Origin of the sequence: Vibrio sp. ED004, from assembly GCF_023206395.1 — a bacterium.
Taxonomy (GTDB): Bacteria; Pseudomonadota; Gammaproteobacteria; order Enterobacterales; family Vibrionaceae; genus Vibrio.
The window spans coordinates 1557131-1614801 of sequence record NZ_CP066149.1 but is presented as its reverse complement, the minus strand read 5'-3'; the positions used below and the strand labels follow the sequence as shown (position 1 = coordinate 1614801).

General features: G+C 45.9%; 45 protein-coding genes, 3 tRNA genes, 6 rRNA genes and 1 pseudogene (2 of these 55 running past the window's edge). 41 read left to right on the top strand and 14 right to left on the bottom strand.

The features are described from left to right. The 11 genes from ITG10_RS07260 to ITG10_RS07210 all read left to right on the top strand — a co-directional run. On the top strand, positions 1–187 hold the 3' portion of the coding sequence (locus tag ITG10_RS07260; RefSeq protein WP_060468860.1) for a 2Fe-2S iron-sulfur cluster-binding protein. 83 nt of this gene lie to the left of the window's left edge; the window shows 187 of its 270 coding nt (coding positions 84–270); its start codon lies beyond the left edge, outside the window; it ends in the stop codon at positions 185–187. 20 nt (positions 188–207) lie between these two features. Then, positions 208–921, top strand: coding sequence for an NAD(P)H-flavin reductase (gene fre / locus ITG10_RS07255; protein ID WP_017631301.1), 714 nt, complete (start codon positions 208–210; stop codon positions 919–921). 562 nt (positions 922–1483) lie between these two features. Beyond that, positions 1484–3035, top strand: a 16S ribosomal RNA gene (locus tag ITG10_RS07250). Between the two features lie 388 nt (positions 3036–3423). Then, positions 3424–6308 (top strand): 23S ribosomal RNA (locus ITG10_RS07245). 95 nt (positions 6309–6403) lie between these two features. Continuing rightward, positions 6404–6519 (top strand): 5S ribosomal RNA (gene rrf / locus ITG10_RS07240). Positions 6520–6892: 373 nt separating this feature from the next. Next, positions 6893–8439: ribosomal RNA gene (locus tag ITG10_RS07235) — 16S ribosomal RNA — on the top strand. 67 nt (positions 8440–8506) lie between these two features. Next, positions 8507–8583, top strand: a tRNA-Ile gene (locus tag ITG10_RS07230). Between the two features lie 14 nt (positions 8584–8597). Further along, positions 8598–8673 (top strand) — tRNA-Ala (locus ITG10_RS07225). A 296-nt stretch (positions 8674–8969) separates the two neighbouring features. After that, positions 8970–11856 (top strand): 23S ribosomal RNA (locus ITG10_RS07220). 137 nt (positions 11857–11993) lie between these two features. Further along, positions 11994–12109, top strand: a 5S ribosomal RNA gene (gene rrf, locus ITG10_RS07215). The 16S, 23S and 5S rRNA genes sit together here with 3 tRNA genes alongside, the layout of an rRNA operon. A 45-nt stretch (positions 12110–12154) precedes the next feature. Continuing rightward, positions 12155–12231, top strand: a tRNA-Asp gene (locus ITG10_RS07210). Positions 12232–13236: 1005 nt separating this feature from the next. On the opposite strand, the gene ITG10_RS07205 is transcribed toward ITG10_RS07210, so the two are convergent. Genes ITG10_RS07205 through hemC form a run of 4 tightly spaced genes read right to left on the bottom strand, consistent with a single transcriptional unit; the run spans position 13237 to position 17333 of the window. Beyond that, positions 13237–14418 (bottom strand): heme biosynthesis HemY N-terminal domain-containing protein, encoded by a 1182-nt coding sequence (locus ITG10_RS07205; RefSeq protein WP_017633310.1) that lies wholly within the window; start codon positions 14416–14418, stop codon positions 13237–13239. After that, positions 14418–15644 carry a uroporphyrinogen-III C-methyltransferase gene (locus ITG10_RS07200; protein ID WP_248386757.1) on the bottom strand — a complete coding sequence of 409 codons (1227 nt, stop codon included), beginning with the start codon at positions 15642–15644 and terminating at the stop codon, positions 14418–14420. Before ITG10_RS07200 ends, ITG10_RS07205 begins: the two co-directional genes overlap by 1 nt. A 19-nt stretch (positions 15645–15663) precedes the next feature. Then, entirely contained in the window at positions 15664–16392 is a 729-nt protein-coding gene (locus ITG10_RS07195) for a uroporphyrinogen-III synthase (RefSeq protein WP_248386756.1), read from the bottom strand. 2 nt (positions 16393–16394) lie between these two features. After that, positions 16395–17333, bottom strand: coding sequence for a hydroxymethylbilane synthase (gene hemC, locus ITG10_RS07190; protein ID WP_017633312.1), 939 nt, complete (start codon positions 17331–17333; stop codon positions 16395–16397). Positions 17334–17677: 344 nt separating this feature from the next. Between hemC and ITG10_RS07185 the strand changes: the two genes are divergently transcribed. Then, positions 17678–20206 (top strand): class I adenylate cyclase, encoded by a 2529-nt coding sequence (locus ITG10_RS07185; RefSeq protein WP_017633313.1) that lies wholly within the window; start codon positions 17678–17680, stop codon positions 20204–20206. A gap of 71 nt (positions 20207–20277) precedes the next feature. Here the strand turns inward: ITG10_RS07185 and cyaY are convergent, their stop codons facing one another. Beyond that, positions 20278–20592 carry an iron donor protein CyaY gene (gene cyaY / locus ITG10_RS07180; protein ID WP_017633314.1) on the bottom strand — a complete coding sequence of 105 codons (315 nt, stop codon included), beginning with the start codon at positions 20590–20592 and terminating at the stop codon, positions 20278–20280. Between cyaY and ITG10_RS07175 the strand changes: the two genes are divergently transcribed. From ITG10_RS07175 to tnpA, 9 genes and pseudogenes are all read left to right on the top strand, one after another. Continuing rightward, entirely contained in the window at positions 20572–20784 is a 213-nt protein-coding gene (locus ITG10_RS07175; RefSeq protein WP_017104751.1) for a lipoprotein, read from the top strand. The genes cyaY and ITG10_RS07175 overlap by 21 nt on opposite strands. 41 nt (positions 20785–20825) lie before the next feature. Next, a complete protein-coding gene (gene lysA / locus ITG10_RS07170) occupies positions 20826–22079 on the top strand; it encodes a diaminopimelate decarboxylase (RefSeq protein WP_017633315.1) in 1254 nt (417 codons plus the stop codon). 11 nt (positions 22080–22090) lie between these two features. Further along, positions 22091–22921, top strand: a complete 831-nt coding sequence (gene dapF, locus ITG10_RS07165) for a diaminopimelate epimerase (protein ID WP_017061013.1) — start codon at positions 22091–22093, stop codon at positions 22919–22921. Positions 22922–22966: 45 nt separating this feature from the next. Beyond that, positions 22967–23665 (top strand): DUF484 family protein, encoded by a 699-nt coding sequence (locus ITG10_RS07160; RefSeq protein WP_017633317.1) that lies wholly within the window; start codon positions 22967–22969, stop codon positions 23663–23665. After that, complete coding sequence (xerC, locus tag ITG10_RS07155; protein ID WP_017633318.1) at positions 23634–24566, top strand: tyrosine recombinase XerC; 933 nt, start codon at positions 23634–23636, stop codon at positions 24564–24566. Before ITG10_RS07160 ends, xerC begins: the two co-directional genes overlap by 32 nt. Before the next feature lie 15 nt (positions 24567–24581). Then, a complete protein-coding gene (gene yigB, locus ITG10_RS07150; protein WP_017633319.1) occupies positions 24582–25298 on the top strand; it encodes a 5-amino-6-(5-phospho-D-ribitylamino)uracil phosphatase YigB in 717 nt (238 codons plus the stop codon). A gap of 168 nt (positions 25299–25466) precedes the next feature. Then, entirely contained in the window at positions 25467–27965 is a 2499-nt protein-coding gene (locus ITG10_RS07145; RefSeq protein WP_017633320.1) for an EAL domain-containing protein, read from the top strand. Positions 27966–28157: 192 nt separating this feature from the next. Beyond that, positions 28158–30638, top strand: a complete 2481-nt coding sequence (locus ITG10_RS07140; RefSeq protein WP_017633321.1) for an EAL domain-containing protein — start codon at positions 28158–28160, stop codon at positions 30636–30638. A 219-nt stretch (positions 30639–30857) separates the two neighbouring features. After that, positions 30858–31293: pseudogene (gene tnpA, locus ITG10_RS07135) on the top strand (IS200/IS605 family transposase). Between the two features lie 93 nt (positions 31294–31386). Here the strand turns inward: tnpA and ITG10_RS07130 are convergent. After that, on the bottom strand, positions 31387–31983 hold the full coding sequence (locus ITG10_RS07130) for a DTW domain-containing protein (RefSeq protein ID WP_017633146.1): 597 nt from the start codon (positions 31981–31983) through the stop codon (positions 31387–31389). 2 nt (positions 31984–31985) lie between these two features. After that, complete coding sequence (locus tag ITG10_RS07125; RefSeq protein WP_017633147.1) at positions 31986–33530, bottom strand: hypothetical protein; 1545 nt, start codon at positions 33528–33530, stop codon at positions 31986–31988. Positions 33531–33569: 39 nt separating this feature from the next. Here ITG10_RS07125 and ITG10_RS07120 point away from each other — a divergent pair, with 39 nt between their 5' ends. Then, entirely contained in the window at positions 33570–34037 is a 468-nt protein-coding gene (locus ITG10_RS07120; protein WP_017633148.1) for an EVE domain-containing protein, read from the top strand. 73 nt (positions 34038–34110) lie between these two features. Here ITG10_RS07120 and ITG10_RS07115 read toward each other — a convergent pair whose 3' ends face one another. After that, positions 34111–34938: a Cof-type HAD-IIB family hydrolase gene (locus ITG10_RS07115; protein ID WP_017633149.1), complete on the bottom strand. Its 828-nt coding sequence runs from the start codon at positions 34936–34938 to the stop codon at positions 34111–34113. Between the two features lie 190 nt (positions 34939–35128). Then, complete coding sequence (locus tag ITG10_RS07110) at positions 35129–36109, bottom strand: alpha/beta fold hydrolase (RefSeq protein ID WP_017633150.1); 981 nt, start codon at positions 36107–36109, stop codon at positions 35129–35131. A gap of 81 nt (positions 36110–36190) precedes the next feature. Between ITG10_RS07110 and rhtB the strand changes: the two genes are divergently transcribed. The 7 genes from rhtB to ITG10_RS07075 all read left to right on the top strand — a co-directional run bounded on the left by rhtB (position 36191) and on the right by ITG10_RS07075 (position 42887). Next, entirely contained in the window at positions 36191–36808 is a 618-nt protein-coding gene (gene rhtB / locus ITG10_RS07105) for a homoserine/homoserine lactone efflux protein (RefSeq protein WP_017633151.1), read from the top strand. A gap of 45 nt (positions 36809–36853) precedes the next feature. Beyond that, positions 36854–38074: an EAL and HDOD domain-containing protein gene (locus tag ITG10_RS07100; RefSeq protein ID WP_017633152.1), complete on the top strand. Its 1221-nt coding sequence runs from the start codon at positions 36854–36856 to the stop codon at positions 38072–38074. Between the two features lie 99 nt (positions 38075–38173). Then, positions 38174–38515: a metalloregulator ArsR/SmtB family transcription factor gene (locus ITG10_RS07095; protein ID WP_017633153.1), complete on the top strand. Its 342-nt coding sequence runs from the start codon at positions 38174–38176 to the stop codon at positions 38513–38515. Positions 38516–38673: 158 nt separating this feature from the next. Further along, positions 38674–39675, top strand: coding sequence for an ArsJ-associated glyceraldehyde-3-phosphate dehydrogenase (locus ITG10_RS07090; protein WP_017633154.1), 1002 nt, complete (start codon positions 38674–38676; stop codon positions 39673–39675). Positions 39676–39830: 155 nt separating this feature from the next. Then, complete coding sequence (locus ITG10_RS07085; RefSeq protein WP_017633155.1) at positions 39831–40322, top strand: cyclin-dependent kinase inhibitor 3 family protein; 492 nt, start codon at positions 39831–39833, stop codon at positions 40320–40322. A gap of 221 nt (positions 40323–40543) precedes the next feature. Next, positions 40544–41764 carry an organoarsenical effux MFS transporter ArsJ gene (gene arsJ, locus ITG10_RS07080; RefSeq protein ID WP_026084479.1) on the top strand — a complete coding sequence of 407 codons (1221 nt, stop codon included), beginning with the start codon at positions 40544–40546 and terminating at the stop codon, positions 41762–41764. A gap of 109 nt (positions 41765–41873) precedes the next feature. Next, positions 41874–42887, top strand: a complete 1014-nt coding sequence (locus tag ITG10_RS07075) for an acyltransferase (protein ID WP_017633157.1) — start codon at positions 41874–41876, stop codon at positions 42885–42887. Positions 42888–42958: 71 nt separating this feature from the next. On the opposite strand, the gene ITG10_RS07070 is transcribed toward ITG10_RS07075, so the two are convergent. Next, on the bottom strand, positions 42959–43288 hold the full coding sequence (locus ITG10_RS07070) for a DUF2500 domain-containing protein (RefSeq protein ID WP_017633158.1): 330 nt from the start codon (positions 43286–43288) through the stop codon (positions 42959–42961). A 243-nt stretch (positions 43289–43531) separates the two neighbouring features. On the opposite strand from ITG10_RS07070, the gene ITG10_RS07065 reads away from it, so the two are divergent. The 4 genes from ITG10_RS07065 to ITG10_RS07050 all read left to right on the top strand — a co-directional run bounded on the left by ITG10_RS07065 (position 43532) and on the right by ITG10_RS07050 (position 46565). After that, positions 43532–43906, top strand: a complete 375-nt coding sequence (locus ITG10_RS07065) for a hypothetical protein (protein ID WP_017633159.1) — start codon at positions 43532–43534, stop codon at positions 43904–43906. Positions 43907–44831: 925 nt separating this feature from the next. After that, the gene (locus tag ITG10_RS07060; RefSeq protein ID WP_248386755.1) at positions 44832–45452 is read left to right on the top strand and encodes a lysoplasmalogenase; all 621 of its coding nucleotides are present in this window, start codon (positions 44832–44834) and stop codon (positions 45450–45452) included. Between the two features lie 90 nt (positions 45453–45542). Beyond that, positions 45543–45779, top strand: a complete 237-nt coding sequence (locus tag ITG10_RS07055) for a YecH family metal-binding protein (RefSeq protein WP_017633160.1) — start codon at positions 45543–45545, stop codon at positions 45777–45779. Between the two features lie 201 nt (positions 45780–45980). After that, the gene (locus tag ITG10_RS07050) at positions 45981–46565 is read left to right on the top strand and encodes a YhgN family NAAT transporter (protein WP_017061035.1); all 585 of its coding nucleotides are present in this window, start codon (positions 45981–45983) and stop codon (positions 46563–46565) included. A gap of 80 nt (positions 46566–46645) precedes the next feature. Here ITG10_RS07050 and ITG10_RS07045 read toward each other — a convergent pair whose 3' ends face one another. Next, on the bottom strand, positions 46646–46912 hold the full coding sequence (locus ITG10_RS07045; protein ID WP_017633161.1) for a DUF1145 domain-containing protein: 267 nt from the start codon (positions 46910–46912) through the stop codon (positions 46646–46648). Positions 46913–46922: 10 nt separating this feature from the next. Beyond that, complete coding sequence (gene rsmD, locus ITG10_RS07040) at positions 46923–47525, bottom strand: 16S rRNA (guanine(966)-N(2))-methyltransferase RsmD (RefSeq protein WP_017633162.1); 603 nt, start codon at positions 47523–47525, stop codon at positions 46923–46925. A 230-nt stretch (positions 47526–47755) separates the two neighbouring features. Between rsmD and ftsY the strand changes: the two genes are divergently transcribed. The 6 genes from ftsY to glpG all read left to right on the top strand — a co-directional run bounded on the left by ftsY (position 47756) and on the right by glpG (position 53418). Next, positions 47756–49018: a signal recognition particle-docking protein FtsY gene (ftsY, locus tag ITG10_RS07035; protein ID WP_017633163.1), complete on the top strand. Its 1263-nt coding sequence runs from the start codon at positions 47756–47758 to the stop codon at positions 49016–49018. Between the two features lie 77 nt (positions 49019–49095). Further along, positions 49096–49770 carry a cell division ATP-binding protein FtsE gene (gene ftsE, locus ITG10_RS07030; RefSeq protein ID WP_004740528.1) on the top strand — a complete coding sequence of 225 codons (675 nt, stop codon included), beginning with the start codon at positions 49096–49098 and terminating at the stop codon, positions 49768–49770. After that, complete coding sequence (gene ftsX / locus ITG10_RS07025; RefSeq protein ID WP_017633164.1) at positions 49760–50728, top strand: permease-like cell division protein FtsX; 969 nt, start codon at positions 49760–49762, stop codon at positions 50726–50728. The genes ftsE and ftsX overlap by 11 nt, the downstream gene beginning before the upstream one ends. 177 nt (positions 50729–50905) lie before the next feature. Continuing rightward, the gene (gene rpoH / locus ITG10_RS07020; protein ID WP_017055518.1) at positions 50906–51763 is read left to right on the top strand and encodes an RNA polymerase sigma factor RpoH; all 858 of its coding nucleotides are present in this window, start codon (positions 50906–50908) and stop codon (positions 51761–51763) included. 442 nt (positions 51764–52205) lie between these two features. Continuing rightward, positions 52206–52526, top strand: a complete 321-nt coding sequence (glpE, locus tag ITG10_RS07015) for a thiosulfate sulfurtransferase GlpE (protein WP_017633165.1) — start codon at positions 52206–52208, stop codon at positions 52524–52526. Positions 52527–52575: 49 nt separating this feature from the next. Continuing rightward, on the top strand, positions 52576–53418 hold the full coding sequence (gene glpG, locus ITG10_RS07010; RefSeq protein ID WP_017633166.1) for a rhomboid family intramembrane serine protease GlpG: 843 nt from the start codon (positions 52576–52578) through the stop codon (positions 53416–53418). Positions 53419–53499: 81 nt separating this feature from the next. On the opposite strand, the gene ITG10_RS07005 is transcribed toward glpG, so the two are convergent. Then, positions 53500–53907, bottom strand: a complete 408-nt coding sequence (locus ITG10_RS07005; RefSeq protein ID WP_017061041.1) for a flagellar basal body-associated protein FliL — start codon at positions 53905–53907, stop codon at positions 53500–53502. 162 nt (positions 53908–54069) lie between these two features. Here ITG10_RS07005 and ITG10_RS07000 point away from each other — a divergent pair, with 162 nt between their 5' ends. Beyond that, positions 54070–54609 (top strand): chorismate lyase, encoded by a 540-nt coding sequence (locus ITG10_RS07000; RefSeq protein ID WP_164913326.1) that lies wholly within the window; start codon positions 54070–54072, stop codon positions 54607–54609. Continuing rightward, positions 54610–55464: a 4-hydroxybenzoate octaprenyltransferase gene (gene ubiA / locus ITG10_RS06995; protein ID WP_017633168.1), complete on the top strand. Its 855-nt coding sequence runs from the start codon at positions 54610–54612 to the stop codon at positions 55462–55464. 99 nt (positions 55465–55563) lie between these two features. On the opposite strand, the gene plsB is transcribed toward ubiA, so the two are convergent. Beyond that, positions 55564–57671, bottom strand: the 3' portion of a protein-coding gene (plsB, locus tag ITG10_RS06990) for a glycerol-3-phosphate 1-O-acyltransferase PlsB (RefSeq protein ID WP_017633169.1). The gene runs 316 nt beyond the window's last position; 2108 of the gene's 2424 nt are visible here — the last part of the coding sequence; the start codon falls outside the window, past its right edge — the gene reads right to left on this strand; the stop codon is at positions 55564–55566.

Below are 57671 nucleotides of genomic sequence, written 5' to 3'. Positions count from 1 at the left end.
CAGCGATATCTATTTCCCAAACCGTTGCCAAGTTGGCGCATGCGCGATGTGTATGTGCAAAAAATTAGAAGGGCAAGTGAGTTACCATCTTGAACCCATGCTCACAGAGAAAGAGCAGGAACAGGGCTGGATTTTCGCTTGCCAAGCATTTGCAGAAAGTAATTTAGTTCTAACCTTTGCCGATTAAGGGTTAGTAAGAGGAAGAACATGACTATTAAATGTAAAGTGAAGTCTATCGAGCCTTTGGCTTGTAACACTTACCAAATCCTACTTCACCCAGAAACACCCGTCGCTTTTAAAGCGGGTCAGTACCTGATGGTTGAAATGGGCGAGAAAGATAAACGTCCATTTTCTATTGCAAGCAGCCCATGCCGCCATGAAGGTGAGCTTGAGTTACACATTGGTGCCGCTGAGCACAATGCTTACGCATTAGAAGTTGTTGAGGCGATGAAGAAAGCACAAGCTGAAGATGGCGATATTGCTATTGATGCACCACACGGTGATGCTTGGGTTAAAGAAGAAAGCGAACGCCCTCTATTATTGATTGCTGGTGGTACTGGTTTTAGCTACGTGCGTTCAATCCTAGATCACTGTATCGCGCAAAACAGCAAAAAAGAGATTCACTTATACTGGGGCGCAAAAGACGAGTGCCAGCTATATGCAAAAGAAGAGCTAGTAGGTATCGCAGAAAAACACAGCAATGTGCACTTTGTACCAGTAGTAGAAGAAGCACCTGAAGTATGGCATGGCCAAACTGGTAATGTACTTGAAGCAATTACGCAAAGTTTCGAATCACTGGCTGATTTCGATATCTATATTGCAGGTCGTTTTGAAATGGCAGGTGCTGCAAGAGACCTATTTACTCAGAATAAAGAAGCAAAGCGTGACCATATGTACGCTGATGCTTACGCCTTTATCTAATAATACTCTTAGATTTTGAGTAAAAAGAGAGCAGAAATGCTCTCTTTTTTACGTTTAGGTGAACTATTAGGCAGTTAACCTCTATTTATTCATTTTTTATGAAAAAGTAGTTGCTAACATGAGAGGGTTCCCTATAATGCGACCCCACTGAGACGGCAGACGCCACAAGGCTTCAGCATGAATCAGTAAGACGGAAAGCGACAAAAAATTAATTTTCAAAAAGTGTTTGACACTGAATGTTAATTCGCTAGAATGGCCGTCCACTTCGAGAGGCTCCTTACTTAAAAGGAACGCTCAAGAAGTAAAGCTCTTTAACAATTTAAACCTATCAATCTGTGTGGGCACTCGTTGATGAATATCAAAGCGTTTTATCGTTAGATAAAACAGATTCTTCGGAATCGAAATTGATTTCAATGAACTGAGTGACCAATACAAATAACCTCGGTTATTTGGCACAGTCAATTCATTATCATTCTGTTGGAATGGTAATAGCTTTAGAATTACATGTTTACTTCGGTAAATATTAGTTTTGAAGTCAGTATTCGTTGAGTCACAAAATCTTAAATTGAAGAGTTTGATCATGGCTCAGATTGAACGCTGGCGGCAGGCCTAACACATGCAAGTCGAGCGGAAACGACACTAACAATCCTTCGGGTGCGTTAATGGGCGTCGAGCGGCGGACGGGTGAGTAATGCCTAGGAAATTGCCTTGATGTGGGGGATAACCATTGGAAACGATGGCTAATACCGCATAATGCCTACGGGCCAAAGAGGGGGACCTTCGGGCCTCTCGCGTCAAGATATGCCTAGGTGGGATTAGCTAGTTGGTGAGGTAATGGCTCACCAAGGCGACGATCCCTAGCTGGTCTGAGAGGATGATCAGCCACACTGGAACTGAGACACGGTCCAGACTCCTACGGGAGGCAGCAGTGGGGAATATTGCACAATGGGCGAAAGCCTGATGCAGCCATGCCGCGTGTATGAAGAAGGCCTTCGGGTTGTAAAGTACTTTCAGTTGTGAGGAAGGGGTAGCGTTAATAGCGCTATCTCTTGACGTTAGCAACAGAAGAAGCACCGGCTAACTCCGTGCCAGCAGCCGCGGTAATACGGAGGGTGCGAGCGTTAATCGGAATTACTGGGCGTAAAGCGCATGCAGGTGGTTCATTAAGTCAGATGTGAAAGCCCGGGGCTCAACCTCGGAACTGCATTTGAAACTGGTGAACTAGAGTACTGTAGAGGGGGTAGAATTTCAGGTGTAGCGGTGAAATGCGTAGAGATCTGAAGGAATACCAGTGGCGAAGGCGGCCCCTGGACAGATACTGACACTCAGATGCGAAAGCGTGGGGAGCAAACAGGATTAGATACCCTGGTAGTCCACGCCGTAAACGATGTCTACTTGGAGGTTGTGGCCTTGAGCCGTGGCTTTCGGAGCTAACGCGTTAAGTAGACCGCCTGGGGAGTACGGTCGCAAGATTAAAACTCAAATGAATTGACGGGGGCCCGCACAAGCGGTGGAGCATGTGGTTTAATTCGATGCAACGCGAAGAACCTTACCTACTCTTGACATCCAGAGAAGCCAGCGGAGACGCAGGTGTGCCTTCGGGAGCTCTGAGACAGGTGCTGCATGGCTGTCGTCAGCTCGTGTTGTGAAATGTTGGGTTAAGTCCCGCAACGAGCGCAACCCTTATCCTTGTTTGCCAGCGAGTAATGTCGGGAACTCCAGGGAGACTGCCGGTGATAAACCGGAGGAAGGTGGGGACGACGTCAAGTCATCATGGCCCTTACGAGTAGGGCTACACACGTGCTACAATGGCGCATACAGAGGGCAGCAAGCTAGCGATAGTGAGCGAATCCCAAAAAGTGCGTCGTAGTCCGGATTGGAGTCTGCAACTCGACTCCATGAAGTCGGAATCGCTAGTAATCGTGAATCAGAATGTCACGGTGAATACGTTCCCGGGCCTTGTACACACCGCCCGTCACACCATGGGAGTGGGCTGCAAAAGAAGTGGGTAGTTTAACCTTTCGGGGAGGACGCTCACCACTTTGTGGTTCATGACTGGGGTGAAGTCGTAACAAGGTAGCCCTAGGGGAACCTGGGGCTGGATCACCTCCTTATACGAAGATACTTACGATGAGTGTCCACACAGATTGATGGTTTAGATTTAGTTAAAGCCAGAGCTTTAATTAATAACGTAAGTTATTGATTAAAGCTTTTTGCTTTATGCTCTTTAACAATTTGGAAAGCTGACTGATTTGATTACTTACGAGTATTCAAATCAAATTTAAAAGTTCTCAATGTTTATCTTTCATTAGATAAACACAACAAACACATTCAAGTGTCTTGTATTCGAATCAAATTTATTTGATTCACAATTGAGTCCGGCAAACAGTTATCAAGAATTAACCCTTCTTGATGACAACCAAAAACCTTGGTTAGTTGCCATACGCTTATTTGTCTTCACTTTTTAAAGTGAAAGCAAATAGAAACCCTTTCGGGTTGTATGGTTAAGTGACTAAGCGTACACGGTGGATGCCTTGGCAGTCAGAGGCGATGAAAGGCGTAATAACTTGCGATAAGCCCAGATTAGGTAGTAATAACCTTTAAGTCTGGGATTCCTGAATGGGGAAACCCACTTACATATAAGTATCCTGTTGTGAATACATAGCAACAGGAGGCAAACCGGGGGAAACCGAAACATCTGGCACCTCGAGGAAGAGAAATCAACCGAGATTCCGGAAAGTAGCGGCGAGCGAAATTGGATTAGCCCTTAAGCTTTTAATGAGACAGATGAAGGCTCTGGAAAGTGCCGCAATAAAGGGTGATAGCCCCGTAATCGACATCTCATCATCAGTGAAAACGAGTAGGGCGGGACACGTGATATCCTGTCTGAATATGGGGGGACCATCCTCCAAGGCTAAATACTACTGACTGACCGATAGTGAACCAGTACCGTGAGGGAAAGGCGAAAAGAACCCCTGTGAGGGGAGTGAAATAGAACCTGAAACCGTGTACGTACAAGCAGTAGGAGCACCTTCGTGGTGTGACTGCGTACCTTTTGTATAATGGGTCAGCGACTTAATTTTAGTAGCAAGGTTAACCGTTTAGGGGAGCCGTAGGGAAACCGAGTCTTAACTGGGCGTACAGTTGCTAGGATTAGACCCGAAACCAGGTGATCTAGCCATGGGCAGGTTGAAGGTTGAGTAACATCAACTGGAGGACCGAACCGACTAATGTTGAAAAATTAGCGGATGACTTGTGGCTAGGGGTGAAAGGCCAATCAAACCTGGAGATAGCTGGTTCTCCCCGAAAGCTATTTAGGTAGCGCCTCGGACGAATACTACTGGGGGTAGAGCACTGTTAAGGCTAGGGGTCATCCCGACTTACCAACCCTTGCAAACTCCGAATACCAGTAAGTACTATCCGGGAGACACACGGCGGGTGCTAACGTCCGTCGTGGAGAGGGAAACAACCCAGACCGCCAGCTAAGGTCCCAAAGTATAGCTAAGTGGGAAACGATGTGGGAAGGCTCAGACAGCCAGGATGTTGGCTTAGAAGCAGCCATCATTTAAAGAAAGCGTAATAGCTCACTGGTCGAGTCGGCCTGCGCGGAAGATGTAACGGGGCTAAGCTATACACCGAAGCTGCGGCTACGTACCTTAGGGTGCGTGGGGTAGGGAGCGTTCTGTAAGCCGTTGAAGGTGGTCTGTAAGAGCTGCTGGAGGTATCAGAAGTGCGAATGCTGACATGAGTAACGATAAAGGGAGTGAAAAACTCCTCGCCGGAAGACCAAGGGTTCCTGTCCAACGTTAATCGGGGCAGGGTAAGTCGACTCTAAGGCGAGGCCGAAAGGCGTAGTCGATGGGAAACGGGTTAATATTCCCGTACTTCTTACAATTGCGATGGGGGACGGAGAAGGCTAGGTGGGCCTGGCGACGGTTGTCCAGGTTCAAGTACGTAGGCGGGTGGTTTAGGTAAATCCGGACCGCTACTAACGCTGAGATACGATGTCGAGCTACTACGGTAGTGAAGTCATTGATGCCATGCTTCCAGGAAAAGCCTCTAAGCTTCAGATTGTAAGGAATCGTACCCCAAACCGACACAGGTGGTCGGGTAGAGAATACCAAGGCGCTTGAGAGAACTCGGGTGAAGGAACTAGGCAAAATGGTACCGTAACTTCGGGAGAAGGTACGCTCTTATCAGTGAAGTCCCTTGCGGATGGAGCAGACGAGAGTCGCAGATACCAGGTGGCTGCAACTGTTTATTAAAAACACAGCACTGTGCAAAATCGTAAGATGACGTATACGGTGTGACGCCTGCCCGGTGCCGGAAGGTTAATTGATGGGGTTAGACTTCGGTCGAAGCTCTTGATCGAAGCCCCGGTAAACGGCGGCCGTAACTATAACGGTCCTAAGGTAGCGAAATTCCTTGTCGGGTAAGTTCCGACCTGCACGAATGGCGTAATGATGGCCACGCTGTCTCCACCCGAGACTCAGTGAAATTGAAATCGCTGTGAAGATGCAGTGTACCCGCGGCTAGACGGAAAGACCCCGTGAACCTTTACTACAGCTTGGCACTGAACATTGAACCTACATGTGTAGGATAGGTGGGAGACTATGAAACCGCGTCGCTAGATGTGGTGGAGTCGTCCTTGAAATACCACCCTTGTAGTTTTGATGTTCTAACGTTGGTCCCTGAATCGGGATTACGGACAGTGCCTGGTGGGTAGTTTGACTGGGGCGGTCTCCTCCCAAAGAGTAACGGAGGAGCACGAAGGTGGGCTAAACACGGTTGGACATCGTGTGGTTAGTGCAATGGCATAAGCCCGCTTGACTGCGAGAATGACAATTCGAGCAGGTGCGAAAGCAGGTCATAGTGATCCGGTGGTTCTGAATGGAAGGGCCATCGCTCAACGGATAAAAGGTACTCCGGGGATAACAGGCTGATACCGCCCAAGAGTTCATATCGACGGCGGTGTTTGGCACCTCGATGTCGGCTCATCACATCCTGGGGCTGAAGTCGGTCCCAAGGGTATGGCTGTTCGCCATTTAAAGTGGTACGCGAGCTGGGTTTAGAACGTCGTGAGACAGTTCGGTCCCTATCTGCCGTGGGCGTTGGAAAATTGAAGGGGCTGCTCCTAGTACGAGAGGACCGGAGTGGACGAACCTCTGGTGTTCGGGTTGTCATGCCAATGGCATTGCCCGGTAGCTAAGTTCGGAATCGATAACCGCTGAAAGCATCTAAGCGGGAAGCGAGCCCTGAGATGAGTTTTCCCTGACGCTTTAAGCGTCCTTAAGGGTTGTTCAAGACTAGAACGTTGATAGGCAGGGTGTGTAAGTGCTGCGAGGCATTGAGCTAACCTGTACTAATTGCCCGTGAGGCTTAACCATACAACACCCAAGGGGTTTTGTGGACTCAAAGAAATACCAAACGCTTGAATGAGTTTGAAGAGAACGAAAAACAGCTTTCCGAATTTTAAAATTTGCTTGGCGACCATAGCATTGTGGACCCACCTGATTCCATGCCGAACTCAGAAGTGAAACACAATAGCGCCGATGGTAGTGTGGGGCTTCCCCATGTGAGAGTAGGACATCGCCAGGCTTTAATTTCGACTTTGTCTAGTTTCTAGACAAGTCACCATAGAGTTCTAAGTTTTCTTAGTATTTTATGTTGACTTTCAAAGTAGAAAGCGTATCATACGCGTCCTGCTTAAGTGCTAAGGCACTGAAAGCAAAGCTCTTTAATAATTTAAACCTATCAATCTGTGTGGGCACTCGTTGATGAATATCAAAACGTTTTATCATTAGATAAAACAGATTCTTCGGAATCAAAATGATTTCAATGAACTGAGTGACCAATACAAATAACTTCGGTTATTTGGCACAGTCAATTCATTATCATTCTGTTGGAATGGTAATAGCTTTAAAATTACATAGTAGTTTTGAAGTCAGTATTCGTTGAGTCACAAAATCTTAAATTGAAGAGTTTGATCATGGCTCAGATTGAACGCTGGCGGCAGGCCTAACACATGCAAGTCGAGCGGAAACGACACTAACAATCCTTCGGGGTGCGTTAATGGGCGTCGAGCGGCGGACGGGTGAGTAATGCCTAGGAAATTGCCTTGATGTGGGGATAACCATTGGAAACGATGGCTAATACCGCATAATGCCTACGGGCCAAAGAGGGGACCTTCGGGCCTCTCGCGTCAAGATATGCCTAGGTGGGATTAGCTAGTTGGTGAGGTAATGGCTCACCAAGGCGACGATCCCTAGCTGGTCTGAGAGGATGATCAGCCACACTGGAACTGAGACACGGTCCAGACTCCTACGGGAGGCAGCAGTGGGGAATATTGCACAATGGGCGAAAGCCTGATGCAGCCATGCCGCGTGTATGAAGAAGGCCTTCGGGTTGTAAAGTACTTTCAGTTGTGAGGAAGGGGGTAGTGTTAATAGCGCTATCTCTTGACGTTAGCAACAGAAGAAGCACCGGCTAACTCCGTGCCAGCAGCCGCGGTAATACGGAGGGTGCGAGCGTTAATCGGAATTACTGGGCGTAAAGCGCATGCAGGTGGTTCATTAAGTCAGATGTGAAAGCCCGGGGCTCAACCTCGGAACTGCATTTGAAACTGGTGAACTAGAGTACTGTAGAGGGGGTAGAATTTCAGGTGTAGCGGTGAAATGCGTAGAGATCTGAAGGAATACCAGTGGCGAAGGCGGCCCCTGGACAGATACTGACACTCAGATGCGAAAGCGTGGGGAGCAAACAGGATTAGATACCCTGGTAGTCCACGCCGTAAACGATGTCTACTTGGAGGTTGTGGCCTTGAGCCGTGGCTTTCGGAGCTAACGCGTTAAGTAGACCGCCTGGGGTACGGTCGCAAGATTAAAACTCAAATGAATTGACGGGGGCCCGCACAAGCGGTGGAGCATGTGGTTTAATTCGATGCAACGCGAAGAACCTTACCTACTCTTGACATCCAGAGAAGCCAGCGGAGACGCAGGTGTGCCTTCGGGAGCTCTGAGACAGGTGCTGCATGGCTGTCGTCAGCTCGTGTTGTGAAATGTTGGGTTAAGTCCCGCAACGAGCGCAACCCTTATCCTTGTTTGCCAGCGAGTAATGTCGGGAACCCAGGGAGACTGCCGGTGATAAACCGGAGGAAGGTGGGGACGACGTCAAGTCATCATGGCCCTTACGAGTAGGGCTACACACGTGCTACAATGGCGCATACAGAGGGCAGCAAGCCAGCGATGGTGAGCGAATCCCAAAAAGTGCGTCGTAGTCCGGATTGAGTCTGCAACTCGACTCCATGAAGTCGGAATCGCTAGTAATCGTAGATCAGAATGCTACGGTGAATACGTTCCCGGGCCTTGTACACACCGCCCGTCACACCATGGGAGTGGGCTGCAAAAGAAGTGGGTAGTTTAACCTTTCGGGAGGACGCTCACCACTTTGTGGTTCATGACTGGGGTGAAGTCGTAACAAGGTAGCCCTAGGGGAACCTGGGGCTGGATCACCTCCTTATACGAAGATATTCACGATAAGTGTCCACACAGATTGATTAGGTTTAGAAAAGTTAAGAGACGATATTGGGTCTGTAGCTCAGCTGGTTAGAGCGCTCGCCTGATAAGCGGGAGGTCGGTGGTTCAAGTCCACTCAGACCCACCAATATCGACCTAGATGGGGCTATAGCTCAGCTGGGAGAGCGCCTGCCTTGCACGCAGGAGGTCTGCGGTTCGATCCCGCATAGCTCCACCATCTTTAAGTATTCTCTTAAGAGAGTCTTTAAAAATGGTTCATTTATTGAATCAAGCTCTTTAACAATTTGGAAAGCTGACTGATTGATTACTTACGAGTAATTCAATCAAATTTAAAAGTTCTCAATGTTTACCTTTTAGGTAAACACAACAAACACATTCAAGTGTCTTGTATTCGAATCAAACCTAGTTTGATTCACATTGAGTCCGGCAAACAGTCATTAAGAATTAACCCTTCTTAATGACAACCAAAAACCTTGGTTAGTTGCCATACATTAAGACCCTTTCGGGTTGTATGGTTAAGTGACTAAGCGTACACGGTGGATGCCTTGGCAGTCAGAGGCGATGAAAGGCGTAATAACTTGCGATAAGCCCAGATTAGGTAGTAATAACCTTTGAGTCTGGGATTCCTGAATGGGGAAACCCACTTACATAAGTAAGTATCCTGTTGTGAATACATAGCAACAGGAGGCAAACCGGGGAACCGAAACATCTAAGTACCCTGAGGAAGAGAAATCAACCGAGATTCCGAAAGTAGCGGCGAGCGAAATTGGATTAGCCCTTAAGCTTTTAATGAGACAGATGAAGGCTCTGGAAAGTGCCGCAATAAAGGTGATAGCCCCGTAATCGACATCTCATCATCAGTGAAAACGAGTAGGGCGGGACACGTGATATCCTGTCTGAATATGGGGGACCATCCTCCAAGGCTAAATACTACTGACTGACCGATAGTGAACCAGTACCGTGAGGGAAAGGCGAAAAGAACCCCTGTGAGGGGAGTGAAATAGAACCTGAAACCGTGTACGTACAAGCAGTAGGAGCACCTTCGTGGTGTGACTGCGTACCTTTGTATAATGGGTCAGCGACTTAATTTTAGTAGCAAGGTTAACCGTTTAGGGAGCCGTAGGGAAACCGAGTCTTAACTGGGCGTACAGTTGCTAGGATTAGACCCGAAACCAGGTGATCTAGCCATGGGCAGGTTGAAGGTTGAGTAACATCAACTGGAGGACCGAACCGACTAATGTTGAAAAATTAGCGGATGACTTGTGGCTAGGGTGAAAGGCCAATCAAACCTGGAGATAGCTGGTTCTCCCCGAAAGCTATTTAGGTAGCGCCTCGGACGAATACTACTGGGGGTAGAGCACTGTTAAGGCTAGGGGGTCATCCCGACTTACCAACCCTTTGCAAACTCCGAATACCAGTAAGTACTATCCGGGAGACACACGGCGGGTGCTAACGTCCGTCGTGGAGAGGGAAACAACCCAGACCGCCAGCTAAGGTCCCAAAGTATAGCTAAGTGGGAAACGATGTGGGAAGGCTCAGACAGCCAGGATGTTGGCTTAGAAGCAGCCATCATTTAAAGAAAGCGTAATAGCTCACTGGTCGAGTCGGCCTGCGCGGAAGATGTAACGGGGCTAAGCTATACACCGAAGCTGCGGCTACGTACCTTAGGGTGCGTGGGGTAGGGGGAGCGTTCTGTAAGCCGTTGAAGGTGGTCTGTAAGGGCTGCTGGAGGTATCAGAAGTGCGAATGCTGACATGAGTAACGATAAAGGGAGTGAAAAACTCCCTCGCCGGAAGACCAAGGGTTCCTGTCCAACGTTAATCGGGGCAGGGTAAGTCGACTCCTAAGGCGAGGCCGAAAGGCGTAGTCGATGGGAAACGGGTTAATATTCCCGTACTTCTTACAATTGCGATGGGGGGACGGAGAAGGCTAGGTGGGCCTGGCGACGGTTGTCCAGGTTCAAGTACGTAGGCGGGTGGTTTAGGTAAATCCGGACCGCTACTAACGCTGAGATACGATGTCGAGCTACTACGGTAGTGAAGTCATTGATGCCATGCTTCCAGGAAAAGCCTCTAAGCTTCAGATTGTAAGGAATCGTACCCCAAACCGACACAGGTGGTCGGGTAGAGAATACCAAGGCGCTTGAGAGAACTCGGGTGAAGGAACTAGGCAAAATGGTACCGTAACTTCGGGAGAAGGTACGCTCTTATCAGTGAAGTCCCTTGCGGATGGAGCAGACGAGAGTCGCAGATACCAGGTGGCTGCAACTGTTTATTAAAAACACAGCACTGTGCAAAATCGTAAGATGACGTATACGGTGTGACGCCTGCCCGGTGCCGGAAGGTTAATTGATGGGGTTAGACTTCGGTCGAAGCTCTTGATCGAAGCCCTGGTAAACGGCGGCCGTAACTATAACGGTCCTAAGGTAGCGAAATTCCTTGTCGGGTAAGTTCCGACCTGCACGAATGGCGTAATGATGGCCACGCTGTCTCCACCCGAGACTCAGTGAAATTGAAATCGCTGTGAAGATGCAGTGTACCCGCGGCTAGACGGAAAGACCCCGTGAACCTTTACTACAGCTTGGCACTGAACATTGAACCTACATGTGTAGGATAGGTGGGAGACTATGAAACCGCGTCGCTAGATGTGGTGGAGTCGTCCTTGAAATACCACCCTTGTAGTTTTGATGTTCTAACGTTGGTCCCTGAATCGGGATTACGGACAGTGCCTGGTGGGTAGTTTGACTGGGGCGGTCTCCTCCCAAAGAGTAACGGAGGAGCACGAAGGTGGGCTAAACACGGTTGGACATCGTGTGGTTAGTGCAATGGCATAAGCCCGCTTGACTGCGAGAATGACAATTCGAGCAGGTGCGAAAGCAGGTCATAGTGATCCGGTGGTTCTGAATGGAAGGGCCATCGCTCAACGGATAAAAGGTACTCCGGGGATAACAGGCTGATACCGCCCAAGAGTTCATATCGACGGCGGTGTTTGGCACCTCGATGTCGGCTCATCACATCCTGGGGCTGAAGTCGGTCCCAAGGGTATGGCTGTTCGCCATTTAAAGTGGTACGCGAGCTGGGTTTAGAACGTCGTGAGACAGTTCGGTCCCTATCTGCCGTGGGCGTTGGAAAATTGAAGGGGCTGCTCCTAGTACGAGAGGACCGGAGTGGACGAACCTCTGGTGTTCGGGTTGTCATGCCAATGGCATTGCCCGGTAGCTAAGTTCGGAATCGATAACCGCTGAAAGCATCTAAGCGGGAAGCGAGCCCTGAGATGAGTTTTCCCTGACGCTATAAGCGTCCTTAAGGGTTGTTCAAGACTAGAACGTTGATAGGCAGGGTGTGTAAGTGCTGTGAGGCATTGAGCTAACCTGTACTAATTGCCCGTGAGGCTTAACCATACAACACCCAAGGGGTTTTGTGGACTCAAAGAAATACCAAACGCTTGAATGAGTTTGAAGAGACACTTTTAAATTACAGTTTTCCAGATTATTTTGCCTTCAGTTTTTAAAAAAGCTGAAAGTAAAAGCAAAATTTGCTTGGCGACCATAGCATTGTGGACCCACCTGATTCCATGCCGAACTCAGAAGTGAAACACAATAGCGCCGATGGTAGTGTGGGGCTTCCCCATGTGAGAGTAGGACATCGCCAGGCTTTAAATTATGAACGACTTGTCAGCGACGACAAGTAGTCCACTGCGGAGTGGTAGTTCAGTTGGTTAGAATACCGGCCTGTCACGCCGGGGGTCGCGGGTTCGAGTCCCGTCCACTCCGCCACTTATTAGAAAAGCCCTGCTAGAAATAGCAGGGCTTTTTTACATTTGAGTTATTGTATATTTCCTTAGGTCGAAAGAGTTCTTCTCTTGCGCGAGTCCGATGGAATACCAGACACTCCGCTACTTATTAGAAAGCCTAGTCTTACGACTAGGCTTTCGTCGTTTCTGGCTATAGATCGTCTGGTTTTCGATCAAGCTCCGCTCGTTTCGGGTTGCCACAACAGCACTTACTAAGAAGTCTTATTGTTTAATTCCTAGGTCGAAAGAGTCCCACTCATGGCTTGTCCGTAGTTCGCAGCCTCGATGTTTGCCGATTATCAGAAAGCCTAGTACTAACTTGCATGAGGTTGTTTAACTTCGATTACCCCTGAACCTTTGGGGTAAGAAAGCTCTGCTCTCAATAGTGATATTTATGCCTGTAGGTTCTGATAATTTAGAGGGCGAATTGCGGATAAAGCCAAGTTTATAATAGTTGTATGGTGAGTATAGCGGTTGAGCGGTCTACACTCCCTAGCATAAAGGAAGAGTTACTCGGGCTACTGGATCTATAGTTGGAAATGGATCGTCGAGTTCTGAGTTCACACTTATTCTAAAGCCTTCTGAAGTCTTTTAGCCTTCTCACGAAATAGGCTTAGTCAGGCTAGATGTTGGTATAGTGGATATTTGTCGGCTCTAATCACTTCTAAAGAGTTTGTTTTCTATTTTAAATACTCTCGCTAGAGTTCGAGCTAAGGCCCCTCCAAGTTCCTCTGGAGACCTCCAGTGAATTATTTTATACAGCTCAACTCTTCTAGCTCTAAATTCGCACTTAAAGCTACTTAATCGATTAGATTCGTTCCTCCGTGTGGTGTCTGGAGGTTGTTGTGGTTTGTCTGGTCTAAGCTTGAGCTATAGCTTGTGAAAGATTGAAAGATTGAAAGATTGAAAGATTGGACTTTATCTTGAGGCAAATAGCAGACATAAAAAAGCCGATGCTTGGCATCGGCTTCATGTTAAGTGTATTTGCTTAAGCTGGCTGAACTAGAGCAAGTGCCTTACGAGACACTTCGTGCGCTGCTTTGGTTAGGTTTTGCTTCTCTAGTGCATCAGATAGGTATCCGTAATCTGAAACATTAGAGCGAAGTGCTAGTGCTTTCTCGAAGTGGCTTTGCGCTTCTGCCCATTTTTGCTCTCTTAGGTAGAACTGAGCCAATGCACTGTGTGCTTCTGCATTGTTGTTATCTTTACTGATTGCGCGCTCTAGCATCACAACTACTGGGTGGTGATCGGCTAGATTAAGTTCAGGAAGCAACATGTAGAGTTCGTTTGAACCATTCTTCGCAATGTTCTCTTTAATGACAGTGAAGGCTTCTGAATCTGCTTTACGTGCGATCAGTTGTTTCACAAAGCACGATACAAGGTGTGAACTTTGCTTCTGTTTTCTTGGAAGCTTATTCCAGTGACTGATTAAACCTTCGCTGCCTTGTTGCTGTGCGACGTCGTGAAGCAAACCGCATTGTGCTTTCTGCTCAAGTTCACGCTGCTCATCTGCTGTTAGGAGCTTGTTCTTAGCAAGTTTTGGCGTCAACTCTAACAATGGCTGCCATAATTTAAGTTGCATGTAGGTCGCTTTTAGCAATCCAAGCACTGCAGTGTTGTTCGGGTGCGAACCTTTAAGATTTGAAAGCGTATCGAAAGCGGCTTCGTAGTTTGATTCGCTGATTTGTTGCTTGGCTTTTGTCAGCTCAACAGCCAGCAATGAATCATCTTGCTGGCTAGCAAGCTCGATGTACTTATCGCGCTCAGCAGTATTACCTTGCTCATGTGCCGCTTGTGACGCCACTAAGTAACAAAGTAGAGGCATATCGTGGTGATTCGCCCAGCGAGTTACTTTCTTCTCTGCGCCTTTCCAATCACCCTCAAGAAGCTTGATGATGCCTTCATTGGTATAACGACGAGAGCGTTTTAGTTTACGAACGCTGAACCAGTTCCAAGTTGTTGAGCTCGCGTAAATAAGCTTCTTAAATAGGTACTCTAAGCCAAACAGTGCGGCCAAGAGGGCAATCACAAAGATAGCCATTGTTGTCACACTCATCTCAATCGTCTTATTGGCAATTGAGATCAGTACATAACCTTGTTGACCCGAGAACTGAGTACCGACAAACAGACCCGCACCGAGTACAAGGAAAAGAAAAATCAAACGAATCATTATTTCTCCTCCGAGGTCATTACCGTTACCTCACGGCGTAGACGTTCACGAATGACATCTGACAACTCATTTTGAGACTCAAGCTTTACAGGGTATTTCACAGAAATATTTTGCTCACTTAACTGTTTAATCGCCTTTTCGAACTCGATTACTGAGTTGTTATCTTGGTTTAGGTACGACTTCGACCACTCGTTAGCTGTCTTAAGCGCCGCACTATAGACTTCGCCTTGCTCTTTGTAGACCGCGCGAATTGCTGTCTCTAGCTTGCCTTTGATGTTTTCACGCAAGTAGAAGTGCTGCTCTGGTGATAGTAGTGGGATAACCTCACCATCACGACTACGGAAAGTGATGAAGTTTTCTGAGAAGTCTTTCATCGATGTCATCAAGTTGTTCTGCCAATCATTGATGTCTTGCGACACAGCTTGTTTCTCAACGACCGCAGCTTCTGGAAGAATAGCGTTAGCTAGAGGCAGGTTATCGACTTGTTGTTGAAGGCTTGTAATACGTAGAACTAAACCATCACGGTCGATCAGAGGGATAGTGCGAAGCTTAGTAATGTCATTGGTCATGGATTGACGCAGAGACACCAAGCTTGGGTCGTTCAGTGCTGCGATACGTTGATCGGCGCTTTCCATAAGTTTGGTTGCGCTAACGGCATCATGTTCAAGGAACAGTTTACGGCCAGCAAGTTTTACAAGGTAATCGGCTTCGGCAAGTAACCAGTCATTCGGGCGGCGACCTTTAACGTCAGCAACGGCCAACTGAAGGCTTTGAATGCTTTTCTGTTGTTGGGATTGAACTACCTGAGTTTTTTCCACCGCATGTGATGCTTCTTGGATAGTTTCTTGCTTGATGGTTTGTAGGTCTTTATTTACTGCAGATTGGGTATTTTGTAGTTGCGCTTGAAGCGCTGTGATTTGAGCTGAGTAATCGGCGCTCTTTTGTTGCATTTGAAATGCGATACCACCGCTGAAAATAATAGAAATAGCGATCGCAATTGCGCCTAGTTTGACACCGCGCTTACCTTGCTTTTCCGCTTTCTCTATTTGCTCTTTATGTTCAGCTTGAGACTGTTCATTTTGAGCGGTATTTGACGCAGAGGCATCAAGTTTTTCTTCAGGCTGTTTTGTCTCTGTAGATTCAGCTTTTTCGTTTTCAACAACTACTGGCTGAGTATCTTGTTTCTTTTCAGGTTCAATATGCTCATTATTTTTTTTGCTTGTCATGCTTATTTCCTGTTTCTAGCTAAGGCCGGAGAGCAGCCAGTAATATTTGGTTCGTAGCACTTTGAGTATTAATCACATTGGAGAACCCGAGCTGTTGTGCTCGTTCTGCTATGCGCTGACTTGGGACAAATAGTTGTCTTGTTGAAAGCCAAGCCAAATACTCGTCAGGGGTTATTGAGCAGAGATACTCCAATTGTTCCTGACTAGTGATGACAACTTTTGATGTATTTTGGTTTACCCATGTTTGATAGGTATTGTGGTCGTTAATGGGAATATATTCTCTACGGTAGGTCTCACAATAAGAGACTTGTGCACCTCGATTGAGTAAAGAATCTCTAATGAGCTCACGCCCACCATTGCCACGTAGTATCAAAATGGATTTATTATCGACACCATCAAGTTCAGTAAGTTTAAGAAGATGTTCACTATCACTAACTTGAGGATAGTTTACTTTTTGTTTACAGACTTTGCTTAAAACGTGCGCAGTTTTTTGACCAACGCCAAGATAAAGCGGCGAAGTAGGCCAAATAGATGAGGTTTTGGAAAGGATGCTTTGAGCAGCTGTCACAGCATGGTGACTGACTGCAATAATGATATCGCTGTTATTGAGCTGACTGCTTAAATCCGTAGAGTCTGGATTATCAACGATACGAATAAGCGGATGATGGATTGCTTGAATCCCTTCATCCGCTAATTGTTGGCAAAGCGATTGTCCCTCTGAGCCGGGACGAGTTACCAACACTGTCATGATTATTCTTGGTCTGCGTAAAGCTTAGTTAAGATTTCTCTCGCACCGTCATCCAGCAGTTGATTAGCCAGAGTAACGCCAAGTGCTTCAGCGTCTTTACGAGGACCAGAGATCTCACCGCGAACCATCTTAGAGCCGTCAGGTTCACCAACAAGTGCACGTAGCCAGATGTTGTCGCCATCTAACAGTGAGTAGCTACCGATAGGTACCTGACAACCGCCTTCAAGAGTTAGGTTCATTGCACGTTCGCAAAGCACGCGATCGGCTGTGTCTTGGTGATTCAGTGGTTCAAGAAGCTTAATCAAACGCTCATCATCAAGACGACATTCAATGCCCACAGCACCTTGGCCTACAGCCGGTAGAGACTGTTCTGGTTCGATAAAGCTACGGATACGCTCTTCAAGTTCTAGGCGCTTAAGGCCAGCTGCCGCTAGGACGATAGCATCGTATTGGCCATCATCGAGTTTACCTAGACGAGTACCAACGTTGCCACGTAGTTCCTTGATGATTAAGTCAGGGCGGTATTCTAATAGCTGACATTGACGACGTAGGCTACATGTTCCCACGACAGCACCTTGTGGTAGCTCATCAATGTTGTTGTAAGTGTTTGATACGAAAGCATCACGAGGGTCTTCACGTTCACAGATCGTTACCAGACCTAGACCTTCAGGGAAGTCGACAGGTACATCTTTCATAGAGTGAACCGCAAGGTCAGCACGACCTTCTAGCATTGCCACTTCGAGTTCTTTAACGAACAGTCCTTTACCGCCAACTTTAGCAAGTGGGGTGTCTAGGATGATGTCACCTTTGGTCACCATAGTTACCAACTCAACCTCTAAACCAGGGTGAGCAGCTTGCAGTGCATCCCTTACAAAGTATGCCTGCCAAAGGGCAAGAGGGCTTTTTCTGGTTGCGATACGGATTGGTGCTGAATTTGTCATGGTGTTTCCGATATAGGTTCTGTAATAGCCTAATCCTACCATTGTGAGGCGAAAATTCTTACTGTTTGATCATTCCATGCTTTGATAGCTGAGAGATTTTCATGAGTTCACCAAAATAGTGTGATTGGTATCTCATTTGAAACATGGGCTATTATTAGAAATAGTCAATAAAGAGGACACTACGGCGCCGTGAGTTTAACTTTCTGTCATTAAGGAATTGGCCAGTATGACGGGTTCCTTTGCTTTACCATTAGGGGTAAAAGTGTTAAATTGATCACGTTTTGTTGCTGCTTTCGTTCAGTAACTAAACAGAAGTGCATTTAATCTCAAACCAAGGACTTACCTTGCAGGCTTACACTCAGACTTTGATTCAACGATTAGACAATCTAAATCAGCAGCGCATTGATCGTGCGTTGGCGTTGATGAATGTCCAAGGCCAGCGAGTTTTTAACCTAATCCCCGCACTTCTTCATTTCAATCACCCAATGATGCCTGGTTACTATGACCAACAAGTTCCTTTTGGAATTCGTAGCTTCACGCTTAATGAATTCCAAAAGCAATTTGTGTCTGATACCGAATTAACGCTTGGCGGTAAACTTACCGAGGCTGCTGAGCCTGCAATCCTCGGTCTGTACACCATGGGTAGTACCTCTTCTATTGGTCAAAGCACCTCAAGTGATCTGGATATCTGGGTATGTGTTTCTCCTGATATGGATGGTCCAGCGCGCGATAGCTTGACGAACAAGTGCCTGCTGATTACCGACTGGGCTGAAACCTTAGGTGTTGAAGCTAACTTTTTCTTGATGGATGAACAGCGTTTCCGCTCGAACCATTCTGAAGAGATGACCGGTGATAACTGTGGCTCTTCACAGCACCTGTTATTGCTTGATGAGTTCTATCGTTCAGCTGTTCGTTTAGCTGGTCAACGCTTGTTGTGGCAAATCATTCCGCCAGAAATGGAAGAGTGTTATGACCAATACGTTCAAGGCCTATGTCAGGATGGATATCTTGATTGTTCGCAGTGGATCGATTTCGGCAAGCTGAATCGCATTCCCGCGGAAGAGTACTTCGGTTCTAACTTGTGGCAGCTTTATAAGAGTATCGACTCACCGTATAAGTCGGTGTTAAAGGCGATCCTGTTAGAAGCTTATTCATGGGAATACCCAAACACCCAACTATTGAGTATCGATACCAAGCGCCGCTTCTTTGCGGATGAACCTGATCTGTATGGCATGGATAGCTACTATCTGATGCTAGAGAAGGTAACGCGCTACCTAGAACGCATTAACGACCACACACGTTTGGACTTGGTGAGACGCTGTTTCTACCTTAAAACCCACGAGAAGTTGTCGCGTGAAGCGGGCATTGGTTCTGTAGCATGGCGTCGTGAGGCCCTAACCGAGATGACTAAGTCTTGGAATTGGGGACATGAAACCATTGCTGAGCTCGATAACCGCCGTAACTGGAAGGTTGAACAGGTTAAAGTGGTGCACCATGCGCTGCTTGATGCCTTGATGCTGAGCTATCGTAACCTGATTCAATTTGCGCGTCGTAACGACATCACTTCGGCAATCAGCCCACAAGATATCAGTATCTTGGCTCGTAAGCTTTATGCTGCGTTTGAGGTGTTGCCGGGTAAAGTCACGCTACTGAACCCGCAAATCTCTCCGGATCTGCATGAACCAGACTTGAGCTTTATTGAGGTTCGCCAAGGGCAATCGAATAAAGCGGGTTGGTACTTGTATAAACAGCCGTTGATTGCGCACCGTATTCTTGGTCAACCTTCACTTGAGCACCATGAGTACTTGAGTAAGCTAGTTGCTTGGTCATTCTTCAATGGTTTGATTACTGAGTCGACACGTTTGCACTCTGTGGTTCGTGACGCTCACATTGATATCGATAAGTTTTATCAAATGGTGAGCGATCTGCGTAATACCTTCTCTTTACGTAAGCGCCGCCCAAGTATGCAGGCACTGGCGAGTCCGTGTGAGATCAGCCAGCTGGCGATGTTCATCAACTTTGAAAATGACCCGACTTCTGAGTTGAGCGGTCGTGCATTAAAAGTCGATCTCAAGAATGCCGATATCTTCAGTTTTGGTGAAGAAGGCAAGAGCTTAGTCGGCAGTGTCGATCTGGTTTACCGTAACTCTTGGCATGAAGTGCGTACGCTGCATTTCCAAGGTGATACCGCAATGTTAGATGCGCTTAAGACGGTACTTGGCAAGATGCACCAAGATGCGTTGCCTCCAGAGTCGGTCGATGTGTTCTGTTACAGCAAAAACCTACGCGGTGTGATGCGTAATATGGTGTATCAGCTGCTTGCTGAGTGTATCGACTTACGACTAAAACCGATTGAACCAGAGAAACGCCGTCGCTTTAAGGCTATTCGTTTAGCTAACAAGATGTTTGGTCTGTTCTTCGAGCGCCGCGGTGTGTCGGTACAGATGCTAGAAAACTCGGTCGACTTCTATCGTAGTATCTCAACTAACAAGTTGAAGGGTTCACCTTTATTGATGCTCGACAAAGAGCAAGAGTATCAACTGCCAGAAGTGGTGGATGGTTTTGCGAGTGAGGGCTTAATTCAGTTCTTCTTCGAAGATACCGATAAAGGTTTTAATATTTATGTATTGGATGAGTCGAATCAGGTTGAGGTGTATCATCAGTACAGCGGCGAAAAAGATGAGATGATCGCGAGTGTGAACTCTTTCTACACGTCGGTAAAAGATGAATCGAAGATGTCGTCTAAGTTGATTAACTTTAACTTACCTCAGTACTACCAAATCGTTCATCCTGAAGAGGGTAACTCTTACGTAGTGCCTTACCGTAATGATGCGACGTTAGCTTCTCGGAGTTCAAAGATAGTTAACATCTAGTCTTATTAAGACTGATTGACATTAAAAAAGGAGTGATTGATTCACTCCTTTTTAGTTTTGCTTACAAATGATTAGACCCAATCGATCTCTTCACCTGCGTGCTTCACGCATTCTTCTTTCACCATCTCAAACAGCTCCATGCCCGTCTTAGAACATGTCCACTTGTCGTCGATTAATTTAAAGTGAAAGCCACCAGATTTAGACGCCAACCAGATTTCTTTCATTGGTTCTTGGCGGTTAATGATGATTTGGCTGCGGTTCTCAAACTCCAGCGTCATCACGTTACCAGTCACTTCGTAATCAATATCTGCCTCTGATTCATCGATAGCTTCTTCGATGTTTTGCATCTGTATATCGACCAGCTGATGAAATTCAGTCTCGTTCATCCTTTCTATCCTATTGCTTTTCCTGAGTGTGGTGCGATTATAGGGGGCATTGAGTTAATAATCACGATATGCAAAATGAAAAAATTAATTACCGCTCTGTTTATGGTGTCCGTTATTGGACTTTCTGGTTGTGGTCAAACGGGTCCGTTATACGATCCTGATGAAGTTCAGCAGACTGAACAATCACAATAAGTGAAACACGCAGAAATCGTTATTTATAAGGGATAAGAACTTTGGATTACTTCAACTATCAGGAAGATGGCCAGCTTTGGGCTGAGGACGTCGCACTTTCACAACTAGCAGAGCAATATGGTACACCGCTGTATGTATATTCTCGTGCAACATTAGAACGCCACTGGAATGCGTTTGATTCATCGGTTGGTGAGCATCCACACTTGGTGTGTTATGCCGTTAAAGCTAACTCGAACCTTGGCGTATTGAACACTTTGGCTCGTTTGGGCTCAGGCTTTGACATCGTTTCTGGCGGTGAGTTAGAGCGTGTGGTTGCTGCAGGTGGCGATCCGGCGAAAGTTGTGTTCTCTGGTGTGGGCAAAACAGCCGCTGAAATGAAGCGTGCGCTTGAGTTGAACATTAAGTGTTTCAACGTAGAGTCTGAACCAGAACTAGAGCGACTGAATAAAGTGGCTGGTGAGCTTGGTGTTAAAGCGCCGATTTCACTGCGTATCAACCCAGATGTTGATGCAAACACTCACCCTTACATTTCTACAGGTCTGCGTGATAATAAGTTTGGTATTGCCTTCGACCGTGCTCCAGCTGTTTATGCGTTTGCACAAACACTCGATAACTTGTCTATCCACGGTATTGATTGCCACATCGGTTCTCAGCTAACGGATATCGAACCTTTCATTGATGCAACCGATCGTCTGCTTGCACTTATCGACCAACTGCGTGCTAACGGTATCAACATCAAACACCTTGATGTCGGTGGTGGTTTAGGCGTGGTTTATCGTGATGAATTACCACCACAGCCTTCTGACTACGCAAAAGCACTATTGGCTCGTCTAGACAATCATTCTGATCTAGAGCTGATTTTCGAGCCTGGAAGAGCGATTGCTGCTAACGCTGGTGTATTATTAACGAAAGTCGAGTTCCTGAAGCCAACGGAGCATAAGAACTTTGCCATCATCGATGCCGCGATGAACGACCTAATGCGTCCAGCGCTTTACCAAGCTTGGCAAGATATTGTTCCAGTAAGCCCACGTCAGGGTGAAGCGGTGACTTACGATTTGGTTGGCCCTATCTGTGAGACAGGTGACTTCCTAGGTAAAGATCGTGACCTAGTTCTTGAAGAAGGCGATTTACTGGCAGTTCGTTCTGCGGGTGCTTATGGCTTCGCGATGTCATCTAACTACAACACTCGTTCGCGTGCGGCTGAAGTGATGGTTGATGGCGATAAAACTCACTTGGTTCGTCAGCGTGAAGAGCTTACGAGTCTGTGGGAACTTGAAAACATTCTTCCGGAGTAATTTTAAGCGTTATGCACTTCCACTTTTCTAAAATGCATGGTTTGGGCAATGATTTCATGGTCGTGGACTGCATTACTCAAAATATTTTCTTTTCTCCAGATTTGATCCGTCGTTTGGCGGATCGTCACACTGGTGTGGGCTTTGACCAGCTACTTGTGGTTGAGGCTCCCTATGATCCAGAAACTGATTTCCATTACCGCATATTCAATGCGGATGGCAGTGAAGTGGAGCAGTGTGGTAATGGCGCGCGTTGTTTTGCACGATTCGTTCGCATGAAAGGCTTAACGAATAAATACAGCATCAACGTGAGCACCAAGAAAGGCAAAATGGTTCTTAAGATTGAAGAGAATGACCTGATCACAGTCAACATGGGCATTCCTGAGTTCGAACCAGGCAAGATTCCATTCAAGGCCAAACAGCCAGAGAAGACCTATATCCTGAGAACGGATGTACACACCTTGTTCTGTGGTGCGGTGAGCATGGGTAACCCGCATGTGGTGACTGTTGTTGACGACGTCGACACCGCGGATGTAGATACCTTAGGCCCGCTTCTTGAATCACATGAACGTTTCCCTGAGCGTGTTAATGCTGGCTTTATGCAGGTGGTTAACCGTGAAGAGGTTCGCTTACGTGTTTATGAGCGTGGTGCAGGCGAAACTCAAGCGTGTGGCAGCGGTGCATGTGGCGCAGTTGCGGTAGGTATTACCCAAGGCTTATTGGCTGAGAATGTGAAAGTTCGTCTACCTGGTGGTGATTTACACATTAGCTGGCAAGGTCCGGGTAAACCTCTGTTTATGACTGGCCCTGCAACGCATGTGTTTGATGGTCAACTTTCTTGCTAATAACGATTTATAACCAATAGATTCATAAAACATAAAGGATAGGTTTTGTCTTACGTTGAAGCCGACGCACTCACCGCAGAAGTGGTCGCGGAATATTTACGTGATAACCCAGATTTTTTCCAAGACAGAAAAGATTTGGTTGATCGCCTTGCTATTAATAACGTTGAGCAGGGTGCTGTTTCTCTGGTTGAGATTCAACTTAAACGCCAACGTCATCGAATCGAAGAGCTCGAAGAAGAGATCACTGGCTTGATGTCACTGGCGGCGAATAACGATAAAACCTTCTATGAGTTTATGGATCTGCAAGCTCAAGTGCAGAAATGCAGCGACTTCATGCAGGTGATTAAGGCCGTTGAGCAGAAAGCAATAGATCTTGGGCTTAAAGCGCATGTTCGAATTCTTTCTCAATCGGGCTTTTATCAACTGAGTGCTGAGGGTTATTCGAAGTTTTCGCTTAACCATTTTAATGGCAAAGATGCTTATCTAGGACGCCTGAGGAAAGCCGACAGACACGATTTGTTTGGTGATTTTCAGGTTCCAGAGCTAGGCTCTTATGTAGTACTTCCACTTGCTAAGCAGTCTCCATTGGGTTTACTTGCTTTCTCTAGTGAAGATGGCGGACATTTCCAACCTCATATGGATACGCTCTTTTTACGTCATTTGGCGCTTGTTGTTGCTCACTTGGCGGACACCTTACCTTGGCAGATAAATAATGAGCCTAGAGCCCAAAATACCTCTTCCTAACAGCCTTCAAAAGCCACTTTCTCGCTTCTATGAATATCTCAGGAGCGAGAAAGGACTCAGCCTACACACCCAACGTAATTACCGACAACAACTTGAAACCATGGCCGCTCATTTAGTCACTCTTGGACTAAAAGATTGGGGCCAAGTTGATGCTGCGTGGGTAAGACAACTTGCCAGTAAAGGCATGCGAGAGGGGATGAAAGCGAGCAGTATTGCAACGCGTTTGTCTTCACTGCGCAGCTTCTTTGATTTCCTTGTGCTGCGTGGCGAAATGACCGCCAACCCTGCCAAAGGGGTCTCGGCACCTCGAAAACAACGTCCTCTGCCTAAAAACCTCGATGTCGATGAAGTGGGTCAACTGCTTGATGTGAATGAGGACGATCCACTGTCGATTCGTGACCGAGCTATGATGGAAGTGATGTACGGCGCGGGCTTGCGACTGGCGGAACTGGTCGGTATCAACCTTAAAGATGTGTTGGGTCGTCAGGGCGAGATCCGAGTGATTGGTAAGGGCGACAAAGAACGCAAGGCGCCGTTTTCTGGTTTAGCCAAAGAGTGGGTCGATAAATGGCTCAAGGTTCGCGGTGAATTAGCTTCGCCGGGAGAAAGCGCACTGTTTGTTTCTAAACTAGGGACACGCATCTCTCATCGTAGCGTGCAAAAACGTATGGAGGAGTGGGGTAAGAAGCAGGCTGTGGCAAGCCACATTAGCCCGCACAAACTGCGTCACTCTTTTGCAACGCATGTGCTGGAGTCGAGCCAAAACCTTCGTGCTGTTCAAGAGTTATTAGGGCATGAAAACATCTCGACTACGCAAGTGTATACCCACTTGGATTTCCAACACTTAGCGCAAGCTTATGATCAGGCTCATCCGAGAGCTCGTAAGAAGAACAAAGATTAGATTAAAGGTTTTACTATGCGAATTTATCGAGGCTTAAAGCCCGTCAAAGCCATGACCTTTGACTTGGATGACACCTTGTACGACAACTGGCCTGTGATAATGAACGTTGAGAAAGAGATGGCGCAGTGGATTCATCAAAAGCATCCTGTGTCGGCCTCTTTATCACTCGAAGAGTGGCAAGGTATCAAGCAACAAGTCGCATCTGATAATCCAATGTTAAAGCACGATGTCACCGTGTGGCGTGAGACTCAGATAAAGGTCGGTTTACTGCAGTTGGGTTATTCACAGCAGCAAGCAGAGCAGGCGGCTCGTGAAGGTATCGAACACGCCTTATGGCTGCGCAATCAAGTCGACGTTCCTCAAGAAACGCATCGAGTGATGGCAGAGCTTAGCCAACGCATTCCTTTGGTGGCGATTACCAATGGCAATGTAGACCCGCATAAAATTGGCTTAGGACAGTACTTCCAATTAATCCTTAAAGCTGGCCCTGATGGCAAAGCCAAACCTTACCCAGATATGTTTGATAAAGCGCAGCAATACTTAGGTTTTGATGCGAATAACATTCTTCATGTGGGTGATCACCTGAGAACCGATGTCTACGGAGCTAAGAAAAACGGCTTCCAAGCATGCTGGTTTAATGACACTGGTTCCAATTTATACCTCTCTTCGAAGGCGAGTGTGCTTCCTGATGTTGAAATAGAGCAACTCAGCGAACTTATGCGACTAATTTAATGGCTACTGTAAGCTTATTGTGTCGCATTTATGATAGTGAATTGTTACATTAGTCGCCAATAAAAGCCTGTTTAGGCTAGGATAATTGGCGACTACTTTTTATCGATTCATTCAGTCATAGCAGTGGTTGCGGGTTCTCACTTCACTCGATTTTGAACAAGGGTAGCCATGCAAACATTTACATTTCTCGCAAATACTGAGGAGTTATTTAAATCTCAATTTGATCTGCGAGAGTGGTGTGACAGCAAACAGTACCTTATTCAAATTTTCTCCGCGCAATCCTCTGATATAGCTCGTCGAATCGCGAATGTTGCCCTTAATCGTTTAAACAGTGCAACGTTAATCGGTCAGAGTGCTCGTCATGTTATCTGCGATAATTGTCTTGAGAGTGCATGCACCTTAGTCATCATCAGTGAGTTCAACGAAACCCATTTAACCTCAGCGGTTCAACCTTTTACGGGTAACCCAAATCAAGACAGCCAAGCGCTTGCTTCTCAGCTAGGCCTAACCAAAGACACCAAAACGATTATCAGTCTGTGTGATCAGGTAGAAGGTCGTGATTATCCTATCTATAGTGCCTTCGAAAACTTGCCTTATGCGTTACCGGTGGCTGGTGGACTGTGCCATGAGAACGAGTTTGGTCGTTGGGTTATGCACAACGAACAAACCTACCAACATGCTTGTGTTGCGGTGGCTTTGATTAACCCGAGGTTGAAGGTGTGGTCAGATGCTTACTCTGAGTGGAATCCAATCGGGATGAAGCTGCGCGTGACTCATGCTGTGGGGAATCGCCTGTATGCGCTTAACGACAAGCCTGCGATTGAGGTGTTCAAACATTACCTCGCCGATGGCAAAGATCTCCCTTTCAGCCAGTTGATGAGCTTCCCGCTGTATCGAGAACTTGGCCGAAAGAAGGGTATCTCGACACCTCTTCGTATCAATGATGACGGCAGTATTGAGTTTGATAGCCCTTGGCAAGTCGGAGAAGAGGCGCAGTTTTGCTATAACCACCCCTCTTTGACCGCTGAAAAAGTGCGTCATGGCGCTGAGATGCTTGCTATGCATCAGCCTGAATCGGTGATCATTTATAACTGTGTCTCTCGCCTTGAGTTCATCGACAGTAAGGTCGAGCTGAAACCATTTGAAGGGATTGTGAACACGTGCGGTGCTTACTGCATGGGTGAGCTATACCGCAATGAAGATCGCCAAGAGATCTTGCACCACAGTCTCACCTATATTGCGATGAGAGAGTCGGACGAGATTAATGAATTTCGTTGCGAAGATTTTAAGTGTGATTCAACGGTATCACCGCTGCTCAATCTCGTAAGAAATGCAGTGGCCGATCTCGATAGCATGAATACTCAAATGGAAAAGAAACTCCATCAACAAGCTCGCCGTTTAACCGAGAGCTACCGTATTGACTCCCGTACTGGGCTACCAAATCGAATCGTATTGAAAGAGCGCCTCAATACGATTCTGTTCAGTGAGCATCTGCTGACCTTAAAGCTAACCAATTTCCATCAGGTTAACGAGAAGTATGGTTATCAAGTTGGGGATCAGCTGCTACTCGATCTCTCTAATCACTTTATCGAGCGATTACAGCTTCGTGTGGTTAAAGAGTCTAAGGTCAAGGTAGAGCTGTTCAGTATTGGGGTTGGTGAGTGGGCGATCATCTTTAACGCAAGTGTTGATAGCTCTAAGATAAAAGAGCGCTTCGTTGAGTTTGCGGATGACATCGAACACATTAACTTTGAGCCTTATGGCTTAACTGATATTGATTATCTGTCGGTTTCATTGTGCGGTGGTTTTGCCAGTCGCTGTGATTTCTTAACCGACAGCGGTGATGAGATCTTACTGAAAGCGATTGAAGCTCGACGCTATGGGGTGCGAAATAATACCCACATCACCAATGCCAAAGACATCCAGGTGAGTGAAGAAGATCGTAAAGAGCAACTCGGTTGGCTGAGTTGTGTAAGTCGCGCGATCTTAGATCAGAACATCATCACTTACTCACAACCTATCGTGGCATCAGGCACCCATGAAATGATTGGTCAAGAGTGCTTGGTCAGAATCATGGAATCTGACGGGACGATTGTGCCGCCAGGTAAGTTCCTACCTATGATTGCCGACACGCATCTCTACACTCGTCTTAGCCGACACATGATTAAGAACACCATAGGTTACATGGTAGATAAGCAGAGCCCGTTCTCTATCAACCTATCCCCACAAGATTTGCTGAGCGACAAAACGCTCGAGGTTCTTGAGACTGCGATTAATGGGATGAACGATCCTACTCGATTGGGTTTAGAGGTGCTCGAGTCTGAACAGATTAAAGATTATGGTCGCATGATTGAGGTGTGTGATCACTTTCGCGCGTTAGGGGCGAGGATCATTGTTGACGACTTCGGCTCTGGCTATTCCAATATCGATGAGATTATTAAGCTTGAGCCACAGATCATTAAGCTCGATGGCAGTTTGATTCGCAACATCGACAAAGACCAAAAGCAAAGAAATATCGCTTCTCAGTTGGTTCGCTTGTGCCAAGTGTTCAACGCCAAAACGGTTGCTGAATTTGTCCATAACCAACAGGTTTGTGAGATAGCAGAACAGATGGGTGTCGATTATCTACAAGGTTATTACTTTGGTGAGCCTAAGCGACTGTTTTAGTTGTTAAAGCTTTCAGTATTCTAAAACTACTGGATACAAAAGTGCTCAGCCGCTATTAATGACTGCTTTTTAGTGGAATGAGTGATGTCTAACTAACCTCACATTATTCGTAAGACGATCGTAAATATTCCGTGCAAGCCTTATCTATAATAAGCACAATAACAAATCATTAACGCAACGATTAATGTGAATATGCAGTCGACCTCTCTCCTGATACAAGACATAGAACAAACCCAACGTGAATTGGAAAAGATAGATTTTCATCAACATGAAAAGCTACTGATTCAGGTGTTTTCGTCTTTCGAGAAAGGTGCGGTTTTGGTTGCCTGCCAAGTGATTCAATCGACGTTCCCCAATGCCAAACTGATTGGTTGCAGTGCTAACCATTACATCAGCCAAGGTGTCATTCTCCATCAAGGTCTCTACCTAATTGTCACTCGCTTTGAGGCGACGTCTTATACTTGTGGCGTTGTGGAATACAGCGAACAACCACAAGCTGATAGCCAAGCGATGTGGCGGCAGCTTGAATGTGACGAGAGTACGCAAAGTCTCATCTGCTTTGCTGATCGCTTGCAGATAAATGACCGAGCACTGTTTGCCGCATTTGAGCAATCGAGATATTCATTACCTATCTGTGGCGGCGCATCGACCATCACAGATAATGGACGCTGGGTGATGCTTGATGGTATCTGCTATGAAAATGCTTATGTGATGGTGGCGCTACACAGCGTTGAATTGGCCATTACCAAGGGGTATTACACTGAGTGGAACCCAATTGGCCGTACTTTTCGAGTCACGGGATCTCAAGGTAACCGATTAGCAGAATTGGATGGGATGCCTGTTCGTGATCTCTATAACCGTTATTTGGCCGATGGCCTCGAAGTGCCTTTTGAGCAACTGCATAACTTCCCCTTAATGGTGGGTGACCCCAAAGCGCAAAACATTCACTTACCACTCAAGGTAATGAAGTGTGGAGACATAGAATTCAGCGGTCAGTTCCAAGTGGGTGAAGAGGTTCGATTTTGTTATGACCATCCTTCGCTGACCTTGGAACAAATTCGACTTGGCGTTCAACAGATTGCTACCCATAAGCCAGAGCAGTTCTTCATCTATAACTGCACTTCTCGCATCGACTTTATTGATGGCAACCAAGAGGTGGAGGTTTTCCAAAAACTGGCCGACACCTATGGCGTGTACTGCATGGGAGAGCTCTTTCAAGAGAGTGACCAACAACGAATTTTGCACCATAGCTTGACGTATCTTGCGCTCAGAGAGGGCGAAGGCAAGGCTGTGCAACCATTAGAAACACAACCCGCGACCAATATCTCTCCTCTGTTTTCACTAATTCGTAATGCTTTGCTCGATGTCGATGACATGAACAACAGCATGGCCAGCAAGATTCAACAACAAGCCACTGCATTGACAGCAAGCTACCGAATTGACCGCCGTACAGGTTTACCCAATCGAAGTGTATTGCGGGAGAAGCTGTCGAAGATGAGTGCGGATAGTCACTTGTTGGCTTTGAAGGTGACGACATTTGGTCAGATCAATGAGAAGTATGGCTATCGCGTCGGTGACAAGCTGCTGCATGATTTGAGTGAGTACTTTCAAAAAGCACTGTGGCAATTCTTTGATAAAGGGTGCCAGCTTTATAGCATCGGTATTGGCGAGTGGGCGGTGGTGTTTGATAGCTGGGCAAGCCAAGAACATATTCATCAACGTTTCTCTGAATTTGCCGATCAAACCGAGCATGTGAATTTCGAACCTACCGGATTACCCGATATTGATTATCTGTCGGTGTCTATCTGTGCGGGTGTTGCGAGTCGTCGAGATTTCCCTGATACCTCGATAGATGACTTATTACTGAAAGCGATTGAAGCGCGTCGCAGTGCTGTGAGTCAGAACAAACATTTAGTGAGTGCTAAGGCGCTAATTCAACTAGAAAAACATCGCCAAGAACAGTTGGGTTGGTTGTCGTGTGTCAGTCGTGCAGTGCTCAATCAAAACATTGTCGCGTGTTCTCAGCCAATAGTCTCGGCACACAGTCATCAGATAGAGAGCTACGAATGCTTGGTTCGAATCGAAGAAGACGGTCAGTTGATTGCTCCGGGTAAGTTCTTACCCATCATTGAAGGCACTCACCTCTATACTCGCTTAAGCCGTCAGATGATAACGCGTACCTTTGATTTTATGAGTCAGCGAACCGATTCGTTCTCAATCAATTTAGCGCCACAAGATTTCAACAATGAGAAAACCATTCTTCATCTTGAGCAAGCGATCAAGCAAATCAGCCACCCACAACGTATTGGTTTAGAGGTGTTGGAAACGGAGCAAATTCAAGACTACGGTCGCTTGATTGAGGTGTGTAACCATTTCCGTGACCTTGGCGTGAATATTATCGTTGATGACTTTGGGTCAGGTTATTCGAACATTGATGAGATATTGAAGTTAGAACCGCAAGTGATCAAGCTAGATGGCAGCCTGATTCGAAATATCGATCAAGATAAGAAGCAGCGAAAGATAGCCCAGCAGCTGGTGAGTCTATGTCAGATCCTGAATGCTAAGACGGTGGCGGAGTTTGTTCATAACGAGCAAATATGCCGAATCGCAGAGGATATGGGTGTCGATTACCTGCAAGGCTATTATTTTGGAGAACCCAAACGCCTATTTTGATGAGGTGGGTTATGTGCTGATCGTTTCACGTGAAACACTAGCCTGTTCAATGGATTAAATTTAGATATAAAAAGGGTGAGCTTATGGCTCACCCTTTTTGTTTTCAGCCCTAAACCACCTACTTCAGTAGGTGGTTATCATTCAGTTTGGCTTTGCCTGTAGTTCTACCCATGTTAAATGCTCCCTTGATTTTTAGCGAAGTCAAAGAGGACAAATAACATGAGCAGATATAATCAAGCTTCCCACGTATTTTGGAGATGTCAATATCACATAGTGTGGACACCAAAGTATCGATTTAGGATTTTGAAAAACAATGTAGGTAAAGAAGTTTATCGATGTATAAACGTTTACTGTAATCAACTTGGATGTGAAGTCGTTGAATTAAACGTTCAAGTTGACCACGTGCACTTGGTAGTAAAAGTTCCGCCTAAGTTATCGATATCCAAGTTGATGGGCGTATTGAAAGGCAAAATAGCTTTAAAACTCTTTAGTAAATTTCCATATTTAAGGAGAAACAAACTCTGGGGTAATCACTTTTGGCAAAAGGGGCTATTTTGTCGATAGCGTAGGGGTTAATGAAGAAATCATTCGACGCTATGTAAGACATCAAGAGAAAAAAGAGCGCGTGGAGCAGCAGCAATTGGCGTTGGACTAAACAAAGGCCCCCTTTTAGGGGGCTCACATAAAGCCACCTTCTTTAGAAGGTGGTAATTTACTTTCGCTATTTATCTTAAGCATCAGTATTTCGCTATTTGAGCGCGTGACCACTCTTGTCGGCTTGGAATACCTTGAGATAGTACTGATAGTAATCGTTAATCAATCTCGCGGGTTCGTCTTCACCTAAAGCTTTGAGTAGTTCGACACCGACCTCACAGGTGCATAGATGACCACTGTCTTGGTTACGGCGCAAGGTATACGAAGATTCGCTGGCAATATCGAGATGAACCTGCGGAATGGATTGTAACCACGGGCTTTTGTTGAGCATCTTCTTCGCTTCTTGCCATGTGCCATCCAAGATAATGAACAACGGTTCTCGGTCATTAGCTTTGTTCAATACTGCTTGCTGACATTCCACGCTTTCATCACTTGGGAATAATAGAAAAGGTTGTCGTGTCTCATCTTCAAGTAATGCCATTAAATCGGCTGGTGGCGTTTTTCGTTGCCACACGAACGACTCGCACAGCTCAAGTGATTGTTGAAGCAGCTTTCCAGTATTGGTGTCGCGTGACAATTCATTCTCGTGAGTGAGTAATACAACATGGGTTTGGCTTTCGGTACTCGGTATTCGATGACAAATACACTGATGAGTGAAGCCACAACCACTGCAAGCTTGTTGGTTACTCATCTTTACAGCTTAACTCCGCTTTGTGCTGGTGAGATACCATCAGCAAATAGAACTACGTCGCTGATGTCAGCGTCATTTGCAACCGGTGCGACGCTTGGATTGAGTGGGTAGCTAACACCAGTGTAAGACAGAACATGTTTCGCAGGTGTTGCTCCGCCGCCACTGACATTGAAGATAAGATCCTGCCAACCGTGATTTTGCGACTTACCTAAGCGTATATCGCCCTTAACCAATGTCACTCGACTATTGAAGCGCCAGTTGTCTTGGTGGTTTTCAAAGATAAGCAGTGTACAGCCACCAGAGCCACACCAGTCGAGTTGAGCAAACAGCTCTTCTTTGCCATCACCGTTGAGGTCGTAGGTCAGCCAGCGGTACTTGGTGTCATCAGGCGAACTGTTGTTGATCTTAAAATACTCGCGGATCGCTTGGTCGACTTTTGGATCAAGTTGATCACTTGAGTTAATCTGCTTTGCGGTTAGATCCACGGCTGTGGTCGTGTTTACTTGTGCCTGTTCATTCTTGGCCTCAAATAGCACCAGACCGCCATTGGCAATTGGATAGACAACGTTACCGACCTTTTCTTTCTCAGCGACCAGGTTACCGTTATCGAGTGTGAAGATACGCTCTGAGATCAGGTATTGCTGCTGGTGGCGAGTCATCACAACTTGAACCTGATTTTGGTTGAGTTGCTGCCAGAAGCCTTGTTCAACAATCGAAGGGTCGCCATTGCTGTATGAGTAGGTCGTGATCGCGCTGTGATCATCGTTGAGTTCTAGGTTGATAGAGAACCCAGAGTTTTGTGTTGAGCTTGCGAAGTAGAGCCCGCTCCAGTCCAGAGTAGAGTCTTGGTTAGATACTGTTGCACAGCCGCTGTACTTGCTGTCATTAAGGTTTAGTTTCGCTTCCCAGCCATAGATAGAGTCGCTCATGCCGTCGCTACAACTCTCTTTCATAAGGTTTAGTTCACCTTGCGCTGATTGACCTTCTAGTTGGTAATCACGAGTGCTTGGAGTGGTGCGGCTTGATTCGATATTGAGGCGCTGAGGCTCTTCGCCCATCTTGGTGTATTTGAGTTGGTCTTTATCAAAGGTCGCTGACCAGAAGGGTTCATTACCGAACACACGAGTAGAGCGCAAGGGTTGGTCACAACGATCAGGATTCTCGGCAGTGAGGATATTGACTTGGTCAACCACGAAGCGTGCGGTGAAGTCGGCATTGTATCCAGTTTGGCTTGGTACCGTTAGGTGACCGATGAACTCACCGTATAAGGCTTGATAAGGTCTGGTCGCTAAGCCTTGAGCCTCGAGTGCTAGCTCAGGCGATAAGTCTAACCAGTATTGTTGCTGGCTACCGCAAGGGGTGAAGGTTCGGCTCTCATGGCCAACCACAACCTGACCACGCATGATGAAGGTTTGCGGTTGAATGCTCAGTGGCTCATCCAAGGTTGCTGGTGGAACTTCAGGTTGTTGCGGCGTATCTGGCACCGTTACACAACCTTGTAGCGCGAATGCGACTAGCCATGTCACTGGGTTTTTCATTACCTTCATGTTATATCTTCCTCGGAGCAACCGTTAATTGGATTTATTATGGCATATTGGTTATTTAAAACAGAACCCGACACCTTTTCTATTCAGACTCTTAGAGTACAAAAAACCTCTTGTTGGGAAGGTGTACGCAACTATCAGGCTCGAAATATGATGCGTGATGACGTCAAGCTTGGAGACTTGGTGATGATATATCATTCATCATGTAAAAAAGTTGGCGTAGCGGGGATCGCAAAAGTAACCAGAGAAGCCTACCCAGATCATTTTCAATTCGATCCAGAGAGTGATTACTACGATCCTAAGTCTTCACCTGACAACCCACGTTGGATTATGGTAGATGTCGAGTTTGTACGAGTGACTGAGCGTTTGATTCCCTTAGCAACATTGAAAGCCATGCCAGAGCTATCAGAAATGCCGTTGGTGAAACGTGGTAATCGCTTGTCCATCATGCCTGTTACAGAGCAGGAGTGGCAGGCCATCTTAAGCAAAGAAGTACTCGGTTCTCGCTAACCTTAGAGAAAGCTTTTGGCGTAAGGTTCAAAAAAGGCAGCCATTGGCTGCCTTTATGTTTTATTGGGACTGCTTAGAGTAGGTGTTTTTCTAAGTAGTGTGCAACGGCGTCGTCTGCGTTGCTGCCAATCACTTCATTATCTGGCAGAGCTTTCATCACTTTCTCATGTGATGTGCCCATGATCAGGCCCTTACCCGCCATAGCCAGCATCTCAGCATCATTCATACCATCACCAAAGGCAATGCAGTTATCAAGAGTCAGGTTCAGTGACTTCGCAACAGCGTCTAACGCGTGGCCTTTCGATACTTCTGCTGCCATCACTTCTAGACACCAAGGCGTAGAGAAAGCGATGTTCAGTTTGTCGCCAAACGTATCTCTTAGCTTTTGTTCAAACGTCACTAGGTATTCATGGTCTTGTTCTGGGTGTGTGAAGAAGACTTTCGCAATGCCATCACTCGGCGCGTTGTCAGCTTCAAAGCGCTTGTAGCTAAAGCCAGATTCACTGTGGAACTTAGCCAGCATTTCATCTTCACGATCCAGCAACCAATCTTCATTTTGGTACATGTGAATGAAGATGTTTGGATCTTGGCGAACCACATCAATAACAGGCTGAACTAAATCCTGAGGCACGTTCTGGCTATACATTAGCTGATCATTTTGGTCGTGCACGCGCGCACCGTTTGAAGTGATCATGTAGGCCGGAATCCCAGCTATCTCACGAATACCCGCAACATCGACATGGTGGCGACCCGTCGCGAAGATAAAGGTGTAACCTTGGTCGTGTAACTTCTTGAGTGTCAGCTTGGTAAAATCGCTTAACTGATGGTTGGGAGCCAGAAGCGTACCATCTAAATCAGAGGCAACGATTTTCACGGAATCTTTAAGTGCAGGAATAGTCATTTAACCCTCATTGCAAAATGCTTAACCAATATCGACACCAGCCAATGCTAGCGCCCTTTGAAATACAATATCTCTATCTAGAAATTGTATGCCAAATTCACGCAAGAAAAGAGGGCAAAGCTCACTTACTTCTCTTCCTCTTTAGTGCCTTTCTATTTTGTCCGTTACTTTTCTTGTTACCACGCTAACGCTAAGCAAAAAACTGAGTAATGGCATCCAATGTTGGATTGCGATACTCATCCTTCTCAAACAACACCTCATGCCTAGACCCTTCGATGACCTTAAACTGGCAATCTGAGTTGGTTTTCTTCAGCTTGTTGATGAACTTCACTTGAGCATCGTTACTGACAATCTTCTCTTCCCCTGCTTGAATCAAAAGCAGTGGGATTTTGATTTGGCGAGTTTGTTGGATGGCTTGCTTGGCTGCCATTAACCCTTGCCACACCCAGCGCGTGCTCGGTCCGCCTACCTGCAAAGAGGGTGACTCGTCATACAAACGGCGGAACCACTGATAACGAACTTGGCTGTGGCTCAGTAAGTTGTTTTCGAAAGGCTTCGAGTAATACGCTTGTTGGCCAGGCGCATAAGTTGGTTTAGCGTGATACGCGGTAAGCACTTGTCCAACAACCATCGCGATAGGTTTTAGGTACCATTCAGTGTTGATGCCAAACATCGGCGCACACAGGGTTATCTTATCAAACGGGTGATCCGGATGAGTCTGTAGATAGCGAGTCGCGATGGTACTGCCCATTGAATGTGCAAGAAGATAACGCTCGGTATATTTACTTAAGTCAAAACTGGCAATGATGTCAGACATGTCTGATGCATAATCATCGAACTCATGAATGTGACCAATGTCAGAGTCTGTTACCATACGTTCCGACTGACCTTGACCTTGGTGGTCAAATGAATAAACGTCATAGCCTTGTTGATAGAAATCATAAAAGAGTTCTTGGTATTTTAGGCAGCACTCGATACGGCCATTTGAAATAACGATGGCTTTGGTATGAGTCGGTGAGGTTAGGCTACACCAGTACAGCTTCTTTTTACCGGATGATGTTACATACCCATCTTTTCGTTGTTGCCAAAGAGTGGGGATCGGGTGTTTAATCGCTTGCTCGAACTGAGATTCTTGCGTGTACGAAAACGGGGCGGCGCTGTGGTTTTCCATGGGAAATTACCTGAACTGGTGCATGTGAGAGCTTTATCGCTACTAATGTTGTTAGATTAAAGAACTAGTAAGGAAATGCAAATGGATACTCATGTTTGGCTTGCTTATGTCGTCACGGCGATTTTGTTTAGTTTGGCTCCGGGCTCAGGTACCGTTAACTCAATCAGTAATGGCCTAAGTTATGGCACTAAGAAGTCACTTGCGTCGATCGCAGGTTTACAGCTTGGTCTTGCATTCCACATTGTGCTGGTGGGAGCGGGTATTGGTGCATTGGTCGCTCAATCTGCATTGGCGTTCACCATCATCAAATGGGTGGGCGTGGTGTATCTACTTTGGTTGGGTATCCAAAAGTGGCGCGACAACTCTAGCTTAGTGGCTTCTGAAGAGAGCTCAACGCTATCGAGTGGCAAACTGCTGAGAAATGCTGTGCTTATCAACCTTACCAACCCAAAATCTATCGTGTTTTTGGTGGCTCTGTTTCCTCAGTTTATCGATCCGACGCAACCGCAAGCACCGCAACTGTTAGTGCTAGGCGTGACAACTGTATTCATTGATAGCGTTGTTATGTTGGGTTACACATCATTAGCTTCACAAATGGGACGCTTTATCCGCTCAGATCGTATAATGGGTAAGATAAATAAGATATTTGGTGGTATGTTCATGGGCTGCGGCGCGTTGCTGGCTGCCGCCAAAGCTTAGTGAAAGCAATAGAGTTATAGTTAAACCAATTAGAGTTATCAATAAATGACCGCTACGTACGTTGCTCGACAACCTATCTTAAATCGTAACAAGAACACGCTTGGTTATGAGCTGTTGTTTCGCGACGGAGAAAGGAATGCTTATCCAGCGCATATTGAGTCTAACAGAGCAACGTATCGTCTGATTGTTGAGAACTTCTTGTCGGTCGGGCTTAACCCTTCGATCCCTTCTTCACGCTGCTTTATTAACTTCCCGTATCAAAGCCTGATTCGTCGGTTGCCTTTGAGTTTGCCGAAAGACAAGGTGGTGGTTGAGATCCTTGAAACCTGCCAACCGACCGATGAGTTATTAGAAGCTGTTAAAGAGCTCTACCAAGCGGGCTACATGATCGCCCTAGATGACTTTACTTCGACGCCAGAATGGGAACGTTTCCTCAGATATACGCATATTGTTAAGCTCGATATCATGCAAATGGGCTTAGATGAGGCGTGTGATTTGGTTAGGGCGCATCAAGGGAAGAAATTTAGCTTTCTTGCTGAACGAGTCGAAACTGAACAAGAATTTCAGCAAGCGAAAGAGGCGGGTTTTAAGTTCTTCCAAGGCTACTTCTTTAGTAAACCGGAAATTATTAAGACCAAATACATCAGCCCTGAGCAAGTGATTGCCATGGAGCTGTTCCAAGAAGTGTGCAAGCCGGATGTCGACTTCCAACGCGTCGAGAGCATCGTCGCAAAGGATGTCGCTTTGTCCTACAAGCTGCTGCGCTTTGTAAACACCATGTCGCCTCGCCTGGAGGTGACTATCTCGTCATTTCGTCAGGCCTTGGTTTACCTGGGGCAAGAGAAGCTGAAAATGTTTGTCTCTTTGGCGGTGGCGTCTTATGTCTCTGATAAAAAGCCGAAAGAGTTGTATGGCTTGTCTTTACAGCGAGCGCAGTTTTGTCAGCGCATGTCTCGTTATCAAGCGTTTGAAGGGCACACTGAGCAAGCCTTTATGATCGGTTTGTTCTCGTTACTAGATGCACTGCTCGACCTGTCACTAGAGAACCTCGTAGAGCAATTACCACTGTGTAAAAGCATTAAGGTCGCTTTGCTGCGCAGAGATGGGCCTTATGGCACCTTATTAGCACTTGAAGAAAGCTTTGAACACGCTGATTGGCAGCAGATTGATGAACACTGTGCCGACTTAGGATTAAGTGTGGAGCAGGTAAGAACGGAGCTCACCGAAGCTCGACGTTGGAGTCATACCGTGACTAATCAGCTCTGATTCCCTTTCGTGAAACTTTTATGACAATTGAAACGCACGCCTTGACGTGCGTTTTTTTATAACTAATATATACGCATATCCATATATGAGTATGTAGTTATGCTTCCTCACCAATTTTTTAAATTACTGTCTGATGAAACGCGAGTGCGTTGCTTAATGTTGATTGTGCGCCAAGAGTGCCTTTCTGTTGGTGAGTTGATTCAGGCATTGCAAGAAAGTCAGCCAAAGGTTTCTCGCCACCTTGCGCAGTTGCGTTCAAACGGCATTTTGACTGACGTTCGCCAAGGGCAGTGGGTGTTTTACCGCCTGTCACAAGATTTACCGGGTTGGATGCTAAAGTTAATTGATGACCTTATCGCATCGAACTGTTTGAAAACTGAATACCAACAAGACATTGAGCGTCTAGAAGCGATGACTTCACGCCCTCAATGTTGCGTTTAAATCTACAAAAATTTATTGCCAAGATAGTTGAAGTTGCAGCTAGGCGACAAGTGAACTTCTCCCTATGAGCATAGGTTTCCTATGTGATTAGGGGAAGTGAATGCAGTCAACAACGCTGCTGCTTCAAATATGAAGGCAATTAACTGAGAGAAAATACGATGACAGTTAAAGTAGGCATCAATGGTTTTGGCCGTATCGGCCGTCTGGCACTTCGCGCAGCATTCGATTGGGCTGAGCTAGAGTTTGTACAAATTAATGATGTTGCTGGCGACACTGCAACACTGGCACACCTTTTAGAGTTCGATTCAGTGCAAGGTCGTTGGAACCACGAAGTTGCAGTTGAAGGCGATGAGATGATCATCAACGGCCAACGCATCAAAACCACCAAAGAGCGCGACATTGACGCGATCGATTGGTCTGGTTGTGATGTGGTTATCGAAGCGACAGGTGTTCACCGTAAGACATCTTTCCTAAACAAATACCTAGAGCAGGGCGTGAAGCGTGTTGTGGTATCAGCGCCAGTGAAAGAAGAAGGCATCGCAAACATCGTTGTTGGTGTGAACGACAACATCTTCGACCCAGCAGTGCACAAAATCGTAACCGCAGCGTCTTGTACAACAAACTGTATCGCGCCAGTGGTTAAAGTGATCAACGAGAAGCTTGGTATCGAGAATGCGTCTTTCACGACAATTCACGATCTAACCAACACGCAAACTATTCTAGATGCACCCCACAAGGACTTACGTCGTGCACGTGCATGTGGCATGAGCCTTATCCCGACAACAACGGGCAGTGCTAAAGCGATTGTTGAGATCTTCCCTGAGCTTGAAAACCGTATTAACGGCCACGCGGTTCGTGTACCACTAGCGAACGCTTCTCTGACAGACATCATCTTCGAAGTGAAGCAGGATACAACAGCAGAAGAAGTTAACGCGATGCTGAAAGAAGCGTCTGAGAACGAACTGAAAGGCATTCTTGGCTTTGAAGAGCGTCCACTGGTTTCTATCGATTACAAAGGCGATCAACGCTCAACTATCGTAGATGCACTATCAACCATGTTGGTAGGTAAGCGCATGGTTAAGATCTACGCTTGGTACGACAACGAGATGGGCTACGCGACACGTACAGCAGAGCTAGTACGTACCGTTGGTTTGGCATAATACTCTTCATACTTGAAGCTGCAGCGTTGTTAACTGCGTAAGTTCACCCTAATCACATAGAGCCCCTATGCTCATAGGGCTGAACTTACTTGTTGCCTAGCTGCAACTCCAATTATTTTGAGTATTGGTTCTATAAGAATTTAAGAGATTACACAATGACACATCCAACATGGCAACTAGATTTAGAAACTGGTGCGTTAGTGCTTACTCCGTGCCCAGGCACTAAGGAAGCTGACCTAGATGCATCTCTAGCTCAACTGAAAGCGCAAGGCGTAGAAGCGATTGTGACGGCTTTAGACAGTGAAGAACTGGCGAGCAAGAATGTTTCTGAGCTAGGTGAGAAAGCACAAGCATTAGGCATGCAGTGGTTCCAAATCGAAATCGAAGACGATTGTGCACCAGGTGCTGATTTTGCTGCGAAATGGCAAGCAGCGAGTCCTGCGCTACACCAAGTTGTCGATAACGGCGGTAAGGTAGCGATGCATTGCATGGGCGGTTCTGGCCGCACTGGTTTACTGGCTGCACATCTGCTGCTAGAGAAGAGCTGGGATCTGAGCAAGATTGTTCAAGAAGTTCAGGCGCTTCGTCCAGGTGCTTTTACTAAACCTATTCAGGTTGAGTATATCAACGGCGTAGCTTCTGCGTAGCTCTTCATACTTGAACTTGCAGCGTTGTTAACTGCGCAAGTTCACCGGAGCGCCGGCCGCCCTAATCACATAGAACACCTATGCTCATAGGGCTGAACTTGCTTGTTGCCTAGCTGCAACTCCAATTATTTTGAGTATAAGTTAAGTGGAAAATAAGAATTAGAGCTTTTGGACACCTATGATCTAAAAGCTCTTTTTGTTTAGATTGCAGAGATAGCGTTATGTTTTCAAATCTAAGTAAGAGCGTTCGCCAATACATGTTGGTGACTTTCAACTACTGGAATTTCACCATTACTGATGGTGCACTTCGTATGCTGGTGGTTTTGTATTTTTACGACCTTGGCTACAGTTCGTTAGAGATTGCCTCACTGTTCCTTTTCTATGAATTTTTTGGTGTGGTGACTAACCTAATCGGTGGTTGGTTGGGCGCGCGTCTTGGCCTCAATAAGACCATGAACATCGGTTTAGGGATGCAAGTCTTCGCGTTAGGCATGCTCGCATTGCCATCGGCTATGTTGACTATTCCTTGGGTGATGGCGGCGCAGGCACTGTCTGGTATCGCTAAAGACCTCAATAAGATGAGTGCTAAGAGCTCAATCAAAACCTTGGTACCGGATGAACAGCAAGGTGCGCTGTATAAGTGGATTGCGATTCTGACAGGTTCTAAGAATGCGCTTAAGGGTGCAGGCTTCTTTATTGGTGGTTTATTACTTTCGACGATTGGCTTCCAATATGCAGTGCTTGCGATGGCCGCTGTGTTGACCTTGGTCTTCATTGGCAGTGTGCTGAGCTTAGAAGCGGATATGGGTAAGGCGAAGACCAAGCCTAAGTTCAAACAGATCTTCTCTAAATCTGAATCCATCAACATTCTGTCTGCGGCGCGTATGTTCCTGTTTGGTGCTCGTGACGTGTGGTTTGTGATTGCTCTGCCAATTTATCTCGGTAGCGTATTTGGTTGGGATCATTCATGGGTGGGTGGCTTCTTAGCGGCTTGGACTATCGCTTACGGCTTTGTACAGGGCATTGCACCTAAGATTACGGGTAAGGCGCAAGGTAAGGTTCCAGATGGTCATGCGGCTTTATTATGGGCTGGTGCACTGGCTATCGTTACTGGCGGTATCGCTTATGCAGTACAGATAGGTTGGCAACCAGAGTTAGTGATCATTGGTGGTTTGATGGTGTTTGGTGCCATCTTCGCGGTGAACTCATCACTTCACTCATACCTGATTGTGAGCTATGCGAAAGGTGATGGGGTATCGCTTGATGTTGGCTTCTATTACATGGCAAATGCAATGGGCCGCTTGATTGGCACAATCTTGTCGGGCTTAGTATTCCAAATGGGCGGTTTGTCTGCGTGTTTGTGGGTATCGTTCGCATTCTTAGCGATAACGACGGTGATCTCTCTGCGTTTACCTAAGGTGCCACAAACATCTGCCGCATAAGATTAATTCGCGATATGCTTCTCCTTTAACAATAAGCTGACTTGGTATTTATTCCGGTCAGCTTTTTTATTGCTATAGTAGAATGATTGAATATTAATCAGGCATTTACATGAAGCAGCGAATTCTCTTTTTTGATTTAGCACGATGTGTCGCGGCCGTAGCGGTTATCGCGATTCATGTTTTGGCGCCTTATCGCAATGAGCTAGGAACGATTCCTTTCGGCGAATGGTTAACAGCAATCACCGTCAATGGCTTCAGCCGTTGGGCAGTGCCTGTCTTTATATTGATAACCGGCGCCTTGATGCTAAGCGATCAGCGCCCATTTGATGCTAAATACTACCTCAAGCGACGTCTGGGCAAGGTATTGATACCTTTCATCGTCTGGTCGCTTTTCTATACCTACCTATCTGGTTGGTCTGCGATGGGCTTTGATGCCGACGTCAGTTGGGATGTGTTGCTCAATAGCTATCATCACTACACCTACTACCACCTTGGTTTCTTCTATTACTTTATCCCGCTCTACTTTGTGATTCCTTTCTTACAGATCATGGTCAGAAAGTATGGCGACAAAGCCGTATACGGTTTCATAGCGGTGTGGTTGTTCACGACGTTGCTGTTCTTACTAAGAATCGATGGCCCATGGAGTCATGAGTTATGGCTTTACACTGGCTACTTGCCACTGGGTTACCTATTGTACAAGAAGGTGCCGCTTAACAAGTTCACCGTTGGTGTGAGCGCAGGACTCGGTGCGCTGGCGTTGTTAACCACGGTTTACATGGTGGTTGATGCGAGTCTAATCGCCGAGGAGTACACGGTTGGCCGTTGGTTATCATACAAGACGCTGAATACCGTATTAGCCGCTAGCATGGTGTTTATGCTGTGTCGTTACTACGGAGAAGGGTTATCTGAGAAAGGTAACCAAGTGGTTGGTTTTATCAGTAAGCACAGCTTAGGTATCTACCTGCTACATCCTATCTTCTTGTGGCCGATGAAAGAGTTCGGTTGGTACCAAGGTCACCCAGCTTGGGTTATTCCATTATGGATAGTGATCAGCGGAGCAGGTGCACTGTGGATGAGCTGGATGGTATCTAAGTCTGAAAAAACGCGCTGGTTATTGCCTTAGTCGTCAACACTAAGGCCATTAGTTATTATCGCTGATGGTCGCTTTTGATGAATCGTTGAAGCGGCTTACGATTAGCGCTTCAACGCAAAGTGTAAGAACTTATCGCCTTGGTAGGTTAGGGTTCCTTTATCACCAGGATTAAGTGCGTGGAAATAGTGGATTCCGACTTGGAATTCTCGTTTCGGACCAACCATACCGCGTTGAACGTAAATCCAGTATTCTTGATTTTCTTGACCGGGTTCTGCATCAGGAAGGTCGATGGACTGTTTATCTAATACCGTCACGTTCACTTTCTTTTCTGGTGCGTTCTCGCCTTGCATATGTTTTCGATAAAAAACAAGAAAACCCCAGGCCGCTAGACCTGCGAGTGCAAAGATGGCAAAAAAGAGTGAGTTAGGCATATAACCTCCATGTAGTCGTGATGGTTATTCTAGTCTTTCGGGCAATAGGGATATGTGTTTAAAGCCGCTATTCGTGAACTGCTGTAAGCAAAGCTGATTATTTTTCGGCTGATATCACATTTAATGGCCAGTTTGGGATAAAGCATTGTTATTTATTGTCTCTTTCTCACGTAAATAGCGATGATTTTGTATAAGAATAAGGAAATGCTCGACTAGAATTATAGTGTGGAGTGGGAGGCCAAGATGACCGACATTGAAAAAGTGGTGACAAGAACTCGCAATATAGAAAAATTATTGAGACTTCAATATCACGCTGAAGGCGAAGGATTGCACGAGCTTGTGACAAGCTGTGAAGAAAGGCTACCGCACGATATGGTAAGTAAGCTGCGTTATATCGCAACGTGTCGTAACAAGGTAGTGAATGAGCATGACGCTCAGTTGGAAGACCAGCATAAATTCATCATGATGTGTAACGATTGTGAGAAGGAGCTGACTCCACGAAGCGGTCGTTTTATCTGGCGTGTTGCGATCTTATTGATGATGGCAATGACTTTAGCCGCAGCGGGTTTCTATTATGCGAACTGGGATGTGTTAACACTGCATCTGTTTTCGAAGTGAAAAATTTGAACAAAAAAGGGACGCTCATGGCGTCCCTTTTTTTATCTGTAACTTGCTTAGTACATCATCGGTAGTGTCATTAGACCTACAACTACCGCGATCATTACAAGTCCTTGTCTTTGCGAAGATGAAATCATAACACTACTCCTAAATTTGGTTGTCTCTCGCTATGTTTTAAAGAATAGCCCACTTATAGGATTAGATCAAGAATTACTTTCGAAAGGCTTAAAAGTGGTAGAAAACTATTGAATATTGGCTTGTTTGGGGCTGTTTAACTGTGTTTTTTGGTGTGCTCTTATTTTGTTCGTTGTGATTCATGTTTGTTCTTATTTGATTTAAGTTGCTGTTTTATAATGGTTGTTATGTGTGATTTATATTGTTAAAGGTTGTTAAACTGTATTAATGGGGTCTGGTAGCTTCTAGGTCTAATTTGGTTTTGTTTGTGCGTTTTTGTCTTGGTTCTGGTGGCTAATTTGACAAGGAGCTAGGAAAATTCTGACAAACAGGAGCTGAATTAACGCAAGTTACTTACTTTACAAAGCTAGGTATGTTTGAGGTTTTTAATTCCTTTTTAATTTTCATTTTTACTTTTTAAGTTTATGTATTTATTGATTTTTAATGTTGGTTTTTTCTAATTTTAAAGTGTGATTTTTGGCTGTTTTCGATGGATTTTTGCGATTTGGCTAGGTTAGAAATGACCAAAATGAAAAGTTGGGCGCTGTAAGGTGCTTTTCGATGGGTTTAACGAAGAATCGCTCTAGTTTTAAACGAATCATCGTTATCTCCGCGTAATTGTCATGGCTTCAACCGAAAGAGGCTCTTTTTAGTGGAAGCGTAATCAAGATCCAATTTTGAAAGGCTTAGGCTTTACATCAACACTCGTGTGCCTAGACTGGCGACGATTTAAAGCAATAGGGCAAGTGGTATGTGGAGTTGGTTAGCGGTTTCCTTATCTGGGATCGGAGCAATAGCAGGAACGAAGCATGGACATATCGGTCAGGCCTTATCGTATAAGGTATTTACCTTTGTATTATTAGCGACTATTGCTTTAACTCAGTCGGTTGTGGCTGACTTTACCTATTGGATAGTCGCGGGGTTGGCTATCTCTGCGATCGCAGATGTGCTGCATACACTCACTCAAAAACGTCCTCTGCATTTTGTCTGCTTCTTATTGGCTCAACTCTGTTACAGCAAAGCTTTTTGGTTACAACTATCAGGAGAAATGGTTTGGTGGTTGTTCGCGTTGTTATTGGCAGCTTGCGTTGTTGCTTTTTTTCTACTGCTGCCACGCTTAGACAAACTCGTCTTTCCTGTGGTCATCATGGGCATTGTGCTTATTCAGCTAGCATGGGCTTCTGGTGAGGTTTGGTTGCTGGATCCTCAGTTATCACACGCGGTCGGTTTTGCTGGCTGTAGCGTGCTGCTCCTTTCGGCCTTAGCTTATGCGCTAAACAGTTACCGCAGCCCAATCAAGGGCGCTTACTTTTGGGTAACGGGCAGTTACTTTCTCGCACACGCACTCATCGTCGCCTCTATTACTATTTAGGGTAGAGCTCTCTCAAGCCTGAGCTACATCAAAACGGCGTTGCTAAAACTCGGTACTCTACGAGTAATTCATTAAACATGAGATTGAGTTATGACGACTGAAATTCACGCACACAACGTTTTAAACCTGCTTAGTGAAAAGCCACTGACTCGCGAAGAGCTAACATTAGCGCTTGCTCAAACCTATGGCGAAGAAGCTCGCTTCCATACTTGTAAGCTCAATGGCCTGGATTTAGATAGCGTGTTGAAGTTTTTCTTGAAGATGGAAAAGGTTGTTGTTGTCGATGACAAGCTTTGCACTAACCACGAACGTGTGTGTAATCACTAACTCTTAGTGGTTCGTTCGTTAATAGAGAGTGGGTGCATGTTTCGGCTCCACTCTTTTCATTACCTTTCAATCTACTTTTGCCAATTTTCTGTCTTATAACATCCCCCTTTAAAAGCATAAGTTAACCCGCTTATCACTGCGTTCGAAAATCAATGTTGAGGCTGCTATACTCCGCGCACTTACGCTTTTCGAGACAAACTTATGGAAATTTTATCTGCAGCAACCATGCTGTTTCTTATCATGGACCCGCTTGGCAACCTGCCAATCGTGCTCTCTATCCTTAAGCATATTGACCCGAAGCGTCGCCGTATTGTTCTGATTCGTGAGCTGATGTTCGCACTGGTTATCTTGTTGCTGTTCTTGTTTGCGGGTCAAAGCATCATGAACTTCCTGCATGTACAGCCTGAAACCTTGAGTATCTCTGGCGGTATCATTCTATTTATCATCGCGATTAAGATGATTTTCCCAAGCGCAGGCAGCATTACTGGCCTAGCGGCTGGTGAAGAGCCGTTTATTGTGCCGATGGCGATCCCTATGATTGCAGGCCCATCAGTGATTGCTGCACTGATTCTGCTATCGACACAGCATCCAGACAACATGTTAGAGCTTTCTGCCGCTGTGATGCTGGCTTGGGGCGCTACCTTCTTTATCCTGATGTTTAATGGTTTCTTCCTACGAGTATTGGGTGAGAGAGGGCTTAAAGCCATCGAGCGCTTGATGGGCTTGTTACTTGTTATGCTATCGACTCAAATGTTCTTAGATGGTGTGAAGGGCTACATGGGCTAGTGTTACGATCATGACTCAATAAAAAAACGCCGCTCTACTGAGCGGCGTTTTTGTATCTGTGTCTTCGGTTTTTATTTCGATTACATCATGTGCTTACGACGGATATCGAGTAGGGCAAAGACTCCGAAAATCAATATTGACCATTTCTCCCAACGTGACATCTCGATCTTATCGCCGAAAGCACCGATAAAAATCAGCATCTGTAAGCCGTGCATGAAGAACAAGAATGCGGTCATGATATAAAGCGCAATCGCCGCATTACCCGGGAACGGGTAGAAAATATTGGCGATTAAGATAAACCAAACAAAGGCGATGGATGCTTTTGCTAGTGGAAGCAAGAACTTCATTCAATAACTCCTATTCTTCAGTGATTCGATTAAACAGTCGGTAGCTCGACTGGCCGGTGGTCTTATCGCGATGCAATTCCCAGTTTTCTGGCATCGCTTCGAGTTTCAGCTCTTTCTCTGTCTCAACGTAAATGATGGCGTCATCTGCAAGCCAGCCATTGCTCTCAAGCAGTTGTACTGTCTCTGCTAACAAGCCTTTACGAAATGGAGGATCAAGGAAAACCATATCGTAAGGGGTGCCTGGCTTCTTAAGAAAAGAGATAGCATCAGTATTTACTACACTGATGTTGTCTGCTTTGAGCTCTTTAGCATTATCAGAAAGCTGCTTGGCGGCCTTTTGATTCATTTCGAGCAGCGTCACCATTTTTGCTTGGCGAGAAGCTGCTTCAAAACCTAAACCACCAGAACCTGCGAATACGTCTAAGCAGGTCGAATTTGGGATATCTTGTGCCACCCAGTTAAAGAGGGTCTCTTTTACTCGGTCAATGGTTGGGCGTAAGCCTTCTAAATCATGAACAGGTAGCTTTCTGCCTCTCCATGAGCCACTAATAATTCGAACAAAGCCACCGGATGGCTTTTTTTGTGATGTGTTTTGCTGGCGACGTCTTACCATAGATTTTTTGACCGCTAATAAAGTGATACTATACCGAGCCCAATTTAAGTTGGTTCGAGTATTAAATAAATTTGCAATGACAAAGTGTATCAAGCTAAAAGCAAACTTATCACTGCTTTGTCATTTTTCTTTACTATTCGTTTGTACAAGCTTGTATTGTATAACAATAGCAAAGAGTCGACGTGCATTAAGTCAATACAGTTAATTAGTAGATCTAGGAAACTCCTCGGATGACGGAAAAAAAGAAGCGCGGATTATTATCGTGGCTTGGTTTTGGTGAAGAAGAACAAAGCCCAAAAACTCAGAATGAAGCGAACGTAGAAAACGTTGAAGATCAAACTGAAGTTGAATCACAAGTCGAGGCTGAACAGGCCGCGTCTGAAGCTGAAGTAATTAAATCAACTGAAGCTGAGTCAGTTGAATCTGAGCTTGCTGAATCAGAGCAAGCGCTTGAAGAGGCTCAACAAGAACAGCAACTTGTCCCAGCAGAAGCAGAAGCAGAAGCAGAAGCAGAACAGGAAGAAGTCGTTGCTCCTCAAGCTAAGGTTGAAGAAGTACAAGAGAAGCCAACAGAAAGCTTCTTTGCTCGTCTTAAGCGTAGCCTAAGCCGCACTAAAGCAAACATTGGTGCTGGCTTCTTTGGTCTGTTCAAAGGTAAGCAAATCGATGAAGACCTGTTTGAAGAGTTAGAAGAGCAGCTTCTGATCGCTGACGTGGGTATGAATACCACAGTTAAGATCATTGAAAACCTGACAGAAAAAGCATCTCGCAATGACCTAAAAGACGGTGAAGCGCTTTATGGTCTGCTCAAAGATGAGATGGCGGATATCCTAAGCCAAGTGGAACAGCCATTAGTTGTTGATACGACTAAAACACCTTACGTTATCTTAATGGTTGGCGTGAACGGTGTAGGTAAGACAACCACTATCGGTAAGCTGGCGAAACAATTCCAAAACGAAGGCAAGAAAGTGATGCTAGCGGCGGGCGATACCTTCCGTGCTGCAGCTGTTGAACAACTTCAGGTTTGGGGTCAGCGTAACGATGTACCTGTTATCGCTCAGCACACAGGTGCGGACAGTGCGTCAGTTATCTACGATGCAATTGAAGCGGCAAAAGCACGTGGCGTTGACGTAGTGATTGCCGATACAGCCGGTCGTTTGCAGAACAAGAGCAACCTAATGGAAGAGTTACGCAAGATTGTTCGCGTAATGAAGAAGATTGATGACTCTGCACCGCACGAAATCATGCTAACGCTTGATGCAGGTACTGGTCAGAACGCTATCAGCCAAGCAAAACTATTCAGTGAAGTTGCACCGGTAACGGGTATTACACTAACTAAACTTGATGGTACGGCGAAAGGTGGTGTGATTTTCTCAATTGCAGACCAGTTCCAGATTCCAATTCGTTACATTGGTGTTGGTGAAGGCATTGACGACTTACGTCCATTCGAGTCAAAAGACTTTATTGAAGCGCTATTTAGCCGCGAAGAGTAACGCGAGTAGCAAAGTGGTTTATCCTTAACCTGCTACCGTTTTAAATTTGATATTAGTGATCGTAAGAGGAATTTTCGGTGATCAAATTTCAGCAAGTGAGTAAAGCCTACCGAGGCGGACGCCAAGCGCTCCAAAAAGTGGACTTTCACCTCAAACGTGGAGAGATGGCATTTTTAGGCGGGCACTCCGGTGCTGGTAAAAGTACCTTGCTGAAGTTGATCTGCGCGATAGAGCGTCCAACCGATGGACGTGTCTGGTTCAACGATCACGACATCACACGTATCCCAGCCAAAGACATCCCGTTTTTACGCCGTAATATCGGGATTGTCTTTCAAGACCATCGCCTGCTGATGGATCGTTCGATCTTCGATAACGTTGCTCTGCCTATGCGTATTGAATCTATTTCTGAAAATGAAATAAAACGCCGAGTCAGTGCTGCGTTGGATAAAACTGGCTTACTCGACAAAGCTCGTTGTTTACCAAGCCAGCTTTCTGGTGGTGAACAGCAACGCGTTGGTATTGCTCGCGCCGTGGTAAACCGTCCAACTCTACTTTTAGCGGATGAGCCGACCGGTAACCTAGATCCCGAATTATCTAACCGTGTGTTGCGACTGTTTGAAGAGTTTAACCGTGCCGGTGTGACGATCATCCTAGCGACGCACGATATTGGGTTAGTGAACACTCGCCCTCAATATCGTCATCTTGAATTAAACCAAGGCTTTTTGAGTGAGGTTGAAGACTATGGCCGCTAATAAGCGCATCAAGAAACCTCAATCTAATCGAGCAGCAAGCCGCGCTTCAAGTGACGGCTTCTTTGTTGTGCATTGGAAACAAGCTAAGTCATCGTTCTCGCAGATGTGGCAGCGCCCGCTGGGTAATTTGCTGACCCTTGCGGTGATCTCAATGGCTTTGGCGATGCCTGCGTGTTTGTACCTATTGGGCAAGAACGTGGGTGAAGTGGCGCAAGATGTCACAAGCCCGTCACAAATTAGTGCTTATGTAGAGGATGGCATTCCTGAGCCCAGAGTAATGGTGCTCAAGGATGAAATTGAAAGTTGGGAGCAAGTTGAGTTGGTAGAATACATTTCACCGCAGCAAGGACTTGCCGATCTCAGCCAGTATTCTGGTTTCGAAGATGCCCTGACTATTCTAGACGACTATTCACTACCTGGTGTATTGGTGATTACGCCAAGCGTACACAGCGATACTCAAATTAAAGAACTTGCTGGCACCGTTAAAAAGCAAGAGCTCGTCACCGATGTTCGCCTAGACGAAGACTGGTTAGCCAGGTTAGACGCTATCAAAGCGCTAGCAGCCGTCATCGTGATTACCTTAACGGTATTGATGCTAGGCGCAGTATTTTTGATTATCGGCAATACATTACGATTTAATGTGTTGGCGCATAAAGAAGAGATTCAAACCATGAAGCTGATTGGTGCCACCGACAGCTACATTCTTCGCCCATACCTTTATGCTGGGATGTGGTTTGGTGTTTTAGGTTCGATTAGCGCTTGGGTAATGACGGCATTGATTACCGTATTACTGAACAGTGCCGTGGATGATTTGGCTCAGCTGTATGACAGCCACTTCCGCTTAATTGGCCTGAGCTGGGATGAATCTTTACTGCTTTTGATCGTCGGAACCTTGCTTGGTAGTGTGGCCGCGAAGCTTTCTGTACAGCGTCACCTAAAAGAAATTGAACCAGTTTAGGTGAATAGAGTCATATTTAGACGAAAAATAGGCACTTCTTAACCAGTTTTTGCCTTGTATAGACGAATTGATTATGCATAATTACTTCCCCCTCCTTGAAACCTGTTCATTTTAGGTTCAAGATTGTCGGGTTTTAATAGATGTATTACTCCAGATCAGAGATTGATGAGGAACCGAATGGCAAATCAAGCGTATCAAATGGCTTTAGTCACACAAGATAGTTTAGATAGCTATATCCGCTCAGCAAACAGCTACCCAATGCTGACGCCTGAAGAGGAACGTGGACTTGCAGAGCGATTACATTACAAAGGTGAGATAGACGCTGCGAAAGGCTTGATCCTTTCTCACTTACGATTCGTGGTGCACGTTGCAAGAGGCTACTCTGGCTACGGGCTGCCAATGGCTGATCTCGTCCAAGAAGGTAACATCGGCTTGATGAAGGCTGTTAAGCGCTTCAACCCAGAAGTTGGTGTTCGATTGGTTTCTTTCGCAGTTCACTGGATCAAAGCTGAAATCCATGAATACGTGCTGCGTAACTGGCGCATCGTTAAAATAGCGACAACTAAGGCGCAGCGTAAACTGTTCTTTAACCTTCGTAAGTCTAAAAAGCGTTTAGGTTGGTTTAATAACGGTGAAGTTGAGACTGTTGCTCGTGAGCTAGGTGTTGAGCCTTCAGAAGTTCGTGAAATGGAATCTCGTTTAGCGGCACAAGACGCGACGTTTGAAGCGCCTATGGACGATGACGACGGCGGTTCTGCTTACACTGCTCCAGTTTACTACCTAGAAGACAAAGCATCAGACGTTGCTGAAACGGTTGAAGCGGCTAACTGGGAGTCACACACCAATAATCGCCTAGGACTAGCACTAGCAAGCTTAGATGAACGTAGCCAACACATTGTTCGCTCACGTTGGTTAGATGACAACAAAGCAACGCTACAAGACTTAGCGGATACCTACAGCATTTCTGCAGAGCGTGTTCGCCAGTTAGAAAAGAATGCGATGAAGAAACTGAAACAAGCCGTTGGTGATTTCTGATAGCATTTAGTTTCTAATAATATTTGGTATCTAAATAGTAGCTAGTAAATAACTGAATTTTGAAAAGGCCGAGATCGAGAGATCTCGGCCTTTTTGTTTTGGATCGATTTCTCAAGTTTTGCGATCGAAATTTGCAAAATGATTTTGTGGATAACTCTGTGAGAAGTTTATTCGTCAGCTGTCTAAAAGCAGGGTGTAGTAAGGCTTTGAACGGGTTTTTCGAGTGGGGATATGTTTTAGTTAACCCACAGTTAGATCAGGATCATTACTACATGTTGTGGATCTATTTTTAAAAAGGCACTTTATTCACGCAATTCACAGATTTATCCACAAATGGTGTAAAAGTGATCGCTGGTGGATAACCTTATTAAGTGGATGTGATTGTTAGCCTTGGGATAGGTTACAATGGCAGCAAAGTAAATCAGTATAAAAAGAGAAAGTCATGGACCAGTTTAAACATATCGACGTTAAAGGCGCTCAAGCCCTCATTGAACAAGGTGATGCTCGACTTGTCGATATACGCGACCCGCAGTCTTTTGCGGTTGCGCACTCAAAAACAGCCTACCACCTTACCAACGATACAATGGTGTCGTTCATGGATGAGGTTGGGTTCGAACAACCTATCTTGGTGATGTGTTACCACGGTATTAGTAGCCAAGGTGCTGCACAATATTTAGTGAACCAAGGCTTTGAAGAGGTATATAGTGTAGATGGCGGTTTCGAAGCTTGGCACCGTGCTGAACTTCCCGTGATTGCTGGTTAATTACCTTTATCGCTCCAAGCATCTCTCATAGCATGAATAGGAAGTAACAATGATTAGATTGATGGTGTTAGACAACCCACGTCTTGCTCAAGCATTTATTGATTATATGGCGTCTCGTCAGATCCCTATTCAGATGTCTCCTGAGGGGGAAGGGCGTTTTGCGCTTTGGCTTATTGATGGTCAATTTCAGGTTGAAACCGAAGCTGAACTCCATCGCTTCTTGTCGGAACCCAATCATAAGCGTTATCAAGCGGCGTCTTGGGACATGGCTGAGACCAGAAAGAGTAACTTTCATTATCACACGCCAAGTTTCATAGGCATGATAAAAGCCAAAGCTGGCCCTGTGACACTGAGTATCATGTTGGTGTGTGTGGTGATTTTTGCTCTGCAGCAGATAGGTTTCGGGCAGGCGATTTTTAATGCCTTACATTTCCCAGCGGTTGATGGACAGCAATGGCAATTGTGGCGTTGGCTCAGTCACGCTGTTTTGCATTTCTCGGTTATGCACATCGCGTTCAACATCTTATGGTGGTGGCAGCTGGGTGGAGATATTGAGAAAAAGTTAGGCGGTCTTAAGTTACTGCAGATCTTTGCTGTCTCTTCTGCGCTTTCTGGTGCGGGTCAGTATTGGGTTGAAGGTGCAAATTTCGGTGGCTTATCTGGGGTTGTGTATGCCTTGGTTGGTTACCTATGGGTAGTTGGCGCCAAAGCACCGCAACTTGGTTTGGGTATCCCAAGACAGATCGTTGGCTTTATGTTGGTATGGTTGGTACTTGGGTATATGCAGCCGTTTATGGCTATCGCTAATACCGCTCACTTAGCAGGTTTGGTCGCAGGTGTGATTATCGGCTTTGTAGATTCAATGAAAGCGCCGAAATCGGCAACAAGCTAGCGCGTTAGTTAGCGAGAATCGATAGATACAAAAAAAGCGGCCAGATGAGCCGCTTTTTTATTGGGATTCGTTTTTAGATCATTACTGATAAAGGTACTTGGTAAACAGTAAGTCAGCGATTAGGGTTTTGCCCGTTTCAGGCAGCAGAATCTTGTTGAGGTGTTCAACCAAAGTCTTTCTCAAATCTTCACGGCCAGACAGAGATTTAATCGTTTCTTCGTTTTGTTTACCAAGTAATTCAATCACGGCATCGCGGATTAATGGTTGGTGATGCTCAATAGCAGCTAGGTCATTGCTGTTCGCGACCATGATATCGAGGCGAACCTGAATGTAGCCCAGTTTTTTACCTTTAGTATAAAAATTGGTGGTCAGGTCTGGCTCTAGCGTGAAGTAGGCGAGTTTGGGTGCCGATTCCTCTTCAGCGAAACTTGATGCTGAAAAGAGTAGGGTAATCGCAAGAATTATTTGGGCTACATAACGTTTGTGCATATTTGTGATTTTTCTTTAGTTTATTCGCGATATTCGAAACGCATTAGTCTTGTTACAATGAGCGCTCTAAATCTAAATACGTTTACAATTCGAAGAACGCTTTAATTTTGTTCGAAAGTTGAAGCTTTATTGTACGTGTAAAGTCACCTATTGAATACTAGTATGAATCAGCCAATATCGCTGTATCTTAATTCGTTAATGAATGTAGATTGGCAAAGTACAGAAACATTTGATTTTCCTAATGAAACCACCAAAGAGTGGCTTATGGAGCAAGGTTCTCTTTCCCGCAAGTTGGGCAAGAGCTGTCAGCACCTGTCTGTTGAGTTGCTTCATAATCAAGTTGTAGAACGCTCAAGGCTACAACAAGACGAGGAACATCTTTTATCATCGTTTGATTGCTTACTGCGTAAAGTGATTTTAAAGGGTGATGGCGAACCGTGGGTGTTAGGTCGAACCTTGATTCCCCGAGTCACGCTAGAAGATCAGCATTCCGACCTTTCTCAACAAGGTAATGTCCCGCTTGGATTAACCGTTTTCAGTGCTGAGAACGTGGAGCGAGATGCGCTGCAAGTCGGTTGGGTTATCGCAGGCGATGAGCGATTGCTCGCACGTCGTTCTCGATTATGGATGAATCATAAACCGATGCTTGTGGCTGAACTTTTTTTACCAACATCACCCATTTACTCTAAGGAGAGTGTGTAAATGCTTGCCACCAAAGCGAAGGCGTATTGGCAATTAACGCGAATGAATCGCCCGATTGGTACCCTATTACTTCTTTGGCCTACGTTATGGTCGCTGATTATCGCTGCACAAGGCATGCCGGACTTGGATGTCTTGGTTGTTTTCGTACTCGGTGTGGTGCTGATGCGTTCAGCTGGTTGTGTGATCAATGATTTTGCCGATCGCAAAGTTGACGGACACGTTAAACGCACCAAGCAGCGTCCATTGCCTTCAGGTTTGGTCTCCAGTAAAGAAGCGATAATCCTATTTTTAGTGCTAGCTGTGGTTTCATTCTTGCTGGTACTTACTATGAACCCGTTAACCATCAAGCTCTCTTTTATTGGGGTTGGCTTGGCGTTCATTTACCCTTTCATGAAGCGTTTTACGCACCTTCCACAGTTGTTCCTTGGGCTGGCGTTTAGCTGGGCAATTCCAATGGCGTGGGCAGCACAAACCAATGAACTACCAAGCGTGGTCTGGTTTATCTTCGTGGTTAACGCACTATGGACAATTGCCTACGACACCCAGTATGCGATGGTTGACCGAGATGATGACCTGAAGATTGGCATTAAGTCGACAGCGATTTTGTTTGGCCGCTTTGATAAGTTGATTGTTGGTTTCTTGCAGCTTGTGACACTGGCGATGCTGATTGCTCTGGGCATGCATTACCAACTGGGTGATACCTTCTACTGGGCATTGTTAGTCGCAGGTAGCTTGTTTGTGTATCAACAACACCTGATGCGCCATCGCGACCGAGACTTATGTTTTCAGGCCTTCCTGAATAATAACTATGTTGGAATGGCGGTAACCGTTGGCTTGTTTATTACCTTCTGGTAAATAGCAGTTAAAGCTAAAGAGAACAAAAATAAAAAGGCACCCATTGGGTGCCTTTTTTGATCGTTTCAGTCTAGCGATTAAAGCGAGCTAGCCAAGCGGTTACTCTACTTGGTGGATGCTCTCTTGAATCGTCAAGCGAACTTCTGGGTACAGCATTGAGTAAAGAAGCTTAGCGAATTGCTGAGTCTTTTCTAAATCGCAGTTACCATCGTTATCTAGGTACTGTTGTTGCTTAAGCGTTGCAAACATCGATGCGAATACACCTTTGTCGAAGAACTCCGGGGCATTGATACCTTGTAGGCGACCTAGACGCTGTGCGATGTCCTGGCTCTTCTGCTCAAGGTCCGACTTATCCAGTTCAGGGTTCTCAGCCAATAGGTTGAGAGCAATAGAGTAGCGCTGTAGCGTCTCTGAGATCGTACGACCTAGTAGCATCAGTGCTTGGCTGTTCGACTGGTTGATGGTGACTTCGTTGTCCGACACCATCAGCATACCTTGGCTAACAAGCTCATCAATGATGTTCGCAACAACAGTCTCAAGCTGATCTTCGTCGTAGCTTAAGAACAACTCTTTCTTCAAGAACGGGTAGATAGCTGCAACGTTCTCTTGAATCGCGTCAATTGATAAACCGCGCTGACGAATGGTCATTTGTGCAATTAACGACGGTAGAGCAAATAAGTGAATGATGTTGTTACGGTAGTAAGTCATCAGAATCGATTGGTGACGATCAAGTGAAATGATGTCGCCCATAGAATCGGATTCAATCAGGAACTTGTTCAGTGATTCCGCATGTTTTACCAATTCTTCAGCGCTGTCTTTTGGTACCGTGAACGTATCAGAGTAAGGCACATTCTTAAGTAGAGACAGGTAGCAGTTGATCTGAGAAACCAAAGAGTCACGAGACAATGCACGTTGGCGCGATGCAAGCAGAGCCGTCGCACACAGTGTCAGTGCGTTGGTCGCGGCTGCATCGTTAATGTGCGTCATCATCTTGGTGGCTAGATCATTCACCACTGGAGCCATCCATTGTGGTTTGCTGGTACCCATTGGGTCGATATCTTTGGTCCACTCTGGTGAGTGCTCGTTCAGATATTGGTTTAGCTGAATTGGCTCACCGAAGTTCACGTAACCTTTACCAAAGTTACGCAGTTTACGGATAGTACGAATCACTAAGCTCGCGTTTTCTTTCTCTTTACGCTTGCCACGCAACTCTTTCGCGTACGTCGCCACTTCCATTACGTGCTCGTAACCGATGTACACAGGAACCAAAGTAACAGGACGGTTCATACCACGCAGCATTGCCTGAATGGTCATCGCTAGCATGCCCGTTTTCGCTTGCAGAAGACGACCCGTACGAGAACGACCACCTTCACTGAAGTACTCTACTGAGTAACCTTTAGCGAACAATTCCGCTAGGTATTCACGGAAAATCGTCGAGTAAAGCTTGTTGCCTTTGAAGCTACGGCGAATAAAGAACGCACCACCATGACGGAAAATAGGACCGGCAGGGAAGAAGTTGAGGTTGATACCTGCAGCGATGTGCGGAGGCACCATGCCTTCATGATAAAGCACATAAGAAAGCAACAAGTAATCCATGTGGCTACGGTGACAAGGGACGTAAACAATCTCGTGACCATCTTGAGCCAATTTACGAACCGTTGAAGCGTTGCTGATATGCAGGCCTTGGTACAACTTATTCCACAACCAACCCAGAATTTTCTCACCGCGTTTAATTAACGAGTAAGAGAAGTTAGCTGCGATCTCATCCATGATGTCCTGAGCTTCTTTGCTCGCTTTCTCTATGGAAATATTTTTTGCTTCAGCTTCGTCTTCTATCGCCTTCTTGATTGCTTCTGATTTGAGTAGGCGATCAAACAGAGCTTGGCGGCTTGGCAGGTTAGGGCCTGATGCAGCAAGCTTTTGGCGAGAGAAGTGAATACGTGCCACTCGCGCTAATTTGTGCGCGATGGTGCTGTCGGTGCCATGTGAGTTAGCCATGTAACGTAGAGAAACCACTGGGCTGAAACGCACCAGACAATCACGGCCTGCTAGCAATACCGCTTTTGATTTCTCTAAGCCATTCATTGCCTGGAGGTAAGGCTTCTGATTATTCTCTTTACCAGGTTTACGTCCCCAAAGCACAGTGGCAGGGATAACTTGAACATCGAGCTCAGAGTCTTCAGCATGCAGTGAAAGCAACTCAGAGA

What these genes read in the sequence shown, in the direction of transcription:
- arsJ (WP_026084479.1), top strand. Translation starts at nt 40,544, where the DNA reads ATGTTTTCAAATCTAAGTAAGAGCGTTCGCCAATACATGTTGGTGACT.
- ITG10_RS07125 (WP_017633147.1), bottom strand. Translation starts at nt 33,530, where the DNA reads ATGAAGGTAATGAAAAACCCAGTGACATGGCTAGTCGCATTCGCGCTA.
- ITG10_RS07130 (WP_017633146.1), bottom strand. Translation starts at nt 31,983, where the DNA reads ATGAGTAACCAACAAGCTTGCAGTGGTTGTGGCTTCACTCATCAGTGT.
- ITG10_RS07095 (WP_017633153.1), top strand. Translation starts at nt 38,174, where the DNA reads ATGCTTCCTCACCAATTTTTTAAATTACTGTCTGATGAAACGCGAGTG.
- ITG10_RS07115 (WP_017633149.1), bottom strand. Translation starts at nt 34,938, where the DNA reads ATGACTATTCCTGCACTTAAAGATTCCGTGAAAATCGTTGCCTCTGAT.
- rsmD (WP_017633162.1), bottom strand. Translation starts at nt 47,525, where the DNA reads ATGGTAAGACGTCGCCAGCAAAACACATCACAAAAAAAGCCATCCGGT.
- ITG10_RS07120 (WP_017633148.1), top strand. Translation starts at nt 33,570, where the DNA reads ATGGCATATTGGTTATTTAAAACAGAACCCGACACCTTTTCTATTCAG.
- ITG10_RS07065 (WP_017633159.1), top strand. Translation starts at nt 43,532, where the DNA reads ATGACCGACATTGAAAAAGTGGTGACAAGAACTCGCAATATAGAAAAA.
- ITG10_RS07110 (WP_017633150.1), bottom strand. Translation starts at nt 36,109, where the DNA reads ATGGAAAACCACAGCGCCGCCCCGTTTTCGTACACGCAAGAATCTCAG.
- xerC (WP_017633318.1), top strand. Translation starts at nt 23,634, where the DNA reads ATGAGCCTAGAGCCCAAAATACCTCTTCCTAACAGCCTTCAAAAGCCA.
- cyaY (WP_017633314.1), bottom strand. Translation starts at nt 20,592, where the DNA reads ATGAACGAGACTGAATTTCATCAGCTGGTCGATATACAGATGCAAAAC.
- ITG10_RS07070 (WP_017633158.1), bottom strand. Translation starts at nt 43,288, where the DNA reads ATGCCTAACTCACTCTTTTTTGCCATCTTTGCACTCGCAGGTCTAGCG.
- ITG10_RS07175 (WP_017104751.1), top strand. Translation starts at nt 20,572, where the DNA reads ATGAAATTCAGTCTCGTTCATCCTTTCTATCCTATTGCTTTTCCTGAG.
- ITG10_RS07050 (WP_017061035.1), top strand. Translation starts at nt 45,981, where the DNA reads ATGGAAATTTTATCTGCAGCAACCATGCTGTTTCTTATCATGGACCCG.
- ITG10_RS07060 (WP_248386755.1), top strand. Translation starts at nt 44,832, where the DNA reads ATGTGGAGTTGGTTAGCGGTTTCCTTATCTGGGATCGGAGCAATAGCA.
- glpG (WP_017633166.1), top strand. Translation starts at nt 52,576, where the DNA reads ATGATTAGATTGATGGTGTTAGACAACCCACGTCTTGCTCAAGCATTT.
- ftsY (WP_017633163.1), top strand. Translation starts at nt 47,756, where the DNA reads ATGACGGAAAAAAAGAAGCGCGGATTATTATCGTGGCTTGGTTTTGGT.
- ITG10_RS07085 (WP_017633155.1), top strand. Translation starts at nt 39,831, where the DNA reads ATGACACATCCAACATGGCAACTAGATTTAGAAACTGGTGCGTTAGTG.
- ITG10_RS07005 (WP_017061041.1), bottom strand. Translation starts at nt 53,907, where the DNA reads ATGCACAAACGTTATGTAGCCCAAATAATTCTTGCGATTACCCTACTC.
- ITG10_RS07000 (WP_164913326.1), top strand. Translation starts at nt 54,070, where the DNA reads ATGAATCAGCCAATATCGCTGTATCTTAATTCGTTAATGAATGTAGAT.
- ITG10_RS07075 (WP_017633157.1), top strand. Translation starts at nt 41,874, where the DNA reads ATGAAGCAGCGAATTCTCTTTTTTGATTTAGCACGATGTGTCGCGGCC.
- hemC (WP_017633312.1), bottom strand. Translation starts at nt 17,333, where the DNA reads ATGACAAATTCAGCACCAATCCGTATCGCAACCAGAAAAAGCCCTCTT.
- ITG10_RS07200 (WP_248386757.1), bottom strand. Translation starts at nt 15,644, where the DNA reads ATGACAAGCAAAAAAAATAATGAGCATATTGAACCTGAAAAGAAACAA.
- ITG10_RS07195 (WP_248386756.1), bottom strand. Translation starts at nt 16,392, where the DNA reads ATGACAGTGTTGGTAACTCGTCCCGGCTCAGAGGGACAATCGCTTTGC.
- ubiA (WP_017633168.1), top strand. Translation starts at nt 54,610, where the DNA reads ATGCTTGCCACCAAAGCGAAGGCGTATTGGCAATTAACGCGAATGAAT.
- glpE (WP_017633165.1), top strand. Translation starts at nt 52,206, where the DNA reads ATGGACCAGTTTAAACATATCGACGTTAAAGGCGCTCAAGCCCTCATT.
- ITG10_RS07100 (WP_017633152.1), top strand. Translation starts at nt 36,854, where the DNA reads ATGACCGCTACGTACGTTGCTCGACAACCTATCTTAAATCGTAACAAG.
- rhtB (WP_017633151.1), top strand. Translation starts at nt 36,191, where the DNA reads ATGGATACTCATGTTTGGCTTGCTTATGTCGTCACGGCGATTTTGTTT.
- ITG10_RS07140 (WP_017633321.1), top strand. Translation starts at nt 28,158, where the DNA reads ATGCAGTCGACCTCTCTCCTGATACAAGACATAGAACAAACCCAACGT.
- ftsX (WP_017633164.1), top strand. Translation starts at nt 49,760, where the DNA reads ATGGCCGCTAATAAGCGCATCAAGAAACCTCAATCTAATCGAGCAGCA.
- fre (WP_017631301.1), top strand. Translation starts at nt 208, where the DNA reads ATGACTATTAAATGTAAAGTGAAGTCTATCGAGCCTTTGGCTTGTAAC.
- rpoH (WP_017055518.1), top strand. Translation starts at nt 50,906, where the DNA reads ATGGCAAATCAAGCGTATCAAATGGCTTTAGTCACACAAGATAGTTTA.
- yigB (WP_017633319.1), top strand. Translation starts at nt 24,582, where the DNA reads ATGCGAATTTATCGAGGCTTAAAGCCCGTCAAAGCCATGACCTTTGAC.
- ITG10_RS07055 (WP_017633160.1), top strand. Translation starts at nt 45,543, where the DNA reads ATGACGACTGAAATTCACGCACACAACGTTTTAAACCTGCTTAGTGAA.
- ITG10_RS07090 (WP_017633154.1), top strand. Translation starts at nt 38,674, where the DNA reads ATGACAGTTAAAGTAGGCATCAATGGTTTTGGCCGTATCGGCCGTCTG.
- dapF (WP_017061013.1), top strand. Translation starts at nt 22,091, where the DNA reads ATGCACTTCCACTTTTCTAAAATGCATGGTTTGGGCAATGATTTCATG.
- ITG10_RS07205 (WP_017633310.1), bottom strand. Translation starts at nt 14,418, where the DNA reads ATGATTCGTTTGATTTTTCTTTTCCTTGTACTCGGTGCGGGTCTGTTT.
- ITG10_RS07045 (WP_017633161.1), bottom strand. Translation starts at nt 46,912, where the DNA reads ATGAAGTTCTTGCTTCCACTAGCAAAAGCATCCATCGCCTTTGTTTGG.
- ITG10_RS07145 (WP_017633320.1), top strand. Translation starts at nt 25,467, where the DNA reads ATGCAAACATTTACATTTCTCGCAAATACTGAGGAGTTATTTAAATCT.